This window comes from Neolewinella antarctica (assembly GCF_011927835.1).
GTDB classification, from domain to species: domain Bacteria; phylum Bacteroidota; class Bacteroidia; order Chitinophagales; family Saprospiraceae; genus Neolewinella; species Neolewinella antarctica.
The window spans coordinates 118,925-176,595 of the sequence record NZ_JAATJH010000006.1 but is presented as its reverse complement, the minus strand read 5'-3'; the positions used below and the strand labels follow the sequence as shown (position 1 = coordinate 176,595).

46 protein-coding genes and 1 tRNA gene (2 of these 47 running past the window's edge) are annotated in these 57,671 nt (G+C 57.5%); 14 read left to right on the top strand and 33 right to left on the bottom strand.

Features of this window, described 5'->3' with window-relative positions; genetic code table 11:
• The 6 genes from GGR27_RS16425 to GGR27_RS16400 form a co-directional block, all read right to left on the bottom strand.
• Positions 1-1,817, bottom strand: the 5' portion of a protein-coding gene (locus GGR27_RS16425) for a peptide MFS transporter (protein ID WP_168039316.1). It extends 46 nt beyond the left edge of the window; only the first 1,817 of its 1,863 coding nucleotides appear in the window; it begins with the start codon at positions 1,815-1,817; its stop codon lies off the left edge, out of view.
• A 190-nt stretch (positions 1,818-2,007) separates the two neighbouring features.
• Positions 2,008-2,382 carry a hypothetical protein gene (locus GGR27_RS16420; RefSeq protein ID WP_168039314.1) on the bottom strand — a complete coding sequence of 125 codons (375 nt, stop codon included), beginning with the start codon at positions 2,380-2,382 and terminating at the stop codon, positions 2,008-2,010.
• Positions 2,383-2,401: 19 nt separating this feature from the next.
• Positions 2,402-5,317: a S8 family serine peptidase gene (locus tag GGR27_RS16415; RefSeq protein ID WP_168039312.1), complete on the bottom strand. Its 2,916-nt coding sequence runs from the start codon at positions 5,315-5,317 to the stop codon at positions 2,402-2,404.
• Between the two features lie 170 nt (positions 5,318-5,487).
• Positions 5,488-6,333: a DMT family transporter gene (locus GGR27_RS20485; protein WP_320060363.1), complete on the bottom strand. Its 846-nt coding sequence runs from the start codon at positions 6,331-6,333 to the stop codon at positions 5,488-5,490.
• A 344-nt stretch (positions 6,334-6,677) separates the two neighbouring features.
• On the bottom strand, positions 6,678-7,670 hold the full coding sequence (tsaD, locus tag GGR27_RS16405) for a tRNA (adenosine(37)-N6)-threonylcarbamoyltransferase complex transferase subunit TsaD (protein WP_168039308.1): 993 nt from the start codon (positions 7,668-7,670) through the stop codon (positions 6,678-6,680).
• Between the two features lie 128 nt (positions 7,671-7,798).
• Entirely contained in the window at positions 7,799-8,170 is a 372-nt protein-coding gene (locus GGR27_RS16400; RefSeq protein ID WP_168039306.1) for a four helix bundle protein, read from the bottom strand.
• A gap of 250 nt (positions 8,171-8,420) precedes the next feature.
• Here GGR27_RS16400 and GGR27_RS16395 point away from each other — a divergent pair, with 250 nt between their 5' ends.
• Positions 8,421-9,248, top strand: a complete 828-nt coding sequence (locus GGR27_RS16395; protein ID WP_168039304.1) for a DUF697 domain-containing protein — start codon at positions 8,421-8,423, stop codon at positions 9,246-9,248.
• 134 nt (positions 9,249-9,382) lie between these two features.
• On the opposite strand, the gene GGR27_RS16390 is transcribed toward GGR27_RS16395, so the two are convergent.
• Positions 9,383-10,939, bottom strand: coding sequence for a M20/M25/M40 family metallo-hydrolase (locus tag GGR27_RS16390; RefSeq protein ID WP_168039302.1), 1,557 nt, complete (start codon positions 10,937-10,939; stop codon positions 9,383-9,385).
• 121 nt (positions 10,940-11,060) lie between these two features.
• On the opposite strand from GGR27_RS16390, the gene scpB reads away from it, so the two are divergent.
• The 5 genes from scpB to GGR27_RS16365 all read left to right on the top strand — a co-directional run bounded on the left by scpB (position 11,061) and on the right by GGR27_RS16365 (position 16,938).
• Positions 11,061-11,621, top strand: a complete 561-nt coding sequence (gene scpB, locus GGR27_RS16385; protein ID WP_168039300.1) for an SMC-Scp complex subunit ScpB — start codon at positions 11,061-11,063, stop codon at positions 11,619-11,621.
• 273 nt (positions 11,622-11,894) lie between these two features.
• Entirely contained in the window at positions 11,895-12,419 is a 525-nt protein-coding gene (locus GGR27_RS16380) for a DUF2480 family protein (protein ID WP_168039298.1), read from the top strand.
• Positions 12,420-12,576: 157 nt separating this feature from the next.
• Complete coding sequence (locus GGR27_RS16375; RefSeq protein WP_168039296.1) at positions 12,577-13,662, top strand: PorP/SprF family type IX secretion system membrane protein; 1,086 nt, start codon at positions 12,577-12,579, stop codon at positions 13,660-13,662.
• Between the two features lie 157 nt (positions 13,663-13,819).
• Positions 13,820-16,450 carry an OmpA family protein gene (locus GGR27_RS16370; protein WP_168039294.1) on the top strand — a complete coding sequence of 877 codons (2,631 nt, stop codon included), beginning with the start codon at positions 13,820-13,822 and terminating at the stop codon, positions 16,448-16,450.
• Positions 16,451-16,548: 98 nt separating this feature from the next.
• A complete protein-coding gene (locus GGR27_RS16365; protein ID WP_168039292.1) occupies positions 16,549-16,938 on the top strand; it encodes a DUF805 domain-containing protein in 390 nt (129 codons plus the stop codon).
• Positions 16,939-17,156: 218 nt separating this feature from the next.
• On the opposite strand, the gene GGR27_RS16360 is transcribed toward GGR27_RS16365, so the two are convergent.
• Both GGR27_RS16360 and GGR27_RS16355 read right to left on the bottom strand, forming a co-directional pair.
• Positions 17,157-18,242 (bottom strand): alkene reductase, encoded by a 1,086-nt coding sequence (locus GGR27_RS16360; RefSeq protein WP_168039290.1) that lies wholly within the window; start codon positions 18,240-18,242, stop codon positions 17,157-17,159.
• Positions 18,243-18,361: 119 nt separating this feature from the next.
• Positions 18,362-20,299, bottom strand: a complete 1,938-nt coding sequence (locus GGR27_RS16355) for an AAA domain-containing protein (protein ID WP_168039288.1) — start codon at positions 20,297-20,299, stop codon at positions 18,362-18,364.
• 244 nt (positions 20,300-20,543) lie between these two features.
• On the opposite strand from GGR27_RS16355, the gene GGR27_RS16350 reads away from it, so the two are divergent.
• The 5 genes from GGR27_RS16350 to GGR27_RS16330 all read left to right on the top strand — a co-directional run bounded on the left by GGR27_RS16350 (position 20,544) and on the right by GGR27_RS16330 (position 28,344).
• Positions 20,544-22,811: an ATP-binding protein gene (locus tag GGR27_RS16350; protein WP_168039286.1), complete on the top strand. Its 2,268-nt coding sequence runs from the start codon at positions 20,544-20,546 to the stop codon at positions 22,809-22,811.
• Positions 22,812-22,988: 177 nt separating this feature from the next.
• The gene (locus GGR27_RS16345) at positions 22,989-23,396 is read left to right on the top strand and encodes a response regulator (RefSeq protein WP_168039284.1); all 408 of its coding nucleotides are present in this window, start codon (positions 22,989-22,991) and stop codon (positions 23,394-23,396) included.
• A gap of 3 nt (positions 23,397-23,399) precedes the next feature.
• The gene (locus GGR27_RS16340; RefSeq protein ID WP_168039282.1) at positions 23,400-23,933 is read left to right on the top strand and encodes a response regulator; all 534 of its coding nucleotides are present in this window, start codon (positions 23,400-23,402) and stop codon (positions 23,931-23,933) included.
• Positions 23,933-24,517: a biliverdin-producing heme oxygenase gene (locus tag GGR27_RS16335; protein WP_168039281.1), complete on the top strand. Its 585-nt coding sequence runs from the start codon at positions 23,933-23,935 to the stop codon at positions 24,515-24,517. The genes GGR27_RS16340 and GGR27_RS16335 overlap by 1 nt, the downstream gene beginning before the upstream one ends.
• 245 nt (positions 24,518-24,762) lie before the next feature.
• Positions 24,763-28,344: a hypothetical protein gene (locus GGR27_RS16330; protein WP_168039279.1), complete on the top strand. Its 3,582-nt coding sequence runs from the start codon at positions 24,763-24,765 to the stop codon at positions 28,342-28,344.
• 140 nt (positions 28,345-28,484) lie between these two features.
• Here the strand turns inward: GGR27_RS16330 and GGR27_RS16325 are convergent, their stop codons facing one another.
• From GGR27_RS16325 to GGR27_RS16255, 15 genes are all read right to left on the bottom strand, one after another.
• Complete coding sequence (locus tag GGR27_RS16325) at positions 28,485-29,516, bottom strand: DUF3089 domain-containing protein (protein ID WP_168039277.1); 1,032 nt, start codon at positions 29,514-29,516, stop codon at positions 28,485-28,487.
• 149 nt (positions 29,517-29,665) lie between these two features.
• Entirely contained in the window at positions 29,666-30,886 is a 1,221-nt protein-coding gene (gene kynU, locus GGR27_RS16320; protein WP_168039275.1) for a kynureninase, read from the bottom strand.
• An 83-nt stretch (positions 30,887-30,969) separates the two neighbouring features.
• A complete protein-coding gene (locus GGR27_RS16315) occupies positions 30,970-32,217 on the bottom strand; it encodes an NAD(P)/FAD-dependent oxidoreductase (protein ID WP_168039273.1) in 1,248 nt (415 codons plus the stop codon).
• A gap of 92 nt (positions 32,218-32,309) precedes the next feature.
• Positions 32,310-33,119, bottom strand: a complete 810-nt coding sequence (cysQ, locus tag GGR27_RS16310) for a 3'(2'),5'-bisphosphate nucleotidase CysQ (RefSeq protein ID WP_168039271.1) — start codon at positions 33,117-33,119, stop codon at positions 32,310-32,312.
• A gap of 56 nt (positions 33,120-33,175) precedes the next feature.
• Positions 33,176-34,111 (bottom strand): N-acetylornithine carbamoyltransferase, encoded by a 936-nt coding sequence (locus tag GGR27_RS16305; RefSeq protein WP_168039269.1) that lies wholly within the window; start codon positions 34,109-34,111, stop codon positions 33,176-33,178.
• Complete coding sequence (locus GGR27_RS20645) at positions 34,108-34,473, bottom strand: DUF5615 family PIN-like protein (RefSeq protein ID WP_406603643.1); 366 nt, start codon at positions 34,471-34,473, stop codon at positions 34,108-34,110. The genes GGR27_RS16305 and GGR27_RS20645 overlap by 4 nt, the downstream gene beginning before the upstream one ends.
• The gene (locus GGR27_RS16295) at positions 34,473-34,715 is read right to left on the bottom strand and encodes a DUF433 domain-containing protein (RefSeq protein ID WP_168039265.1); all 243 of its coding nucleotides are present in this window, start codon (positions 34,713-34,715) and stop codon (positions 34,473-34,475) included. Before GGR27_RS16295 ends, GGR27_RS20645 begins: the two co-directional genes overlap by 1 nt.
• A 152-nt stretch (positions 34,716-34,867) precedes the next feature.
• Entirely contained in the window at positions 34,868-36,007 is a 1,140-nt protein-coding gene (locus GGR27_RS16290; protein ID WP_168039263.1) for an aspartate aminotransferase family protein, read from the bottom strand.
• Positions 36,008-36,111: 104 nt separating this feature from the next.
• Entirely contained in the window at positions 36,112-37,065 is a 954-nt protein-coding gene (gene argC / locus GGR27_RS16285) for an N-acetyl-gamma-glutamyl-phosphate reductase (protein WP_168039261.1), read from the bottom strand.
• Positions 37,062-38,252 carry an argininosuccinate synthase gene (locus GGR27_RS16280; protein WP_168039259.1) on the bottom strand — a complete coding sequence of 397 codons (1,191 nt, stop codon included), beginning with the start codon at positions 38,250-38,252 and terminating at the stop codon, positions 37,062-37,064. The genes argC and GGR27_RS16280 overlap by 4 nt, the downstream gene beginning before the upstream one ends.
• A gap of 89 nt (positions 38,253-38,341) precedes the next feature.
• The gene (locus GGR27_RS16275; protein WP_168039257.1) at positions 38,342-38,941 is read right to left on the bottom strand and encodes a GNAT family N-acetyltransferase; all 600 of its coding nucleotides are present in this window, start codon (positions 38,939-38,941) and stop codon (positions 38,342-38,344) included.
• A gap of 377 nt (positions 38,942-39,318) precedes the next feature.
• Positions 39,319-42,423 carry a T9SS type A sorting domain-containing protein gene (locus GGR27_RS16270; RefSeq protein WP_168039255.1) on the bottom strand — a complete coding sequence of 1,035 codons (3,105 nt, stop codon included), beginning with the start codon at positions 42,421-42,423 and terminating at the stop codon, positions 39,319-39,321.
• Positions 42,424-42,836: 413 nt separating this feature from the next.
• Positions 42,837-42,908 (bottom strand) — tRNA-Gln (locus GGR27_RS16265).
• A 197-nt stretch (positions 42,909-43,105) separates the two neighbouring features.
• A complete protein-coding gene (locus tag GGR27_RS16260; protein ID WP_168039253.1) occupies positions 43,106-45,472 on the bottom strand; it encodes an alpha-ketoacid dehydrogenase subunit alpha/beta in 2,367 nt (788 codons plus the stop codon).
• A 282-nt stretch (positions 45,473-45,754) separates the two neighbouring features.
• The gene (locus tag GGR27_RS16255; protein WP_168039251.1) at positions 45,755-46,504 is read right to left on the bottom strand and encodes a UDP-2,3-diacylglucosamine diphosphatase; all 750 of its coding nucleotides are present in this window, start codon (positions 46,502-46,504) and stop codon (positions 45,755-45,757) included.
• Between the two features lie 468 nt (positions 46,505-46,972).
• Here GGR27_RS16255 and GGR27_RS16250 point away from each other — a divergent pair, with 468 nt between their 5' ends.
• Positions 46,973-48,094: a Wzz/FepE/Etk N-terminal domain-containing protein gene (locus tag GGR27_RS16250; protein WP_168039249.1), complete on the top strand. Its 1,122-nt coding sequence runs from the start codon at positions 46,973-46,975 to the stop codon at positions 48,092-48,094.
• An 11-nt stretch (positions 48,095-48,105) separates the two neighbouring features.
• The gene (locus tag GGR27_RS16245; protein WP_168039247.1) at positions 48,106-49,599 is read left to right on the top strand and encodes an O-antigen ligase family protein; all 1,494 of its coding nucleotides are present in this window, start codon (positions 48,106-48,108) and stop codon (positions 49,597-49,599) included.
• 205 nt (positions 49,600-49,804) lie between these two features.
• On the opposite strand, the gene crcB is transcribed toward GGR27_RS16245, so the two are convergent.
• From crcB to GGR27_RS16210, 7 genes are all read right to left on the bottom strand, one after another.
• Entirely contained in the window at positions 49,805-50,173 is a 369-nt protein-coding gene (gene crcB / locus GGR27_RS16240) for a fluoride efflux transporter CrcB (protein ID WP_168039245.1), read from the bottom strand.
• The gene (locus tag GGR27_RS16235) at positions 50,173-51,270 is read right to left on the bottom strand and encodes an MraY family glycosyltransferase (protein WP_168039243.1); all 1,098 of its coding nucleotides are present in this window, start codon (positions 51,268-51,270) and stop codon (positions 50,173-50,175) included. The genes crcB and GGR27_RS16235 overlap by 1 nt, the downstream gene beginning before the upstream one ends.
• A gap of 51 nt (positions 51,271-51,321) precedes the next feature.
• Positions 51,322-52,080 (bottom strand): tRNA pseudouridine(38-40) synthase TruA, encoded by a 759-nt coding sequence (truA, locus tag GGR27_RS16230; protein WP_168039241.1) that lies wholly within the window; start codon positions 52,078-52,080, stop codon positions 51,322-51,324.
• Positions 52,080-52,835, bottom strand: coding sequence for a tRNA (adenosine(37)-N6)-threonylcarbamoyltransferase complex dimerization subunit type 1 TsaB (gene tsaB, locus GGR27_RS16225; RefSeq protein ID WP_168039239.1), 756 nt, complete (start codon positions 52,833-52,835; stop codon positions 52,080-52,082). Before tsaB ends, truA begins: the two co-directional genes overlap by 1 nt.
• Complete coding sequence (locus GGR27_RS16220; RefSeq protein ID WP_168039237.1) at positions 52,832-53,155, bottom strand: MGMT family protein; 324 nt, start codon at positions 53,153-53,155, stop codon at positions 52,832-52,834. The genes tsaB and GGR27_RS16220 overlap by 4 nt, the downstream gene beginning before the upstream one ends.
• Before the next feature lie 26 nt (positions 53,156-53,181).
• Positions 53,182-53,838 (bottom strand): sterol desaturase family protein, encoded by a 657-nt coding sequence (locus GGR27_RS16215; RefSeq protein WP_168039236.1) that lies wholly within the window; start codon positions 53,836-53,838, stop codon positions 53,182-53,184.
• A gap of 124 nt (positions 53,839-53,962) precedes the next feature.
• A complete protein-coding gene (locus GGR27_RS16210; RefSeq protein ID WP_168039234.1) occupies positions 53,963-55,048 on the bottom strand; it encodes a PLP-dependent cysteine synthase family protein in 1,086 nt (361 codons plus the stop codon).
• 264 nt (positions 55,049-55,312) lie between these two features.
• Between GGR27_RS16210 and GGR27_RS16205 the strand changes: the two genes are divergently transcribed.
• Positions 55,313-55,738, top strand: a complete 426-nt coding sequence (locus GGR27_RS16205; protein WP_168039232.1) for an NUDIX domain-containing protein — start codon at positions 55,313-55,315, stop codon at positions 55,736-55,738.
• Between the two features lie 382 nt (positions 55,739-56,120).
• Here the strand turns inward: GGR27_RS16205 and GGR27_RS16200 are convergent, their stop codons facing one another.
• Positions 56,121-56,588, bottom strand: a complete 468-nt coding sequence (locus GGR27_RS16200) for a hypothetical protein (RefSeq protein ID WP_168039230.1) — start codon at positions 56,586-56,588, stop codon at positions 56,121-56,123.
• 278 nt (positions 56,589-56,866) lie between these two features.
• A protein-coding gene (locus GGR27_RS16195; RefSeq protein ID WP_168039228.1) for a cytochrome-c peroxidase crosses the window boundary here: on the bottom strand, positions 56,867-57,671 show its 3' portion. The gene runs 341 nt beyond the window's last position; 805 of the gene's 1,146 nt are visible here — the last part of the coding sequence; its start codon lies beyond the right edge, outside the window; its stop codon occupies positions 56,867-56,869.

The window sequence follows — 57,671 nt, the reverse complement described above, 5'->3', positions numbered from 1 at the left end:
ATGAAAATAATGCCGGCCGCAATGGGGATAATGGCAAAAATCAGGAAGAACCCACTGAGGCCGACCGCCTCGGCAATGGGCTCGATGTAGCTACCCGTGAGGCCACCGGCGAAGTTGGCGACAAAGTTGGCGACGAAAAAGACGCCAAACATGAGTCCGATCAGGCGGACGGGCGCCAATTTGGACACGTAGCTAAGCCCCACCGGCGAAATACAGAGCTCGCCCAGCGTGTGGAAGAGGTAAGCGGCGATCAACCAGAACATACTTACGCTGGCCGTTTCCGCCCCGTCGGGAATGCCCGCCGCACCGAGCGCGAGGATGGCAAAACCAATACCCAGCAGAATGAGGCCCATCGCGAATTTAACCGGGCCACGTTTCAGCCAGCTGATGCGCTGTTCCCAGAGCTTGGCGAACGCGGGCGCGAAACAGATAATGAACAGGCTATTGAAAATTTGGAACCAGCCGGCGGGCACTTCCAGGCTTTCGTTCGTGAACTGTTCGTAGAGCATGATGCCAACCAGAATCCAGACGATGACGAAGGCAAAACCAAGCACCAGGTTAGCTAACGAATACTTTTTGAACGTGATCGCAAAAAGCTTGAACAGGACGTAAGTGAGGACCATCACGGGAATAACCGTCAGGAGTAAGTTCGCAATCTTGAACGTTCCCGCATTTTCGGCGTCCAGCGTCCGGTCCGTGTAGTCGAGCGCGAAAATAGTCATCGACCCGCCGGCCTGCTCGAAGGCCCACCAGAAAAAAACGATGAAGAAACTGAAGACGATGATCGACCATACCCGGTCCCGTTCCACTTGGTAAAGCGACGTGTCGGAAAGAATCCAACCGAGGAAACCGACGACGGAACCGATGATAATGGGTGGCATGAAGTGGCGACTAAATACTTGCAGCGCGTTATCCTGCGGCCCGGCTACGTACTGGACGATGAAGTACATCACGACCATAATCACCGCGCCGATGATTCCCCAACGGATTGCGCGGGGGCCGTCCTGGCCGTCTCCCTCGGAAACGGGGTGACCCGCTTCGTCGTGCACTCCGCCGTCCTGTATTTTCGTAAGGTGGGCGTCGAGCGTGGCACCGTCGGGTTCGACGGCGGCGGCTTCGCGGGTGCTCTGGGTGGTGGCGTTCGGGTTCGCGTCGTCGTAGGCAGCCATTTCGCTCGGTGGCAATCCGATCCGGCCAAAGATGCCCTGGGCGAAGTAGAACTGAATGAGGCCAATTAGCATGAAGATACCCGCCAGGCCGAAACCATAACTGTAGCCATACTCCGCGCTCTCGCCGTAGTAGCTACACAGGAGAATGCCGAGAAAGGCACCGGCGTTGATGCCCATGTAGAAGATCGTGTAGGCGCCGTCCTTCCGCTCGGGTTCGTTCTGGTAAAGCTGACCGACGATAGAGGATATGTTCGGCTTGAACAGGCCGTTACCGATGATCAACAACAACAGACCGAGGTAAAAGGCGTACTCTATTTCAAACGCCATGGCGGCGTGGCCGAGCGTCATGATGAAAGCACCCAAGATGACCGCGTTCCGGTAACCGAGGTACTTATCGGCCAGGATGCCACCGATCATCGGGGTGAAGTAGACGAAGCCGGTATAGATACCGTAGAGGGCCAGGGCGTCCGCGCGGGACCAGGGTGTTTCCCCAAACGCAATGTCCACCAGGAAGACCACCAGCAAAACCCGCATCCCGTAGTAAGAAAACCGTTCCCACATCTCCGTAAAGAAGAGAACGAAAAGGGCGGGTTTCTGCCCGAAGATATTCTGCTCCGCGTTGGGGAGGGTCGTGAGTCGTGTGGCCATAGTGAGATGTTAATCTGGGATAAAGAAACAAAATTCCCACCGCCCGGCGGATGATTATTAGACAATAGGCTGGCTACGTCACCGAACGAGGTGATTTCTAATCGGTAAATCTTGGTTCTTATCGTTTCGTTCGTTCGTACTTTCCTGCGTCCCTCGGTACCCAACCAATCGCGTTGTGGATCAGCAAACTTCAAACCTTGCCGGGGCGTTCACGCACCGCCATCAACGTCCGCCGCAGACTAGCGCCGAACCAGCCGCCCAGGCCAGCCGTAATCCCCCCCCACAGCGCGGTGATCAGCACGAGCATCCAGCCACTCCCTACCCCAAAGGTGACCGCCAGGCGATCACTCAGCCGCCCCTCGGAATCGAAGTGCAGGTAGCCCACGTAGACGCCCCACACCAGCAAAGCCCCGAGGAAAGAAAAGTAGAAGCCAGCCCTGCGCCAGACCGGTAGGGCGCCCGCCAGCAAGCCGGCGGCGATCGCCGGAGTGTACCAGGGGAGCGAAAACTTTAGCGCCAGGCCAGTGGTAATCATGACCAGAAAGAGGAGGAAAAATCGGTACATAAATTACTGCCTAAGAAATTTAGCGGATGATTAATCTGCGTACGCCACGCCGCCCGTCGGCCGTCCGCAGCTCGAGTAGGTAAAGCCCGGAAGGTAAGTTATCCAACGGTAATTCTGCAAAGGAACCGAGGGTACGCTGCTCCATGACCGTCAGCCCGGTGCTGGAAAACAACCGAAGCTGGTCGGCTTGTAGGGGCTGCGCTACTTCTATCCGAACCCACGTGGTGGCCGGGTTGGGAAAAACGTTCCAGTCCTCATCCGCTAGTTCCCGGTCGACGGTATCCGTGCAATCGTCCAGAAATTCGAACGCGCGGAACTCGCCGGGCACGTCACCGCAAACGCTGGCGATTTCAATCTCGTAGGCGTTACAGAGGTTCAGGTCGTCGACTTGCGCGGTGATGCCGGTGACGGATTTCGTTATGAAGGGGTTCGTACTGCCCGCGGGGCGGTAGCGTAACAGATAATCGTTGCCCGCCGACTGCGAAGCCCGCCAGTTGAGGCTCGTCGAGCCGTCGTCGCCGTAGTCGGCCTCCAGTAGTTCCGGAGCCGGGCAGCCGCTGGCCGGTTGGATGTCCAAACAGTAATCTTCGTACTCGCCCGTGCGGCCAACGGAGCAGGCCGTTCCGGTGACGTTGAGGAAATGCATGATCACCCGCATTCGGGTGGCGACGGTCGGCGCATCTTCGGGGACGGTCAGGTTCAACGTGACGCTGGCCCCATCCGCGGCGGTCACCTCGCCAATAATTTCCTCGGAAGCAAACTGGCCATCCTGGTCCCAGTCTACGTAGACCCGAAATTCTTCGGTGGAGCGGGCGGAAACAATGCCCGGCGTCAAGATCAGCGGGTAGACGCCGCCGCGCACCAGCGTGATCGATTCCCGGCCGGTGAAGTCACCGTAGGCCCGTGGATCGGCACCGGACTGGTTGTCAAAAATACCGGCGATGTTGACCCCCTCGATCCATTCGTCCAGGTTCGTGTAGCCGGCCGGGAGGCAATATTCTTCCTCCAGGCAAGCACCACATCCCTTGCTGGTCGTCGTTCGGCGCGCGCCATACTCAGTCGTTTCTCCCGGGCATTCCGTCCGGAATTCAAATTCGTAAGCCGTGCAGGCCTCGATGCCTCCGGCGATCGTGACGTTACTGCCGCGGGAAGAACGCGTCCGCCAGTCTTCGTCGCCAACCTTCCGGAAGCGGATTCGGTACAGACCACCAGCGAGCGTCGGGGTCCAGGTGGCGGTAAAGTTTTGTGCTTTGCCGGACGTGACCGCAAAGTCAGCCGGGATCGTGCAGCAGCCGTCCGTACTCGCCGTGAGTGACTGCACCGGTAAAACTTCCTCCCCGCAGGAGGCAAAGAGCTCAAAGTCATAACTCGTGCAAACGCCCAGGTTCGGTAGCGTGAGGGGGAAGCTAGGGTTAGCAACTGTGGTGAATTGTGTCGCGCCGGTCAGGCGGTAGCGGAGGGTACTACTGGTAATGCGCTCGGTAAGGTTGACGTTGACAACGAGACCGGTCGCCGAATCGTCCGCCGGCGTGACGCCGAAGGCGGTGGGGGCGAAGCAGTCGTCGCAGGCGCTCATCAGCAGGTTCATCGCGGCGCCGACGTCCAACTGGCCGCCGGTAACGGTTTTACCGGCCAGTTCGGGGTTGGCGCGGGTCGCGCTCAGGATGACTTGGCGGACGTAGCGGGCGGCGGCGGCGGGGTCCGCGGTAAGGAGCTCTCCGAATGCTGCGCAGGGGGCGGCGTACAGTAAGGCGGCGGCTCCGGCGACGTGGGGCGTGGCGGAAGAAGTCCCCCCGAACCGTCGGTAATTATTGCCGAACCCGGTCGTCAGCACTTCCTGGCCGGCGGACCCCAGGTCGACGGACGTCGCACCAAAGGCGGCATTCGACACGCGTTCCCCCCTGGCGTCCAGATTAGTTACGCCGATTAGGTACTCCGACGGGCAGTTGGTGGGCAAGTCGCCGCGCTCGTCCACGTCGATGTTGAGGTTAGCGGCCGCGCCGACGTTGAGGATGCCGGCCTCGCCGAGTTGATCGTAGAGGGAGCACCAGACGGGGCTATCGTTCACGTCACCAAAATTACGGCCCCAGCTGGCGTTGGTGACCACGACGTAGGCACCCTTTTCTCCGTCCGTCGCGTCGTAGAGTCGACGGGCGTCGAGGGCGTAGCCGTAGGCTTGGAGTACCTCAGCTTCGTTGTTGACGAGCCCGTTGCGGATGGTCATGATCTTGACTTGCCAGTTCACACCCGTCACGCCCAGGTCGTTATTGCCGACCGCGCCGATGATGCCGGCCACGGGCGTGCCGTGGGGGGAAGTAGCCTCGGGGTCGCCGTCATCGTCGTCGGTGTCGTATCCGTAGTAGTCGTCGACGTAGCCGTTCCGGTCGTCGTCCACGCCGTTGTTGGGGATTTCGCCGTGGTTGCGCCAGAGGTTAGCAACGAGGTCTTCGTGGTCGAGGTCGGTTCCGTCGTCGAGTACGGCAACGACGATGGTATCGCCGTTGGCGGTCACGCCGCCGGTGGTGACGTCCCAGGCCGGCTCGACGTTGATGTCCGCGCCGGGGGTGCCGTTGTCGAACTGGCCGACGTTCAGGTACTGCCAGAGCTCGGCGTAGCGCGGGTCGTTGGGCGCGCGGCGGGGGGCAATGTTGTGGTTATTCTGGACGAGGCGGACGCGTTCGTCGGTCCAGTATCTTTTGGCCAGCAGGCGCTGGGAATAGAGGTCGTGGTCGAAGCGCACCAGGTAGATGTTGGTGGATCGACCGAGGGCGGCGGCGGTGCCCAATCTGCCTTGCTCCTTCATCCATTTCTCGGCATCTACGTCCGCGCCCAATTCCACGATCAACTCGCCCGGGCGGTGGTTGATCAACTGGCCGTAAGCGGTGACTAAGCACAGCGCCAGCAGGAGTTTAGTGAATACGAGACGTGGGAGCATTGGTCGATTAGTAACAGGGTTGACGCCGTTAAAAGTACGGTATTAACGCTTAATTCAGTTGTCGCAGCGGTGGCTTTTACGTCACCTTTCGCCTCCGGCCGTAGATTTGGGTGGGCGCGGGCGCGGGTGCCGGGAAAATTCAGCAGAGCAGGGTTGACGGGGCGGCAACGCTATTTGGCCCGCCCGCGCAGTACTCTTTTGGCGATGGCGTAGCCAAAAACGGCCACGATAATGACGGCCGTCCCCACGTAGAAGGTTGGCTCCAACTCTTTGGCATCGTCCAGTAAAAAGTAAGCCAACAAAATCCCGTAAACGGCCTCCAGGTTGACGGTCAGGTTGGCGGCGAAGGCGGAAAGCTCCCGCAAAGCCCGCAGAAACAGCCAGTTGGTGAAGATTGTACAGAGCAGCGCCAGGATGACCAGCCACATCCAGTCCACCGGCGACGGCCAAAACTGCCCACCGAAAAAGGGCAGAAATAGGGTCAGAAACAGCGTACCCGCCCCCAGTTCGAGAAAAACGATCCGCAGCGGGTCGGTCTTCTCTACGTACTTTTTGTTGTAGACGGTGAAGAAAGAAACGAGAATTGCCGAGACCAGCCCGACGATGATTCCGTCCGTCATCCCGGGGTCGACGCCGTCGGCGATCAGGTAAATCCCCGGCAAAATGAGCAGGCCCACCGACGTTTCGAACCAGTTGACCGGCCGGCGCATCACGAACGGCTCGATGAGGCTGGACCAGAGCGACGTCGTCGCCAGGCAGATCAACCCGACGCTGGCGTTGGCGAGTTTGATTGCCCCGTAAAAGGTGACCCAGTGGAGCACGACGAGTACGCCGAGGCCGGCGAAGATCAGCAGTTGCTTGCGGCCGAGATCGGCCAGTAAGGCCCGGGGGCGAATGAACGGCGCGAGGGCTACGGACGTGATGAGCACCCGCCACCAGACGAGGGTGAGGGCGGAGAGTTGGATCCAGTCGCCCATGATGCCGGTGAAGCCCCAGAGGAGGACGGCTAGGTGGATTTGGGCGTTGGCGGAGGTTTGTTTGTTGATATGCGGTATTCAATATGCGATTAGCTTCGCTGTACTTCGTGCTCTTGATATTTGATTAGCTGCGCTGCTGCCTGCGGCGGGTAGCTACCGCACGGCTCTTCGTGGCTACGCCACTCTTTTTAGTACGGTCACCCCACCGGACAAAGCGGAGAACACAAAAGACACAGAAAAGGACAAAAACACAGAAAGGTTAGCAGTAAATCTTCTGCGTTAGTTTGATTTTTGTGCCTTTTGTTACTTATGTGCTTTTTGTGTTCAAAAAAATTTGACGCGATGAGCTTCAATTAATGATAGGTTGTACAGTAGTCGGTGAGCTAGAAGCGAGCGGCGGGGGCCACATCCTGCCCCACAAACTTGCCGGCGGCATACTTGAAAGCGCCGGTAACGCCGATCATCGCCGCGTTGTCCGTGCAGTACTCGAAGCGGGGGATGAAGGTTTGCCACCCTTTCTCTTTGCCCAGTTCGGTCAGTCCGGCACGGAGGCTGCTGTTGGCGCTGACGCCGCCGGCCAGGGCGACCCTAGTGAGGCCGGTTTGCGCTACGGCCAGTTCGATCTTGCGGAGGAGGACGGAGACGATGACTTCCTGGATGGAGGCGCAGGTGTCGGCGAGGTTATTTTTTACGAAGTCTGGATCTTCGCGTAGTTTCTTCTGGAGGGTATAAAGGACGCTGGTTTTGAGGCCGCTGAAGGAGAAGTTGAGTTCGCCGGGGTCGGGGCGGGCGAAGGCGACGGTGGGTTGGCCGGTTTGGGCGAGGCGGTCGACTTCCGGGCCGGCGGGGTAGTCGAGGCCGAGCATTTTGCCGGTCTTGTCGAAGGCTTCGCCGGCGGCGTCATCGAGGGTGCGGCCGATGACTTTCTGGTCGAGGGCGGTGCGGACGACGACGAGTTGGGTGTGGCCACCGGAAACGGTAAGGCAGAGGAAGGGGAATTCGGGTTTGGGGTCTTCGGCGAAGTGGGCCAGTACGTGGGCTTGCATGTGGTCGACTTCGATGAGGGGCAGGTCGCGGGCCAGCGCGAAGGCTTTGGCGAAGCTGACGCCGACCATGAGGGAACCGATCAGGCCGGGACCGCGCGTGAAGGCGACCGCGTCCACGTCTTCCGGTGTGAGCTCGGCGCGCTGGAAGGCTACGGCAACGGTTGGCACGATGTTCCGCTGGTGCGCCCGGCTGGCGTGTTCGGGCACGACGCCGCCGAACTCCACGTGGATGGCCTGGGTGGCGGTTACGTTGCTGAGGACTTTACCGTCTTTTACGATGGCGGCGCTGGTGTCGTCGCAGCTGGATTCTATGGCTAGGATGGTGGGCATTTTTGGCGGTAGGTTTTTAGGCGCGTAGGTGGTAGGTGTGTAGGCGGTAGGCGTGTAGGTGGTAGGCGTGTAGGTGGTAGGCGGTAGGCGGTAGGCGGTAGGCGGTAGGTACGACTGTAATCCTTGGGTTAGGTGAATTTGTGGGGGTTCTGATGCATGAATGTCAGGAGTCTCCCTACTTCCTCGGAGGCTGCTTGGTATTCTTGGTAGACTTCTTCGCTAATGTACTTTTCGTTTAGTGCTACTTGTAGCCAGACCTGTGTTTCGTAATTCTCACCCATGGCGTCGGTTAGTTTGGCGGCGAAATGTTTGGGGTAGACGCGTTTTGCGAAGGACTCCGCAAGATTCGAACACACGGAGCGCGAAGATCGGCGTATCTGATCGGTCAGTGAGTATTTTTCTTCTCTCGGAAATCGATTTCGGGCGAGTTGGGAGACGCACTTCGCTAGTCGCATACCCTTCTCATACGCAAACCAAGTAGTAAAATTAGAAGCAGCCATATCGAACGATTTTGCACAAATCTCTAAATGTTCCCCAAATGTAGAAGCATCTTAAACGAATACTATCGTTTAAAAACGAATACAATTACCTACCACATAATCGTCCTACCGCCTACCAGCCTACTGACTAATGCTTCCTACCGCCTATTCCCCTCCTTCCATCTAACAATAAAGCCCGTTCATCTATAAACTAGAACTTCCCTACCCCAGAAATAACCCGAACCGCCCCCCGTGCGTTCCAAGTAACATCATGCGCAAAAAAATCACCGACTTCGCCAAGAAGCAACTAAAAGACTCCTTCATGGGACCGACCAACGATAAAAATCGCCACGCCGAAACCATCATTCGCAACCACGTGCTCTGGAGCATGGGCGCGAGTTACATTATTCCGCTACCGATTGCGGATGTGTTCGCCGTCTCGGCTTTGCAACTCGACATGATCCGGCAACTGACGCGGGTCTACGATATCGATTTCGCCGAAACCCAGGGCAAAGCCATCGTCAGCTCCCTAACGACCAGTACCATGGCCCGGGCCGGCGCGCGCAGTCTGATCAAGCTCGTCCCCGGTATCGGCACCATCATTGGTGGCATCACTACGGCGGCCGTCAACGGTGCGAGTACTTACGCGCTCGGGGAAGTCTTTAAACAACACTTCGCCCACGGTGGTACCTTCCTCGATTTTGATACCGACCGGCTCAAGAAATTGTACAACGAAAGTTTTGAGAAGGGTAAGGACGTAGCTAAGGATTGGAAAAAGGAAGCGGACAATAAGGGCGAATCTATCGTACCGCCCACGTCTCCTAAGCCAGCCTCCACGATGCCGACCGGCTTCAACCCTACCCCGCCGCCCACGACGTCCGCCGTCCCGGACCCCGGCAGCCCCGGCCACACGCCGCAGGCTACGGCCGCCGCCGACTTACTAGAAGACCCGAGCGCACCCACCAAATCCTCCGCACCCGCGACCGCGCCCATCAACGACGCCGCCATCCGTAAGATCAAAGAACTCGCCGAGATGAAGGCGCAGAATATTATTACGCAGGAAGAATTTGAGGTGATGAAGAAGCGGATTTTGGGATAAGGGTCATTAGGCGGTAGGCGGTAGGCGGTAGGCGGTAGGCGGTAGGCGAAGAAACGCATTTATAATATATTACTCGTACTCAATAAAATCAGCTCTACCGCCTACAAGCCTATCGCCTAATTCTTCCCTACCGCCTAATCTTCCCTACCGCCTAACTCCTCCACCAACACCCCGTAAAGCGTCTCCGCCCCCCGGAAATAATTCCGCAGCAGAATATTCTCGTTCGGGCTGTGCTGATTATTGTCCGGGTTGACGAGCGGCAGCACGACGGCTGGAACATCAAGAATGTTGACGAACGGAGCAATCGGCACGGAGCCGCCCATCGTCCGCAGTAGAATCGGTTCTTCCCCAAACGTAGACGTTAGCGCCCGTTGTAGCCACGCGCCCGTCGGGCCGTTGAGGTCCGTCCGGAAAGCACCGTAGCTCGTTTTCCCGCTGAAGGAAGCTAGTTTCGGGTGCGCCGCGCGCTCTTCGTCCGTCGGTTCGCGGCCTTCCGGGATGATGAAATAACCCTCGGTCTCCACGTAATCGCGTACCAGCCCGAGCAGCCGGTCGCCATCGGATTCCTTCACCAGACGGATATCCATATTTACTACCGCCGTCGCGGGGATGATCGTCCGGGCCGCCTGGCCCACGTAGCCGCTGCGAAATCCTTTGATGTTCAGGCTGGGGTACTGCAAAGCTTCCTGCAAATTTCCACCGACCGCGTCCGGCGTGGAAAATCCGATTTGTTGGTGGATAGCCGGCAAGTCATCCGGTACGGCGGCCAGTAACTCGCGCGTCGCGTCGTCGAGCTCGATCCCGTCGTAAAATCCGGGGATCGTCACCCGCCCGTCCTCGTCCTTCATGCCGGCCAGCAACTGCGCCAGTCGGAGGCCGGGGTTCGGGGCGTAGTTGCCGTAGTGCCCGGAGTGTTGCGGGAGCTTGGGCCCGTAGACGGTTAGGCGTACGCCCGCAATCCCGCGCGCGCCGCCCACCAGCGTGGGTTTGTTGGTCGTGTGCACCGGCCCGTCGAGGATGATCAGGTGGTCGGCCGCCAGGGCTGCGCGGTGGGTGGTGACCGCGCCCGGCAGGTCGGGGCTGCTGGTTTCCTCCATCGGGTCGACGATGAATTTCACGATGTAATCGGGTCGTTTGCCCGCCGCGATCATCTCGTCCCAGGCAACCAGGAAGAGCATCAGCGGGGCCTTCGCGTCGGAGGCGGCGCGGGCGAAGAGTCGTACGTCGCTGGTCTCGGGGTCGGCCGGGAGTGTGTCTACTTTTTGGTATTCTACGTTCCCCTCGGGGGTGGTCGTCATGCGTCCGTAAACTGGTTCGAAGGGTAGGCTGAGCACCCATTTTGAACGGTCGACGGGCTGGCCATCGACGTGGCCGTAGAAGAGGACGGTTTGTGCATCGGGCGCTGCCGCGGCATAAGTAAACAGTAGCAGATCAATCCCTTCGTTTTCTAGCCGCTGGCCCGTAAATCCACGCTTCCCGAATGCTGCTTCCAGCCACCGCAGGTTCGGTTCGAGCTCCCCTTCCCGCCGCGCGTCGTTGGGCATGGAGAGAAAATCTTGGTAGGCCTCCAGGCTTTGTAGGGTCCGTTCCCGCAGGCTGTTCTCCGTCGCCCGTTCGGTTATCTGGGCGCGGACGCGGGTGCAGGGGAGTATAGCGAGGAGCAGAAAAAGTAGGGCGAGCGGTCGGTGCATAAGTAAGGAGTGAAATTATCGGTAAAGTAAGACTATCCGGCCAGCACCCACCCGCGGCCACTACCACTACCCGCGGGAATTGGCCCCGGCCAATAAAGCTAAGGCCCTACCTTCGCGCCCCATGCAGTACCTCGCCCAGCACGTTGAAGCCCTCATCTTCGCCGCCCCCTCGCCAATTTCCCTTGAAGAACTGCAGGACGTGCTCACCGAAAACTTCGGCGTCCGCTTCGCCCAGAAAGTGGTACTGGAAGCCGTGGACCAGCTGGTCACCCGGTACGATTCCGACGCCCACAGCTTCGAAGTCGTAGAAGTAGCCGGGGGGTATCAGTTCATGTCAAAAGGCGCCTACCACGAAACGATCGGCACGCACCTCCGCATGCAGAGCAAAAAGAAACTCAGCCGGTCCGCCCTCGAATCCCTGAGCATTATCGCCTACAAGCAACCCGTCACCAAGTCGGAACTGGAAAAGATCCGGGGGGTGAGCTGCGACTACGCCGTCCAGAAACTGCTGGAAAAAGAGCTCGTTACTATTCTCGGCCGCGCGGATTCCGTCGGCAAGCCACTCCTCTACGGCGTCACCGATCGTTTTTTGGATTACTTCGGCATTAAGTCTTTGTCCGACCTGCCGCAGCCGAAGGATTTTTCCGTTCCGGATAGTGAGATTGGGGAACCGGTGGAGTAGGCGGTAGGCGGTAGGCGGTAGGCGGTAGGCGGTAGGCGGTAGGCGGTAGGCGGTAGGCGGTAGGCGGTAGATAGCTCACCTTACGTAGTTCTCAAGTAATAATTTTTCAATTATTCCGTCCATTTGCCCTGTATTAATTTGAGGAAGTCTCCAAATTCTGCCGCCTACCAGCCTACCGCCTAATTTTCCTACCGCCTACCAGCCTACCGCCTAATTTCCTACCGCCAACAAACTAAACCCCCACCCCACCGTTCTCTGAAAAATCACCAGAAAATGGCCGACCTCCTCACCAACCGCGTAGCCGTTTCCGGCATCGTCACCCTTAAGCTGGAAGAGCACTGGCCCCGGCAAGCCTTCGCGACGTTCGACCTGAAGGATTACCTCTTTATGGAGTTGATCTTAAAGGAGAAAGACTTTCGCGCGGCCGTGAAGGACCACGATTTTAGTCAGTACGAAGACAAGATCCTATTGGTCTTCTGTTCGGCGGACGCCATCATCCCCAACTGGGCCTACATGCTCGTGGCGGCGGCGGCAACGCCCTACGCGGCGGATATTTACCAGGGCACGGAAGCGGAGTTTTTGCGACAGCACTACCGGAAGGTGATTCAAAATCTCGACCCGGAAAACTTCGTCGATAAGCGAGTCGTCATCAAAGGTTGTGGAGAAAGGACGATCCCGGCCTCGGCGTACCTGGACGTAACGACCCACCTGCAACCCCACGTAAAGTCGCTCATGTTCGGCGAGCCGTGCAGCACGGTACCCGTTTACAAAAAACCCCGGGTGGCGGCGAGTAAGTAGTGGCGAGCGATTAAACAGAAATGCTGCCGCCCGACACTCGCGGCCCGATCGTCCTCCCCGCTACTAAATTACTCGAATCTCGTTGTATCTTGGCCCGTACCCGGGCTTTCTCACCGCCGGCGCGGGCTGCTGTATTTCCCCGACAACCCGCCACCCTATGCGTCTCCGCCGTTTACTTTTCCTCTGCCTGGCCTTCGCCGCCGCCGTGCCCCTGAGCGCTCAGAACGCACACTATACCCTACACAACTACGCGCCGCTCTGGCTCAACGCCGCCAATACGGGCGCGTTCGCGGGTTCCGTGCGGGTGGGGGGCATCTTCCGGGGGCAGTGGCACAGCATCAACGGCATCAACTCCCCGACGGCTTACGTGGACGCGCCACTGGCGTTCGGCCTGCGGAAGCAGGACTGGATTGGCGTCGGGATGAGCCTGGTGAACAGCAAGTCACCCTTCGAGGGGGCGGGCACGAGCAGCAGCGCGGATTACACGGAGAACTTCTTCGGCTTCAGCGCGGCCTATCACCTGGCGCTCGACAAAAAGCGGACCAACATCGTCACGCTCGGCGTACAGTACGGTAGTATTTCTTACGGGTTTGATTTTCAGGGTACGCTGCTGCAGGAAGAAACGATTTCCTCCACCCAGGGTGGCCAGGGCGGGACCAATGAATTTCAGGCAACCGGTCAGGACGGTGACAACGAGAGCGTTAATGACCTCAACGCGGGGCTGAAACTAAAAATGATGTTGAACCCGAAAAAGAACAACGTCTTCGAGGCGGGCATCTCCATGCTGCACCTCACCAGCCCGGAGCGGACTTCGCTGATCGAGTCGGAGAATCGGGATAGCACCGCAGCCGTTGATACGGACGGGCTCGACCGCCGCGCCACCATCCACGCCCACGCGCGGTTAGATTTAGAAGCTGGCGAAAAATGGCGCTTCCAGCCCTCCATCTTCTTCCAGCAAGAAGCCGCTTCCAGCGCCATCAGTCTCCAGGCCTGGGGGCAGCGCAACCTCAAAAAGGACATGGACCTCCGCCTCGGCGTGGGTTACCGGACGGGCGACGCCGCGCAGGTGCTCGTCGGGCTGAACTTCGGTCAACTCAGAACCGCGCTGAGTTACGACATCACGTTGAGCCAGGCGCGGGCCGCGACGAATTACCAGGGCGCGTTCGAGCTGTCGGCCATGTACATTTTCAATATTTACAAGAAGCCGAACGTCACGCCGACGATTCTTTGTCCGGATATTTAGGGGATAGTCGGCACGGTTAGCGGGAGCAACGTATTCACCGGGCGCTTCGCCCAACCTACTTTGCGCTTTCACCGAATTCCCGTGCACCAGCGTCCTCGCCCCCAACGTTAGCCACTCGCACCAGGCAAACAGCCACGCGCCAACCTTAGCCACCAACATGAGATATCTACTAAGCACCCTACTGCTGATCACGGGTTTTTACGCCGGCGAATTACTGGCCCAGCCCCTCGCGGGAAGCTCCAACGTCGAGCAATTACAGATTGCGGCCGACTCCGCCCGGGCCAACCAGAACTGGTTCGTTGCGCTCGAAAACTACGAGAAACTCTACGACGAGACGGACGAGGACGAATACCTCCCGCTGCGCGCGCTGATGAACTTGCGCCTGCGTGACGTGGCCAGCGCCACCCGCATCTATAAGCAGGTGTTCCGCCGCACGGAGGCGACCGATACCACTTACAACGAGCACCGCTTTCACTACGCCCGGGCCCTGAAAATGGACGCCCAGTACGACGAAGCGCGTACCTACTTCGAGCAATTCCGGCGGCTGAACACCGACGAACGGCTGGAAAAATTCGCCGCCCTCGAACTCGATGGCATCGAGCTTTACCGCGACGCCCCGCAGGAGACGAGCGAAGTTGCGCTGGAGCTTCTGGATAAGAAGGTGAACAGTTCCTTTAGCGAATACTCTCCGGTGCTAACCATAGATGGTAACACCCTTTACTTCTCGACCTGGAAGAGTACCTCGGCCGTAGAGCAGGACGGTGAAGAAGATGATTTTAGCCGGATCTTTCGCGCCGAACGCGATGAGGAAGGCACGTGGAGCAAGCCCGAAGCCCTCGGCAAAGAAGTCAACCGCCCCGGCGTCATCACCGCCAACCCGGCCCTGAGCGCCGACGGCCGCCGGATGTACTTCAACCGCCTGGCCATGGAAAGCCACCGCGTGACGGAAGCTAAGATCTACATGTCCGACGCGGAAGACGACGGCTGGAAAAGCGGCAACCCCGTCAGCGGCATCAACAGCGACCGCTATCTGGTCCTGCAACCCGCGGCCGGTGAATTATTCGGGCGTGAAGTCATGTTTTTCGTCTCCGATATGGACGGCGGCTTTGGTGGGCTCGATATTTATTATGCCAACTACGAAGGCGAGGGCCGGTTCGGCCAGGCGGTTAACCTCGGCGAGCAGGTCAACACGTTCGCCGACGACATCACCCCGTTCTACTTCGACGGCACGCTCTACTGGTCAACCGACGGCCGGCCGACGATGGGCGGCAAGGATCTTTTCTACGCCGGCTGGGACGGCAACGCCTGGGGCGACGCCAAAAACATGGGCGTCGGTTTCAACAGCACGGTGGATGACAAATCGCTGAGCATTTACGGCGAAGGACTGGTGGGTTTCATGACCTCCAACCGGGAAGGTGGCCGCTCGGTAAAAAGCAAAACTTGCTGCGACGACATATATGGCTTCGAGGTCGCCTCGCTTTACGCCAACCTCGTCGTGGGCCTATTCAGCGAGGGCAAGGAAGCCCTGACGAACGGCACGGTCGTGCTGCAACCCACGCGCAACGGCAACAAGATTGGTTTCGGGCAGACGAAGACACGGGACGACGGCAACCGTTTTGATTACGGTTTGGAGCTGGAGACGGAGTACATCGTAGTCGTGTCCCACCCGGGTTACTATTCCGATTCCGTGGAGATCAATACGCTCGGGCTGGAAGAATCCAAAGAGCTACAGGAGATCGTCTTTCTGAAAGTCGACCCCAATTACGATGATGGCACGGGCGGCGACGACGTTCCGGTGCTCGACACCATCGAGATCGCCGAGGCGGTCGTGCTGGAAAACATTCTTTACGACCTCGACAAATCCGACATCCTCCCCGCCGCCGAGGAAGATCTGCGGCAGTTGGTGCAGATTATGGAGCAGTACCCCGACATGGTCATCGAGCTCGGTTCGCATACGGACACGCGGGGCGTGGACAGCTACAACCTCGGCCTGAGTAAGCGCCGGAGCGCCAGCGCCCGCAAGTGGCTCATCATCAACGGTAACATCGATGGCCCGCGCATCAAGACCCAAGGGTACGGGGAGACGCAGCCGCAGGTGGCGAGCGGTCGGTTGGCCGAGCGCATCAGCTTTTTGAGCGAGGGCGACGTGATTACGGATGCCTTTATTGCTAGTCTCGGCACGGAAGAGCAGCGGGAATTGGCCCACCGCCTCAACCGCCGTACCGAGTTCAAAGTCTTGGAAGGGCCGGACGAGATCATTATTCGCCGCGACGTGATCGAGCGTCGACTGGAGACGCCGGAGCGGAACTCCTTGCCAACCGCGCCCACACAAAAGGTCGCACCCAAAAATCCCGCACCCACCCCGCAAACAGTTAGGACGCTTACGCCCGAAAAACAGGTCGCTCCGCCGGAGGTGAACCGTTTCAGCAGCCTGTTCGGCCAGCCCGACGTTAGCGGCTTACCCGTCTTAAAGTTCGACCGCCGCGAAGTCGATTTGGGCGACGTCCCCCACGGAGAATCCCGCACGTTTACCGTTAATTTCACCAATAGGGGCGCCGCGCCCGCTAAGGTGATGCTAATCTCGGCTTGCGACTGCACCACGATCACGCACGACGACGCCAAGACTTACCAACCCGGCGACAGTGGCACGATGAAAATCGTTTTCGACAGCACGGAAAAGGAGGAAGACGAGACGATTACGATCGATATTTTTCTGGAGCAGAAGGATAAGAAGGGGGTGCCGATTTTTGAGATGGTGGAGTACAAGTACCACTTATTGGGTAAGTAGCGAGTTTGTTGGGAGAACTGAATGTTGTAAGGTGTTATATTTGTTACGCACACGGCTCTTACGGGAGCATTTTCGTATCCTTTAAATTATCCTACAGTATGGTTGAATACTTTAAACTTGCGTTAAGCAAGTACGCACAGTTCACGGGCCGTTCGCGGCGGAGTGAATACTGGTATTTTTATCTGGTGAATATCCTGCTGTCAATGGCCGTCGGTGCCCTGACTTTCATCATCGGTGAGACACTTGGCGGTCTTCTCAACCTAGTTATTGGTCTTGGCCTCTTTATTCCAGGACTGGCGGTTGCCGTTCGCCGACTACACGATGTCGGTAGAAGCGGCTGGTGGTTTTTGATTGTTTTTACCGGCATCGGTGCGCTGCTGTTGCTTTACTGGTTGGTTAATGACAGCGAGGCGGGGAGCAACGAATATGGCCCAAACCCGAAAACCGGTGCGCTGGCTGGTGACATTGAAGCACACCTAGTTGAGTAAATTAGTCTACCCTGGTTGACTATTCCAGCGTTCTCACCTTTATTATTACGTAGCTTCCCATTCAGCAACGGACCGGCTACGAAGCTTAAGTTTCCCCCTTCGTTAAGAATGTGAAAAGCCCGCCCGCCATCGTTTACTAAAAAAGAGAGCAGTCAGCGTAAGCCGATTGCTCTCTTGCTACTGTGTGCTCGTCGAAGATCTACCTTCTACCTGGCGAGCTAAACCGGCAACACGGGGTAGTCAATGTACCCAACCGGCCCCGGCGTGTAAAAGGTCTCCTGCTCGGGAAGCTGCAACTGGCGGGCGCCCCGAAACCGGCTGACTAAATCGGGGTTGCTGATGAACGGACGGCCAAAAGCGACCAATTCTCCCTTACCAACCTCGATGTCTACCCCGGCTTTCACCGCATCGTAGTTTCCGGATTGGATAAGAATACCCTTAAAAGTCTTCCGTAGCTTGGTCTTAATCTCCTCGGGAACGGGAGGAGCGCCCATGCCCTCATGGTCGACCACGTGGAGGTAAACGAGTCCACTTTCGTTACAAATTTCCGCCAGCCGTACGTGCGTCGCGTCAACGTCATCGAAAGCGCCCGTTTCGTTAAAAACACCGTACGGGCTGACGCGAATGCCGACCCGGTCACCGCCGATGCGGGCAACAACGGCCTCGATCACGTTGCGGACGAAGCGGAGGCGGTTCTCCAAGTTGCCACCGAATTGATCGTCCCGCTTGTTACTTCCGGGGTGAAGAAACTGCTCCAACAGGTAACCATTCGCGGCGTGAAGCTCTACCCCATCGAAGCCCGCGTCGATGGCCAGTTGCGCGCAGTTGGCGTATTCGGCGACCGCATCGGTAATGTCGCCGATGGTCATGGGTGTCGGCAGCGGAATGGACTGCTGGTCTTTGCCGTCGACGTACATCAGCGTTTGCGACATCTCCACCGCACTGGGCGCCAGGACGCGGCCACCGGCGGGCAGGTTATCCGGGTGGCTCACCCGGCCGGTGTGCATGATCTGCAAGAATATCTTGCCGCCCTTCGCGTGCACGGCCTCCGTGACCAGTTTCCAACCGGCTGCCTGCTCGGCGTTAAAACAGCCCGGGATGCGGGGGTAGCCCAGTCCGTTCGGGCTGGGGGAGGTGCCTTCGGTAATGATTAAGCCGGCTTCGGCGCGCTGGCCGTAGTACACGGCCATCATTTCGTTGGGCACGTTGTTCGTGGCGCGGTTACGCGTCATGGGGGCCATGACGATGCGGTTCTTTAGTTCCGTTTTCCCCAGGGTTAGGGGGGCGAATAATTGACTGGACATATTGTTATTTGGTTTGCGGTTGCTAACGAAGTGGACGTTGGGAAGGTTGGCGGTACGGCCGTTTACGGGGGCTATTTGGTTGGCTAATTAGCATCGAATGGGTACGAGTTACATCACACCTAAGCCATAAACTCCCAAGCCGTCTGGTACCGCCCCCGCTCCTCCACGTACTTCAGAAAGCCGGCAAAGAAAGCATCCCCACCGATTGTCGCGCTGTCCCCAATCACGATCAAATACTTCTTCGCCCGCGTCAACGCCACGTTCATCCGGCGGTAATCGGCCAGGAAGCCGATCTCTCCTTTCTCGTTGGAACGGACGAGGCTGACGTACACCACGTCCCGCTCCCGCCCCTGAAAGCCATCGACGGTGTTGATGGTGATGTTGAAATCGGCCAGTTTGCTTTCCTCGTCGATCATGTCCTCCGCCTGGATGACTTGCTCGCGGTACGGGCTGATGATGGCCACGCTCGGCAGTTGGACGTCGTAGGGAATGTTTTGCCGCATGTCCAGCAAATGCTCGATCAGGATGTTGAGCTCGCCGGCATTGTAGCGGCTTTTGAACTGCGGGTGCAGTTTTTCCTCGAAACCCGTCCCGGCCGTGTCGATGAAAACGACGGATTCCGCCAGCGGGATGCTCGGTAGCGTACGTTTGGCCACCAAGTCCGCCGCGCGGAGTTGGCCATCGTAAAAATAATCGTTGCTGTAGCCCATGATGGGCTCGTTCATCCGGTACTGGACTTGCAGCAGTACGTTTTCCAGCCTGGCCGCCCGGTTACTTTCCTTAGTCAGCCCGGCCTTTTTAGCGACGTCGTTCACCAAGCATTTTTCCAGCAAAGTAATGTTGAACCCATCTTTCTCCGCTTTCTTACTCTTCACCGTTGGGGGTAATTGAAACGGATCGCCGGCCAGGATTACCCGGTTAGCTTTGAGAATGGGAATCCAAGTGGCCGGCTCCAGCGCCTGCGCCGCTTCGTCGATGACGCAGGTTTTGAACGTATGCCCGCTGAGGATGGACGCCGCCGCGCCGACCATTGTGCAGACGATCACTTCGGCCGAGTCGAGGGTGTGGTCGAGCGTCCGGTCTTCGAGTTGTTTAGCCCAGCCGCTGAGTTTGCCGGCGTCGCGGTAACACATTCCTTTCTGGCGGCCCTTCGCTTTACTGGCCTTTTTGCGTAACGCAGCGGCTTCCTTGCGTAGTTTTTTGACCTGCACGGTGTCCGGGTGCTCGGCAATCTGGACGTCGAGGGTGTGGCGCATCACGTCTTCTTCGACGCGGCTGATGTTGCCCGTGCGAACGACGCAGACGCCCTGGTCGGCTAACCGCAACGTCACCAGGTCGGCGGCGGAGTTGCTCGGGGTACAGAACAGGACGCGGTCTTCGGTTTTGATGAGTTCCTTGACGGCGGCAACGAGCGTGGTTGTTTTTCCGGTCCCGGGCGGTCCGTGGATGAGGCCGACGTGGTCGGCACCGAGGACGTGGGCGACGGCGGCGCGCTGGCTGTCGTTGAGACCACTGAGGTGATCGACATCGCTACTCGGCACCGGGCGGTATTCCGCGCGGCGGGTGCCCATCAGTACGTCCCGGAGTTCGGCGACGCGGCCGTTTTCGGCCATTTCGAGGGTTTGCAGGGCGCGGTCCATTTCTACGTAGGTACGCTCGTCGAACATCCGGTCGACGCCGACGCCACCGGCCTGGAGCCAATCGGGCAGGTCTTCGCCGCCGAGGACGATGACCATCTTATTTTTTTTGACGTATTTGATCACGCCACCGCGCTGCGCGCCGTTAGCGAGTGGTTGGGTGGTGAAAAAATTAACGCTCGTCCCGGCGCGAAACTGGTGACTCTCTTCACCTTCGCGAATCAAAGTCACGAAAGGTCGCCCGCCGATTCCATAGCCACTTTCGATCACCTGGAGCGGGTACCAACTGTGCCCTTTTTTCACCCTTTGCACCAGCGGCAGCGCCTGAATAACCTCCAGGTGCATCCGTCGTTCCTCCTTGCGTTCCAGGTCGACGAGGCGACGTAAATGCGTTAGTTCTGCTTGCTGGGGGTCGGTCAAAGTGGGGGGAAGTGGGCGTTTCGATCCCGATAGTAATCGGGAACGGGACGGGTGCAAAATGGGGGGGAAGAAGTAGCGAAGGCAAATACCCAAAATCCGGACTACGGACGGAAGCTCTCCTTAACCGGGCCAAAGGTAAGAATAAGCGCAAAGCCCGCCTTTCAACCCAAACCCCGGTAGCGAACGTTGCCACTTACGTATATTGCAAAGTCAATTTTTTGGCTTCCCACCCGGCCGCTACCGTATGACTACTCAACAACTTTATAATACCACTTACGATCTGACCAATTGTGACGCGGAACCCCTCCGCTTCATCCGCAGTTGTCAGGATTTGGCCGTCATGATTGTCGTGTACGCCGATACGCTGCTCATCAAGGCAGTGTCGGAAAATGCCGCCGAGCGTTTCAGTACGCCGGTGGCTGAGCTTTTGGGCGCGGACGCGGGTGCCGTGTTGGGGGAAGAGGCCGGCAACACCCTCCGTAGCCTGGCTTCCGCAGCCGACCTGAGTGCCGCCAACCCCGTCGAGCTTCTCACGGACGGGCCGGCCGGCTACCTGCGAGAAAACCTGATCGTGCACCGGGAGGGTGAACTTTTGATCCTCGAAATCGAGCCCCGGAGTAAAGATTTTGGTTCCACGGCTTCCCTGATGCGCATCGATAAGGCCGTCGGGAATATCCAGAACAGCGTAGCGACGAAAGAGAACGTTTTCGACATCACCGTTCGGGAAGTGCGCGCCATCACGGGCTACGACCGCGTCTACCTCTACCGGTTTGACGACGAATACAACGGCCAGGTCATTGCCGAGACCAAGCGCGACGAGATGCAGACCTTCCTCCACCTCCGCTATCCGCACACCGACATCCCCCAGCAGGCGCGGGAGTTGTACCTCTCGCAACAGATCCGCCAGGTTACCAGCACCCGGGAAAACTCGGCTAGCCTACTGATTACCGACGATGACCAACCGATTAACTTGCGCCAGGCGAGTAACCGCGGCGTTTCTCCGATCCACCAGGAGTACCTCCGTGCCATGGGCGTCGGGGCCAGCATGAGCATTGCCGTTGTCGTGGAGAACCGGCTGTGGGGGCTCATCGCCTGCCACCACAACGCCGACCGCCTGGTGGACTACCGCATGAGACAGCTGCTGGGCTTTTTTGGGCGGGTGCTTTCCGGTCACCTGACTTTACAGCAAAACACCGTTCACCAAACCAACGTCCTCGCCAATAGCCTGATCCGCGCCCGGCTAGTAGAAAAAATGGGCGCTACGACCAATCTGATGACGCCGCTGCTGGAAAACCAGGATGAGTTGATGAACCTCGCCGGCGCCACCGGTGCCGCGCTCATCATTGATGGCAAGATTAAACGAATTGGATTGTGCCCGGAAGAAAGTGAGCTCGCGCAATTGGTTACCTTCATCACGGACAAACAAAAAAAACTCTACGCCACTTCCCGCCTGCACGACGAGTTCCCCGCCGCTAAGCAGTTCACCGCCGCCCCGGCCGGCATGGTCAGTATCCGCACCGCGACGTCTCCGGAAGAATACATTTTCTGGTTCCGCCCCGAGATCGTCACCACCCTCTCGTGGGGCGGCCGGCCGGAAGACCGCAAGGTGATCGAAGAGGGCCGGGTCCGGCTTTCGCCGCTACTTTCTTTTGAGAATTACAGCGAAACAAAACGCGGCAAAGCGGAGCCCTGGGCGCAGTACCAGCTCGACGGCGTGCTGGCGCTCGGTAACGATATTCGGGAGATCATCCTGGTGCAGTACCAGAACATGAAACAAGTAAACGACCAGCTCGTGAGTGCCTATGCGGAGTTAGAAAGCTTCAGCTACACGGTCAGCCACGATCTGCGCGCGCCCTTGCGAACCATCAAGGGATTCGCCGAAATCCTGACCGAAGACTACGCCGACAAACTCGACGAAGCCGGCCAGCAAGTACTCGGCTTCATCATCACGCACGTCGATAAAATGCACGATCTACTCAACGGTATTCTGGAGTTCTCCCGGATGGGGTCCAGCATGATTAAACCGGAGAACGTGAAAATAGCTGCGCTGGTGAAGAACGTCTGGGCGGACGTGGGCGGCCCCGAGAGCGACGTGACCTTACGTACGAACTTCTCTACCCCCACCCTACCCGGAGACTACACCTTGCTTTGGCAGTTATTTCTCAACCTGTTAACGAACGCCGTAAAGTACCGGCGGACGGACATCGATTCTTTCGTGGAAATCAGTAGCCACTTAGTTGGTGAAGAGGTCATCATCACGGTAGAAGATAACGGCATCGGCTTCGACATGAAGTACGCCGGACAAATATTTGCCGTGTTCAACCGCCTGGTGCCGGAGGATGAGTATGAGGGCACGGGTGTCGGGCTGGCCATCGCGCACCGGATCGTGGAACGTCACCACGGCCAGATCTCGGTGACCAGTGAACTGGGCTCGGGCACGACCTTCACGGTTTCTATTCCGGCAAATCTGACCCAAAGGCTAGCGAAGCAGAAAGCACCGGCGTTCGAGTAGCTATCCTGCATCGAGGCTCGCTTTTCCGTATTTCCAGCTCGGTGGATTAGATTTATGGCGCTATCGCAACAAAATGAGCCCGTTCCGTTATACGAAGGTTGCTCCGTTTGGGCATCTACGTTAAAATTGTAGCTTTGTGGCTCAACGTATCATCATTTTCGCATAAGTCAAGTTTTCATGCCCGATCGTAAGGTACTATTGATTGATGATTCACGAACGGATGCGTTTCTTATGGAGCGCGCGCTAAAAAAGCTCGACGAGCCCGTCACCTTTCGGTGGATCAGCGATGCCGTCGAAGGCTTACGGGAGTTAATCGACTACGCGGGCGACGAGCGTGACATCATTTTTATGGACATTAAAATGCCCAAGATGACGGGCTTGGAAATTCTTGCTGACCTGGACGCCCGGGGTAAATTAGCCAAACTTCGTAAAATCAATGTACTTTCGTCGTCCGCACTGACCAAGGATATGCAAGCTACCCTGAGTTACGATAACGTAGCTTACTTCACAAAACCGGAAGGGTATACGGCACTTTGCCAACTGCTTTCGACTTTTTTAGACCAACCCAACCAAGAAGCCGCTTAGCAAATGATCGATAGAATCTTAAAAGTATTTTTACTGGAAGACCGCCCCGTGGATGCGGAACTCACTAAGCGCGCGCTACTTAAGTTCGCACCCAATTCCGTTATTACGGTAGCAAACGGGGAGCAAGAATTTCTGCAACGCATCCAGTGGGCGGAGTACGACATCATGCTGGCGGACTATCACCTACCCGGCTACAATGGCCTGGAAGCACTCCTCCACGTGCGGGAGCACTTTCCCGGCATGCCATTCGTCTTCGTCACCGGCCAGATCAACAACGAGCAGAAAGCTACCGAAGCCGTGCTGCATGGGGCTAACGGTTACGTGCTCAAAGAGAACCTGGACCAACTCGAAGGAGCCATCAAAAAAGCCCTCAAAAATGCGCGGGACCGCCAACAGCGGGAAGACCTGCTGGCCGAAAAGAAGCAAACCCGGTCGTTGATGTTGCAAAAAGCAGTGTACCTGCTCAACAGTTCGGATGACTTCCCCAAGAAAGGCGAGATTCAGGAAGCCCTGAACCAAGTTCAGGCGCTCGGCTAATGTCCACCCCCATCGGTACTTATTTAAAGCAAGAAACCCGCGCGGCGCACGTGGCCACGGAGGCATTGTTGCTGGGTTCGGCTATTCGCGACCGCAGCGTTTCGTTACGGCGCTACCGCAGGTTGATCCTCGTTACCGAGCGAGTGTGGCGGTCAGCGGCCCAACTACCCTCAACGACTCAGTATTTTCCTAATCTAGCCACCCACGTGACGACGCTGGCGGCTGCGGTCGATCGGGACCGCGCCCTGTTGGGTCTACCCAAATCCCCTCCCGCAACAGAATTCCCCCTTCCCAAAAGTCGGGCGGAAACCCTGGGGATGCTGTACGTTTTGCTGGGTTCGACCCTGGGGGGGCGGATGATCGCCGGTCTGCTGGGCGACTGCCCGGAATTAGCGCAACTCAACGCCCATCACTTTTACGGTGCCTGCGCGGACTTACCCCGGAGCACCTGGGGTAACTTTCAGCGTTTACTCACGCAGGAGGTGCGGACCGCAGCAGACCGGGAGCACTGCCTCGCGGGTGCGCTGGCAACTTTTGGGCTCTATCCCGTCTTGGTGGAGCGGTCAGGTTTGACGGATGTCTAGCCAGCCACTGGATTATCAAAATTTGCGCGGTATTCCGTGGGAATACGCCATCTTGAGTGGACACGTAATGAACGCCTTCTGAGCTCTAATAGCCCATTTCCCTGCCGCCCACGTTACATTTCCACCGAATTACCCAGGCCGCGCGCACGCCGGGCATAACCTTCGCCCCCTGCGTTCGTTAATCGTTTGATCTAGCCCACCACCGAATTCCGTACTTTAGGTCACCGCTTATCAACCCGACCCGTATGCGCCTCGCTTTTTACTCACTGTTCCTCCTTTTTGGTACCTCCCTTTCCGGCCAGACTTCTCAAGTGGAGTTTGGTAAGAACCGGGTGCAGTACCACAAGGATTTTGACAGCTGGGAGCGGTACGAATCGGACAATTTCATCACGCACTGGTACGGGGAGGGGCGTGATCTCGGCCAGTCCGTCGTGCAGATCGCCGAGTACGACTTTGGCTACGTGCAAAAGATGCTCGAGCACCGGATGAATCAGAAGATTCAACTGATCGTCTACCGGGACGTGACGGACCTGAAACAGAGCAACATCGGTAGCGAAGAGGTATTTTCCCTCTCGTCCAATCAGTCCATCGGCCGTAGCACGAGCTACATTGCCGACACGCGGACGAAATTTTATGGCAACAAAGCCTTCGTTTACTTCAACGGTGACCATACGGACCTGCGCCGCCAGATCCGGGAAGCCATGGCGAGCGTCTACCTGGAGCACATGCTCTACGGAAGTTCCGTACAGGAGGTCGTACAGAATGCCGTCCTGCTAAACCTGCCACCCTGGTTCAAGACTGGCCTCGTCAGCTACCTCGGCGAAGACTGGAATACGGAAAAGGACGACCAGCTCCGCCAACTCATGCAAAGTGGTGAGTACGAGGACTTCGAAGATCTGGCCGCCGACTACCCCACCCTGGCCGGCCACAGTTTCTGGTATTTCGTGGCGGAAAACTACGGCAAGCCCACCGTTTCCAACTTGCTCTACCTCACGCGGACTTACCGGTCCGTGGAAAATGGTTTTCTGTACATCCTCGGCGGCAACTACGAGGCGACGCTCTACAACTGGCAGGAATTCTACAACACCCGCCACACCGCCGACCTCGCAAGCCGCGCCGCACCGCAAACGCAGGAGATTGCCGTTAAGAACAAACGTAACCTGCCCATTACCAACGTAAAGGTGAGCCCCGACGGCAGCAGAATTGCCTACGTGCTCAACGAGATCGGCCGCTACAAAGTCTACACGCAAAACATTGCCACCGGTGAGCGGGAACTGATTTTTAAGGGTGGCCAACGGAACCTTTTGCAGGCGACCGATTACAACTACCCCCTCCTCGATTTCTCCCCCAACAACCAGGAACTCGCCGTCCTCTACGAAGTCCGCGATCGCCCGAGATTAATGCAGTACGACCTGAACACGGGTAAAGACGTCACCAAGGACCTCGACGTTACGCTCGACCGCGTGTTCAGCATGGCCTACCTCGACCCGGGCACCTTCGTCATGTCCGCGCTCGCTTTCGGTCAGTCGGACATCTACACCTACCTCCCCGCCACGCGAAACTCGATCAAGATCACCAACGATTTTTGGGACGACCTCGACGTCGCCACCGTCAAGGTGCGCGGCAGACGCGGCATCCTTTTTTCCAGTAACCGGCCCGACCCTAAACTGGGCGTTCAGAAACTCGACACCCTACTGCCCATCGGTGACTTCGACATTTTCTATTACGATTTGGACAACCGCCCGGGCGAGCTCGTACAGGTCACCGATACCGAGCTGGCGGATGAGTCTAATCCCGTTCCCATCAACGGTACGTTCTTCAGCTACATCGGCAACGAAAGCGGCATTCGGAATCGTTACCAAGGGTACGTAGAGGAATATATAGACCACTACGAACGGACCATTTACTTAACCGACGGCTCCGAAATCGTCCTCCACGCCGACAGCACGCTGGAGCGCCTCGATACCGCACTCGTCGACAGCACGGTCGTCTTCCCCGTCATGAAAGAGCGGGCCGTCACGCAGCCGACCACTAACCTCAACACCAGCATCCACCGGCAGGACGCTACGGGGAAAAGTGAGATCGGTGTTGAACTATTCCTGGCGGAGGCCGGACAAAAAGTGCGCACGTTCACTTTCGACACCACTTCTCGAGCTTTTCCAAAACCGACGGCTTTCCGACGCAGTAGCTACCAAGCTCGGGGCCAGACCGTGCCGACGTTCAACGCGCCGACCGGTACGGGAGAGACTAACGGAGGCATTATTTCCCCCAACCAGGCTAACCCACAGCCCGCCGCCAGCACCGCCGACGACTACCTGTTTCAAACGCGTTTCGACGACTTCGTGGAGCCCCCGGCGCCCGTGAGTGAGCCGAACGATAATATTCTGCTCCGGGAGCCAGCTACACCCGATAATCAGCCACGCCCCGCCGGTGCCGACACGACCGGTACGCGCCCGAACCTCACGGTTGTGTCCCCCAACGCGAAGCCGCTACCCAGTAAAGTGAAGCGGCGCATTTTACGCGGCGAACGACCTACCCCGGAGCTTAACCGTACTTACAAATTCATTCGCGGACGCATCACGGCTTCCCGTCTCACTTTCCGGTTGAATTATTTCAAAACTGAGGCGGATAACGAGCCTCTTTTCGCCGGGCTTAACAGCTTCAGTGGCAACCCGGACGGGTTCACCCAGCAACCGGTTGGCCTCCTGTTTAAGGGCAACATTATCGACCTGTTCGAGGATTATTCCATTACCGGCGGCCTGCGCGTTCCCTTCCGCTTCAACGGGAGTGAGTACTTCGTCACCTTTGAAGATCGCAAGCACCGCCTCGACCGGATCATCTCCGTCTACCGCCGTAACCGCCGCAATGAGGAGGGTTCTTTCGGTCAGGGCTTTTCCGGTCGGGACCCACGGATCATCGAAGAAAATACGCTGTTGGCCCAGTACGGTATCCGCTACCCGCTCGACATATTTCGCTCGCTTCGCCTCACGAGCACGTTGCGTAGGGACCGTGTCCAAACCCTCCCCACCGAAATGGCCGCGCTGCAAAGCCGCCCGGAGAATCAGGCCCGGATTGGTCTGCGCTTCGAATATGTCTTCGACAACACGCTTAACCTGGCGACCAATTTGCGGATGGGGACGCGGTATAAATTTTACGTTGACTCCTACAAAGGCTTCGACGTAAGCTTCAGCTCCGGTGGTGCGGAGACTGGGATAGAACCTGGCTTTCTCGGCGTAGCCGGTTTCGACGCTCGCCACTACCTGCGGTTAGACCGTCGTAGCATCCTGGCGCTGCGCCTGGCTGGCGCAACGAATTTTGGTAGCCAAAAAGTGCTCTATTACCTGGGGGGTGCCGACCGGGCCGTCGGCCCGGAGTTCAACGATGGCATCCCGACGCCGACGAACGGTAATTTCGTCTTTCAGGACCTCGTCAATCCCCTCCGTGGTTTCGACATTAACATTCGCAACGGCGGCACCCACGTGCTGGCCAACGCAGAACTTCGCATTCCGATCTTCACCTACATTTCCCGTAATATTCGTTCGAAGTTCTTGCGCGACTTTCAGGTCGTGCCATTTTTTGACGTGGGCTCCGCCTGGTCCGGTTCTAACCCTTACGACGAGGACAACCCCGTCAACCTATCCACGATCGAGCAGGGGCCGGTGCGGGTATTAGTGCGGCGGTTTCGCGACCCCATTATTTACGGTTACGGGATGGGCGTTCGCACGTCGATCTTTGGGTATTTCCTCCGGGCGGATTATGGGTACGGCGTAGAGACGGGCATCCGGGGAGCCGGCAAACTGCACGTTTCGATGGGGCTCGATTTTTGAGCGGTAGCTGTGCAAAACGTGGGCGCGGTCGCGGGTGCAGTGTTTTGCTAGGGTGACGATCTGTTATCTCGAATACTCACCATAATCCACAGCAGGAATTTTCAAGTAAGTTCGTGACCCAGAATTTTGGTGGCTGGGGCTTACCGATCAAAGGCGGCTACCCGGTCAACCGCGTTTTCCCGCACGTTCACCCAGAAGAAGTTATAGTCCGCGATGTGGTAATTCTTGGTGGTAAATAGTACGTCGCCGAAAAAACTCGGTTTGCTGGTAAAGAGCCCGCCCCCGCGAATTTCGGCAGAAACCAGCTTCTCCAGTGGCCCCTTATCGTAATTAAAAAGTACGCCGCCTTTGTTCAGGCTTGCTGCGGCTACTCCCGGTTCGGTGGTCCAGGTCAGTGGATTAACGACGGCAATATTTGCGACGGAGTCCCGGTAGCCCGGCGCGGGCTCAAAGTCGTCTCGGTAAGTGCGCCAGCTAACGAAGCAGCCGGTTTGTGTGGCGTCCTCACAGACGGGGATGTTCCGGTAGGCGTCTTTAGAAACTGGCATCCCGATGAGGTAGGCGACGACGAGCTGGTCCCGGAGGGGCTTCCCGTCGAAACGGTCGGCGAGCAAACGCTTCGCGTGGGTGGTTCCCTGGCTGTGGCTGGCGATGACGATCGGCCGGCCGTCGTTGTAATTAGCTAGGTAATAATCGAAGGCGGCCAGCACGTCTTGGTAAGCAATCTCCAGGGCGCGTTCCGCGTAGGGCCTCCCGTCCTTATAGTACACCTGGATGTTGGCCTGCCGGTAGCGGGGCGCGTAGATTCGGCCGGCGGCGTTGAAGATGCTCGCTTGGTTAAGGATCGACCCGTCGTCCACCGTTTTGTTAAGTTCTCCGTCGAGGAGGTTAGCGTTCCAGCCTTCGCTCCGGTCATTTGTCTTGCGGTAGTGAGTTGGGTGGAGGAAAAATACATCCGCCCCGGCGGTCGCCTGACCGTCGCGGAGTAAGCTGCCCGGGGTACGGTCTGCGTTGTCTTCCTTAGTTGGTAAAGCCGCCCAGTTTCCGGAAACGGCGTAATCCGGCGGCGGGGGGGCGGGGAGGTCACCACTGGCGGCGGCTTTTGGGTAAGCACCGCAGGCGCTCAGGGAACACGCAAACACCGAGAGCATCAGAAATCTGGAGAAAGTCATGCGTAAATCGATCTTGTTGGTTGGTAGAATTCAGGCGGAAATGATGACGGATACGGTGGCAGCAATGGCGGGCCTCACCCGCAAAGCCGGGCCGGCAATGCAACTCTGAAAAAACTGATTTGGTTCTTCGGTGGAGCCCAGACGGGAACTCAATTCCCACCAGCCAAAACCTCGTGCAGCTTCTCAACGGCCAGGTCAACCTCTTCCAGCTCCGTGTACAGGGGTGCGGGTGCCAGGCGAAGAACACCGCCCTGACTGCCCCGCAAATTATCCTCCCGGTAGTCCACCACCAGACCGACGGCGGAAAGCCGTTGCTCCAGATCGGGACGGTGGCCGGGTAAGTAGATGGATAGCTGACAACCGCGCGCATCGGGGTCGGCGGACGTAAGAATTTGTGCGCCGGGCAACTCCCGGGCTCTTTCGTACAGCCTTGCCGTGAGGTCGTAACTACGCAGGCGCAACGCTTCCATGCCACCCGCTTCCGCGAAGAGGGGTACGGAGGCTAGCAACGGAGCTAAGCCCAGCACGGGCACCGTAGAGATTTCCCACCCGGCCGCGCCGCGTTCGGGGCGAAATTCCCTGCGCATCTGGAACCGGTCCGACTGCCGGTGGCCCCACCAACCAGCGAACCTCGGTAAGGTCTCGTCCTCGGCGTGCCGCTCGTGCACGAACAGTCCGCCCGGAGCCCCCGGCCCACCGTTTAGGTATTTGTAACTACACCAAACCGCGAAGTCGACTCCCCAGTCGTGTAGCGTCAGGGGAACGTTGCCCACCGCGTGGGCTAAATCCACACCAACCCTTGCACCCGCGTCCGCGCCCGCCTTTGCAATCTCCGCAATCGGGAAAAACTGGCCGGTGTAGTAATGAACGCCGCTGAAGAGTACAAGAGCGAGCTCGTCACCCGCCTCGTGGATGGCGGTAATGATGTCCTCCCGCTCGATCAACCACTCCCCCGCCCGTGGGCCGACTTCGATTAGGCATTCCTCTGGGTCCAACCCGTGGAATTTCAACTGGCTGATGATTGCGTGCTGATCGCTCGGAAACGCACCGGCCTCCATGATAATCTTACGCCGTCTACCCGCCGGGCGGAAGAAAGATACCATCAACAGGTGCAGGTTTACCGTCAGCGCGTTCGCGACCGTGACCTCTTCCGGCCGGGCACCAACGATCGCGGCCAGGGGTTCCCGCATCCGTTTGGCGTAGCCGAGCCAGCCTCCGCCCGGCCCTTCCCACCAGCCCTCCACGGCACGGTCGCGCCAGGATTGAAGCTCCGTTTCCAACTGATCGGCCGCCGCTCGGGGTTGTGGGCCGAGGCTGTTACCGCAGAGGTAAATCTTGTCTTTGGGTAGGTGGAATTTTTGGCGGAGCATTTTGGTCTGGGGGCTTTTGGTCTTTGGTCTAAAGTCTTTAGTCTGCGGTCTTTCCTCTATATTCTTTAGTCTTTGGTCGGCGGTCACGTCCTTAACAAGCCTTCCGCCGCCAGCCGGCCGCTGCGCATGGCGGCGTCGAGGGAGCCGTTGAGTTGGTGGTCGCCGGCGAGAAAGGTACGATTGACGATGCGGGAATGGGTGGCGTCGTACCGAAACGAAACGGGGTTCAGGATGGGTAGCGCGCGCTTTACCTCGTAGTGTTTGAGAAAACGTAGGCTGTCGTTCGGTAGCCGCGAGTGGCGCAAAAGGTCCTGCTCCGCCTGCCCGATTTGGCCCTCCCGCTCGAGCGGATTGCGCAGCGTAACGGAGATGAGGGAGCCCCCCTGGCCGTCCAACTTGTAGGTAGGCGCGACCTCGTCCAGCACCGTGAACGTGTTGATGAGGCTGGTTGGGTCGCTCACCAGGTTGATGAGTCGGTTCTCTTTGAGCCGACGCGAACTGTAAAAATAGAGGTTGGAGGTAGTTTTCCACGCTAATGAGTCACCAGCCAGTTGGGGAAGTATTTTGTCGGGTGGGCAGGCGATGATGATGCCGCCCGGTGCTTCGAACGATAAGCCGCCCGCCAGGACAACCCGGTTATCTTCAACCCGCTCCACCTGCGTGTTCAACCGAATATCCGTTGCCGCTAGCTTCCCGGCCAGTTGCTTGGCGACCGCCTCGATCCCTTCGGCCGGGAGCAGCGCGTCCCCCTCCCCGAACATTTTGAAGATGAACCGGAACATGGCCGCCGGCGTGGCCAACTCCGTCTCCAAGAAAATACCGCCGAAAAAAGGCCGGAAGAACCGCTCGACAATCTGCTCGCTGAAGCCCAGCGACCAGAGATAGTCAATTGTCTTTGTCTCCGTGTATTTCTCCTTGAAGCAATCTTCAACCGACTTACGCCGTAGGTTCAGCCCCAGCCGCCCCAGCTTGAGTTTATCCGCCAACGTCCCGACGGGCGAAAGCGCCGAGCGAATAATTTGCGCCGGCTCGCGCAGCGGGTCGGCGAACCTGAAGTGTTGCTGCCGCGTGTGAATGTGACCACCGGGGCGGAATGCTTTTGCGCCCAAAGCACCTAAATCTAGGTATCGTTTCACTTCCGGGTAACCGGAAAGCAGCACCTGAAACCCGTGGTCCAGCCGAAAGCCCTCCACTACGTCCGTGCGCAAACGCCCGCCCACCCGGTCGCCCGCTTCGAGGAGGATCGGGCTGTACCCGGCTTGCTCCAATTCGTAGGCAGCAATGAGGCCGGCCACGCCGGCGCCGATAATGATGGTCTGGGGTTTCGCCAAAAGAAGGGGTGTTTCGGGGGGTTAGAAACAAGCTCGTCGTTGTTAAACCGGGCTCAGTCTTAAAGTTGCGGTTAAGGGACGCCGATTCAAAATCAGCACGCCAGCAGTTCTTCCCGCACTTCGCCGTAAGCGATGAAGGAAGGGTTACGCAGCACTTCTTTGTTGTACCGTAGTTCCTTGCCGGTGCCGTCGTCCACCATTTTTCCGTTCGCTTCCAGCAGGATGGCGTGGGCCGCCGCCGTGTCCCACTCCATCGTCGGGGCGAGGCGGGGGTACACGTGGGCGTTGCCGCGGGCTAGTTCGATGATCTTGAGGGAACTGCCGCGCTGCACGAGTTCCGGGCGGTCGAAGCGGGCGATAAAGTCCTGGGTTTCCTGGTTCAGGTGGCTCCGGCTAGCGACGACCTTTAAGTTTACGTCCTGTAAAGTGTAAGTAGCGGCCGCAATGCGCTTGGGCTCGGCGCCACGTTTACTGACTTCGAACGCCCCCTTTCCGGGAGCGGAGTAGAAGAGCTCGTCGGTCACCGGCGTGAAAACAACGCCGAGCACCGGCCGGCCGCTTTCGATCAGGGCAATGTTGACGGTAAAGTCACCATTGCGTTTGATGAATTCTTTCGTGCCGTCCAGCGGGTCCACCAGCCAGAAACGGGTAAGTTGGCTCCGGGTAGCGTAGCTCATTTCTTCCTTCGTGCCTTCTTCGGAGACGATCGGCGCCTGAAATTCGAGCGCCTTCAACCCCGCTTCGATCACGTCATTAGCCGCCTTGTCGGCTTTCGTGAGCGGACTGTCGTCAGATTTCATCTCTACGCCAAAATCTTCGGTTTCGTAGATTCTAAGGATCTCCGCGCCTGCTTTGCGGGCTATTTCACCGACGGTGCGGGCTAGTTCTAGGTAATTAGTCATTTTAAGTGGTTTTGGTCTGTGGTCTTTAGTCTTACTTCTTTACTCTTTCTTCCCCTTCAAAGTAAACTAGCTAACACCGCCTGGGCCGCCCATGTGCGGTTATTCGCCTGTTGAAGGACAAGTGACCGGTCGCCATCGAGCACGCCGTCGCTGACAACGACGTTGCGGCGGACGGGTAGGCAGTGCATAAAGTAAGCATTATTGGTGAGCGTCATTTTCTCCTCGTCGATCATCCAGTCACCAAAATTCGTGGTCGTTGCGCCGTATTCATCGTAGGCGGACCAGTTCTTAGCGTAGATAAAATCAGCGCCCGCAAAAGCTGCTCGCTGGTCGTGCGTGACGATGTTTTTGGGCGCGAACGCGGGTGCCAGGTTAAATCCGGGAGGGTTAGCAACGATGAGGTCCACCTCCCCCCAGGCCCGCATCCATTCGGCGAAGCTGTTCGAGACGCACTGTGGCAAGCGGCGGGGGTGCGGCGCCCAGGTGAGCACGACTTTCGGCCGGGCGACGGTCCGGTGCTCGGCAATCGTGAGGCAGTCGGTTAGGCTCTGTAGCGGGTGCCGGGTGGCGGACTCGAGACTGACGACCGGGACGGTAGCGTACTTAACGAACGATTTCATGACCCGGTCTTCGTAGTCCGCCGCCCGGTCTTCAAGGGAAGGAAAAGAACGGACGCAGAGCACGTCGCAGTACTGACTTAAAACCCCGGCGGCTTCCCGGACGTGCTCGGCCGTATTACCGTTCATCACGGAGCCATCCGCAAACTCGATGCCCCAGCCGCCACTGGCGTCGTAGGTGATCACGTCCGCCCCGAGTTGGCGGGCGGCTTTTTCGGTACTCATCCGGGTGCGGAGGGAGGAGTTGAAGAACAGGTTGATGACCATTTTCTGCCGGCCGGGCTGCTGGCCGAAGGGGTCGGCTTTGAACGCTTTGGCGCTGTTGATCAGGGCGTTGATGTCGGGGGCGTCGTTGGCGGAGAGGAATTGGGTCATGATTCTATAATTTTTCTCTGCCGAATTAGTAGATCCTGGCTGATGACGGTCATGTGTCCGGTCACATCAATAGCGCTGGTTAACAATAGATCGTGAAGTATCCTACCTGGCATTGAGGGGGTGTAATCTACAAGCCGAAAGTACACGACACCCGGTGGCGTCAATCCGTACCGGTAGATCAACTCCCCAAAATCGCTATCGAATGTTAGAATAATTCGCTGCTCCTTGATGGCTATTTGAACTACTTCTGGGTCACTAACACCTGCTGATTCGCGGGCGATAGATCTGATGTCGTAACCTAAATGAAGTAGAAGTCGAAAACTCGATGCTGGTAAATTTTCATCAGCTAATAGTAAAGGCATCATGCAGCCTGGCCATTAGGAGGCATATGAAATGAAGTGTCTTTAAGGAGATAAAGCGTGTAAGCAAACACCGCCTGGAGGCCATCTTTTGAAAGCGTCGGATAATTTTCTAAAATCTCCTGTTCCGACCAGCCGTTTGCCAGCCGCCCAATGATAAATTCAACTGAAAGTCTGGTTCCCTTTATGACAGGTTTTCCCACCAGTATTTCCGGATCCGTGTGGATATGATTTTGCCAATTCATAGTTCGAGTAGTTTTGATTCTTAACGCCGGGTATTTTATCCAAGTTAACCCCGCTAGAGCGTTTGGTCGACTTAATCTACGTTGAAACCAGCTAGTTTTATCCCTCCCCCACCCAAAGCAATTCTGCTGTGGCCTCTTTACAGAACCACAATCTAAACTCCCACCGGAGCCAAAGCCGCTACAAACGCCGCAATCAAGTCATCACACTGTGCTCTCGTCACGTTCAGCGGCGGGAGAAGACGGATGGTATTGGGGTCTTTGGAAGAACCCGTAAACACGTCATGGTCGAACAATAATTTCTTACGTAACGGCGCAATCGGCCGGTCCATCTGCAAACCGATCATGAGCCCGTAGCCGCGGACTTCCGTGAAAAAGCCGGTGGCCGTCATCCGCTCCGTGAGGTAATGCCCCATTTCGGTGGCGTTGACCAGTAAGTCCTCCCGTTCGATTACGTCCAGCACCGCGATGCCCGCCGCGCAGGCCAGGTGGCTACCGCCGTAGGTCGTTCCCAGCATCCCCGCCTTCGCTTCGAAACTCGGGTGAATCAGTACGCCACCGATCGGAAAGCCATTGCCCATGCCCTTCGCCATGGCGATGATGTCCGGCTTAACGCTGGAATACTGGAAGGCGAAGAACTTGCCCGTCCGCCCGTAGCCGGACTGCACCTCGTCTAGGATCAACACCGCGCCGTTGTCGTGGCAGAGGTCCGGGAGCGCTTCCAGAAATGCGGGCTCCGGCACGTAAATACCATGCACGCCCTGGATGCCTTCGATGATGAGTGCGGCGACGTCGCCCTTTTCCAGTTCGGTGCGCACTGCGTCGAGATCGTTGAGGGGCAGAAAAGTAACCGGAAAGTTTTTGTTGATCGGCGCCTTGATCTTCTCGTTGTCCGTCACGTTGACGGCGGCGGAAGTGCGGCCGTGGAAGGCGCCCTTGATGGCCAAGATGCGGTTGCGGTCAGTGTGGAAGCTAGCCAGTTTGAGGGCATTTTCGGTGGCTTCCGCTCCGGAGCTGACGAGAAAAAGTTCGTAGTCGTCGAGCCCGCTGAGCTTACCCAATTTATCCGCAAGTTCCTGCTGCAAAGGATTTTTGACGCTATTGCTGTAGAAACCGATTTTGGACACCTGCTCCTGCACCATTCGCACGTAATGCGGGTGCGCGTGGCCGATCGACATTACGGCGTGGCCACCGTAGAAATCCAGGACTTGCTTGCCGTTCGCGTCGGACACGTAGGCGCCTTCGCCTTTGACGGGCTCGAAATCGTAGAGGGAGTAGACGTTGAATAGGTTCATGGGTTATGTTTTCTACCACACAGGTCACAAAGAGCACACAGATAGAGATGACAGGGTTTCCGTGATGGGAGCTGTGTTCTTTGTGTCCTCTGTGCTCTTTGTGGTTAAAAATAAGACGCTTTAAGGCCAAGCCCCGCCCACTCCTCCAGCCCCAGAGCCAAATTCATGTTTTGCACCGCCTGCCCGGAAGCGCCCTTCAGCAGATTATCGATCATCGACACGACCAGCGCCTTATCCCCGTGTTTTTCGACGTGGACGACGCCCTTGTTGGTATTGACGACCTGTTTCAGGTCCGGATTCTTTTCCGTCACGTGCGTAAAGGCGGCGTCGACGTAGAACTCTCGAAAGATCCGGTCAAGTTCCTCCTGGGTAGCCTCCGTTTTCACGTAAGTACTCACGAAAATACCCCGGGCGAAGGGGCCGCGGTGGGGCAAGAAATTCAGCCCGTCGGTCGTCGGCCGGCCGAGTTGGGTGACCGTGCGGCCGATCTCGTGGAGGTGCTGGTGGGTGAAGGCTTTGTAGATACTCACGTTGTTGTTGCGCCAACTGAAGTGGGTAGTGGCCGTCGGGTGCTGGCCGGCGCCGGTACTACCCGTCATGCCGTTGATGTGTACTTCCCCATCGGCGAGTCCGGCCTTTACGAGTGGGAGTAAACCCAGCTGGATGGCCGTCGCGAAACAGCCCGGATTGGCCACCCGCTTTGCATCCCGCGTCCGCGCCCGATTAACCTCCGGCAAACCGTACACCCAATCTTCTGACATCCGATGATCGGTACTTAAATCCACCACTAAAGTATCCGCCGAAGGCTTATTTTCCTTCATCCAGGTAGCCGAACGGCCGTGACCCGTGCAGAGGAAAAGCACGTCCGCGTGGCCCGCGTCGGCGGAAAAACGGAGGTCCGTCTCTCCGAGTAGGTCCGCGTGGGTGGCGTAAACTGGTTTGCCGGCCTGGCTCTTGCTCCGCACGAAAGCCAGCTCCACGCCCGGGTGGTGCACGAGCAACCGCAGCAGTTCACCCGCCACGTAACCACCACCGCCGATTATGCCAACTGACTTCACGCGTCCTTATTTACGGCGTTCCGAATCCGCCCGGGGACGCTGAGGATCTTCGTGAAGCCGCGCACGTCCTGACCGGACCAGCCTTCGTTCTTCTCCCCATAAGCCCCGAAACCGGCACCGAGCAGGTCGTTGGGCGACGTGATGCCGTTGAGTTGGTAGCGGTACGGATGCAGCGTCACGTGAACGGAACCGTTGACGGTGCCCTGCGAAGATTCCAGAAAAGCCTCCACGTCCCGCATGACGGGGTCGAGAAACTGCCCTTCGTGGAGCATCATTCCGTACCAGTTGGACAGCTGCTCCTTCCAGAACAATTGCCATTTTCCGAGGGTGTGTTTCTCCAGCAAATGGTGCCCCTTGATGATCAGCACCGCGGCCGCCGCGGCAAAACCTACCCGACCCTTAATGCCGATAATGGTGTCACCGACGTGAATATCCCGACCGATCCCGAAGGGCGCGGCGATGGCTTCGAGCGCCGCGATGGCCGCTACGGGCGAGTCAAATTTCTGGTCGTCGAAGCCAACGAATTGGCCTTCCTCGAAGCACAGATCGATGTCCCGCGCTTCCGTTTCCGTAACGGGGACGGGCCACGCGTCTTCCGGCAATGATTTATTACTCGTCAGCGTCTCCGCACCGCCCACGGACGTGCCCCAGAGGCCGGCGTTGATGCTGTAAATACCCTTCTTTTCCGGCCAGACCAGCCCGTGTTTGGCGAGGTAATCCACTTCTTCCTGGCGGCTGAGTTGCATGTCGCGGATCGGGGTGATGATTTCGAGCTCCTTACCACTCAACTCGAAGGCCAGGTCGAAACGCACTTGATCGTTTCCGGCACCGGTAGAACCGTGGGCTACTCCGTCGGCATCGATCTCTACGGCATATTTTGCCACGCTCATGGCCTGAAACATCCGCTCCGCACTCACGCTCATTGGGTAAGTCTGGTAGCGCAGCGCGTTTCCGTACACGAGAAAGCGCAGGCATTCTTGGTAGTACGCCTCGGTGACGTCCACCCGTTTATAGCTCGCCGCACCCAAAAACTTGGCGCGCTCTTCCATTTCCGTGACTTCCTCGTCGGAAAAGCCACCCGTATCCACGCTCAGCGCGTGGACTTCGTAGCCCTTTTCTTCGGTCAGGTATTTAATGCAGTAGCTGGTATCAAGGCCACCACTGTAGGCGAGTACTATCTTCTTCATATTACTTATTTCTGTGTTTATCTGCTTCGTCAGCAAAGGCCATCATATGTTTTACATCACACGGAGTTACGCCCCTACCGCCTACAAGCCTACCGCCTAATTTTCTTCTCAATCTTATCCCGCTTCTTCTCCAGTTTCTCCAACTTCTTCCGCTTCACCTCCTCCGCACTCGGTGCCATCATGGCCGTGCAGAGGCACATCTGGCGTTCGTTGCGCGTCAGGATATCGAAATTGGGGCAGGTCTTACATCCTTCCCAGAAAGCGTCGTCCTGCGTCAGTTCGGAAAACGTTACCGGCCGGTAGCCGAGGTCGCTGTTGATCTTCATGACCGGCAGACTGGTTGTAATGCCGAAGATCTTCGCGCTGGGGTATTTCTTCCGGGAAAGCTTAAACACGGCCGCTTTGATCTTACGGGCCAGCCCGAGGCGGCGGTATTCCGGATTGACGATCAGCCCCGAGTTCGCTACGTATTCGCCGTGCCCCCAGGTCTCGATGTAACTGAAGCCACCAATTTTGCCATCGATGAGGGCGATAATGGCCTTGCCGGCCGTCATTTTCTCCTCCACGTACGCGGGCTTCCGCTTAGCAATGCCCGTGCCGCGTGCCTTGGCGGATTCTTCAATTAAGTCGCAAATAGCTTGTGCGTAGACCGTGTGCTCGGGTTGAGCCACAATTATCTGAATATCCATAGGAGAAAAAGGGAGCCGGAGCTAGCAACGGCGGGAAAGAGATGTAGGTATCGGCACTGCCCGTTCGGCGGCCCGTCACTGGGCACTACCGCGGGCGCTTCCGGGCTCGGGGGCGGGAAGCGATCTAGGTCCTCGTCCGTCGTCGGAGGAGAATGCTACGGCACGATACTGGCTGCGTCATGCCGTAAAGGTAAGGGCTACTTCGCTTAGTTCGCAGTACAAAAGAGGCTTTTGCGCGGTCGCGGGTGCGGGGTGAATTAGGCTAGCGACCGTAAAATAGCCAGCCCCCTCCCGGCGAGTGTGGAAGGGGGCTGGCTTTTATTTTTCCCGGTCAGGAACCCCTCTCGGGCTACTGGGAAAAAGGACGGCGTTCAGCCTTACTGCTTAACGATCTGCTTGGAGTACACCTTCCCGTTGATGACCAATTGCAGGGTATAAATTCCGGTTGGTACGTCCGCCAAGTTCATCTGGTTGGTGGCACCAGCAAGGACGCGCGTTGCGAGGATGCGGCCCGTCTGGTCAGCCAGCGTAGCGCGGAAAGACTGTACGTCGGCTTCGTCGTTTTGGATCGTGACGATGTCGGCCGTGGGGTTCGGGAAAAAGCTGATGCTCAGTCCGCTTTCCTCCACCCGCTCGCCGGTGCTGACGGACAGTGCGTCACCTTCTACGGCACCGATGTCCGGGTTTCCGTCACGTGAAGTGCCAAAGATGTCAGTTGCGGGAACGAGTGCGTTCTGAACGCCACCGTTGACGAGCGGATTACCGGCACCATTGTCGTCACCTAAGTTGAGGCCGAAGTCGAATACTTCTTCCTCCAAGTCGTCATCGAGGTCGGTGAACAAAGGGGCGATATCATCCAGGTCTTCCAGGTCATCATTTAAAACATCTTCCGCGGAAAGCATGATGTCCGGATGGTTTTCACTGTTGAAGTAATTGCCTCCCAGTAAGTTAACGTCCAACAATCCTATCGGCTGTAGGTCGGGCCGGTTTGGCAAATTTGGGTCAACTTCAATCCCTAGTTGCTCACCGCGGGTACGTGGATCCCGTACTAGGAAGATATTATTCAGCACATTGATCGTCATGGAATTCCCCTCGTTCAGGCTCGTTTCGCCTGTCTGAAAAAATGCGATGTGCTCGCCCCTGGCGTCGGCTGAACTACCGTGCCGATTGTCCCAAAATGTATTGTGGACTACGTTAGCCGTTAGTTGAACCGTTCCAACCCGATTAAATGCATTGGTAGTCAAAGTGAAATCGGGAGAATTACCGTTGAAAATGACGGCTCCACCGCCTCCGGGGCCACTGACGTTGTTGTTAGCAAAAATGTTGTTCGTCAAGTCAAACACCGCCCGCTGCGTAGAGATGACCCCACCTTGCTGCACGGCTCCATTGAGTTCAAAGATCGAGTTGGAAATTACCCCCTCGAAGGGTGCGTAGTCAATACTTACGACGCCATTCACCGTATCCCGTAACTGGAAATTACGGTAGAATATCGCCCCGCCTTCTCCGCCGACCCTATTCCCACTGAAAGTACAGTCGTCAATAGTCGCTTTCAGACCATCAAGAAAGTAAACGGCTGCGCCGTTGGCCGTTCCGGTTGCACTGTTATTTTCAAACTTGGAATTCGTGATGGTCACCGGCACGGCGGTGGTGTTGCCCCCGCTAACAAAAATGGCGGAGCCACCAGAAATAATTTGCGGTAGCCGAGTGACTACGTTTCCGCGGAACGTGCAGTCGTCTACGATGAGGCCCGGGCTCGATTCGTTAAACCGAGCGTGGATTGCCGCTCCCGCCCGGACGTCTAAGTTTTCGCCACTACCGTTATTCTCAAACGTAGCGCCGCGCAGGGTGAGTTGACTGGAGCCATTAACGAAAAAAGTACCTAGGTTACCCGGGTGATTCTCGTAGGTTCCGCCGTTCACGTTAACGACGCTGCCCACCCCCAGGGTGGTGTTGAAACTTCCGCGGGCAAGATCATCCCCCCCCGCGTCTTCAGCGGCGTTATTATTATCGGCGGTGACGTTGTTGAACGTGACTTCACATTCGGTGCCTTCGACAAACACGGCACCACCGTACGCGTCGCCGGTACTCGTGTTGTTGGTAAATTCCGTACCGTCGAATTTAATTCTGAGCCGACTAGCGGGGTCCGCCACCGCGGCGACTGCACCACCAATCCCTACTCCGGAATTATCAGAAAATTCACCCCCGTCAACCGTAATATTAACGCTGGCAGCTTCGGTAGTAACGGAGTATAGTGCGCCTCCAGCCCCTCCGCTGGAGGAACCGGTGAAGTTGCTATTGTTCATATCTAAAGAATAGGCGCGGGTACGTTGGCCCCTGACGTCATAGTACATAGCCCCACCCAGATTACCGCCACTTACACAGTCGTTCAGGGATACGTTGTTGAACGTCAGGTTAGCATCGATACAGAAAAATGCACCACCAACGGCATCAGCGGCGGGCGCGGTGCACTTATTGAATGAGCAGTTCGAGAACACGAAATCATTTTCGTCGAGCACTTCGCCTGTGGCTGCATCACGGCCGATAATAAAAATAGCACCGCCGTCGCTGGTCAGGTCATCGAACGTACTGTTGGTTATCTCTACGTCATCGGTGACAAAAAGTACCATTCCACTGCCGAGTTCGGCGGTTGTGACGTCAGAGAAAGAACATTTGTCCATGCTTAAGCCAAACACATTCACGGCGACAAATAATCCAGTAGGGTCGGTGACGGCACCTGACCCGGAGAAGTTTACACCGTTAAAAGTAAGGTTACCGGTGCTTCGTACGTAAAAAGCCCCCCCGTCAAAGCGACTCTCGGCGTTAGGGTTGGCGGTAAAGTTTCCGCTAACCGTGATGCCACTAAACGCAGACCCGGCGGTGTTGACACCGATCAGGCACAATGCAGAGCCCGTAGAAGCACGGTTGCCCGTAAAACGCACCCGCGACAGGGCCAACCGAGCCGTTGAATAAATACCGCCTCCCGTACTACTGAAGTCGTTAACGTCCGACACGTTAGCCGTTCGCCCACCATTGGCTACGGTGAGGCCATCCATCGTTACGATAAAAGTGCTGGTAGAATTGGTATCGCTAATAAAAAATACGCGGTTGTTATCTGAATAAGAAGTTCTACTGTACGCTCCAACCACGTCGTTACCGGCCACGTCACCACTAAGGGTGGTTACGTTAGCGGTGGGGTTAGCGGCGTCAGCGGATGTTTCGTTCCCAGCAAAGCCACCGAGTATCGTCATCCCCTTATCAATGATGAAAGGCCCAGCACTCGGGGTGGTGTAGAGACCACCGGCAATCCAGACGGTCGAACCCGCCACCCCGTTGTCAAAGGCAGCACCGGGGTTGGTGTAGGCGTCAGCCCAGGAGGTTCCGTTATTAGCGCCGTTCGCGTCGCCGTCAACGTAAATGATGTCCTGAGCGGATGCCCCTGCGGTGGCGAGCAGTAAACAAGCAAAGAGTAGTAATCGCTTCATAAATAGTTGGTTTTGTGGGGATTCGAAGAGCCGATGTATGACCTCCGCCACCTACCCAGGCGGTAGAGCGTAGGGGGAAGCGAGCCAAGTCAAAATTTTCGGTTCTGAAAGAAACGTAAAATAGCTGGCGAATCACACGGTAACGGCGATTGTCAAGGCAGTAAACCGCCAAATGTAAATTCAGTGACAAGGCCCGCAAAGATAATTGAACCGTATTAAGCAGTTATCGGACAGACTTTTAGTAAACTCACCTATGCGCAACGGAGTACGTGATTGCTCACCTCACCCTTTCCGTGGCTCAGAGCGGTAGCTCTCCCTACGGCATCATTTCCACGGTAGTCGAGAGTTCCCGGTGGGTAGCCATAAGAAAGCCCCTGACTCAGAAGAATCAGGGGCTTAATACTTAGGAAGTGTAGACCCACAAGGACTCGAACCTTGAATGACAGTACCAAAAACTGTTGTGTTGCCAATTACACCATGGGTCTGTAACCATAAAGGCAGTTGCCCTAAGCGGCCGCAAATATACTGCCGTATTTTCCTTTTTGCCAAAGCTCCGTCGGAAAATATTTACGGATCGGCTAAATTTTTGGCGGCCGTGGTAGCAGAACGGTAGCCAAACCAACTAAAGTTGCACTGCTAACGAATCTCGTACCCACCCCGACGACTACCGGGGTGCCCGTTCTTACTCCGCAACGAGTTCCAGTACGGCCTCCACCACGTCCATGATCTGTGGTTTAGACACGTAGTTGCCGTCGTCACCGTAAGCCGGGCGGTGCTCGGACGCCGTGAGGGATTTGATGGATGCGTCGAGGTGAAAGTAGCCGCCCTGCACTTCCAGCACCTGGTGGCGAATGTAGGCGGAAGTGGCCCCGGGTGCGTCTTCGTCGACGATTAGCAATCGGTTCGTCTTGCTCAAGTGGTTGGCGATGCGGTGCTCCAGATCGAACGGAAGAAGGGTCTGCACGTCGATAACCTCGACGGAAATACCCCGCTTCGCAAGTAACTCTGCGGCTTCCAACGAAATCTTTACGCAGGCCCCGTAGGTAACGAGCGTTACGTCCGTCCCCGCCCGCAAGCATTCCGGAACGCCCAGGGGCACCGTGAAATCAGCCAGGTTATCCGGCTCCGCTTCGTGGAGGCGGTAACCGTTCAGGACTTCAATAACGATGGCCGGGTCGTCGCCCCGCAGTAAAGTATTGTACATGCCCGCGGCCTGGACGGCGTTGCGGGGAACGCAGAGGTGGATGCCCCGCAGGCTACTCGTCAGCGCGGCCAGATAACTACCGCTGTGCCAGATGCCTTCGAGCCGGTGGCCCCGGGTGCGGATGATGAGGGGGCAGGATTGCAGGCCTGCCGTTCGCCAGCGAAGCGTGGCGATGTCGTCCGTCAGCATCGGCAGGGCGTAGTAGATGTAGTCGAGGTATTGAATTTCGGCGATGGGTCGCAGGCCCCGCATGGCCATACCCATGGCCTGCCCGACGATGGTCCACTCGCGGATGCCCGTATCGAAGACCCGGGCTTCCCCGAATTCCGCCTGGAGACCGGCAAGGCCCTGGTTAACGTCACCAATTTTACCGACGTCTTCACCGAAGGCGAATAATTCGGGTATCTCCGCAAATTTTGCGGAGAAGTAGTGCTGCAGTAACTCGTAGGCGGGTAAGGTCTTCGGATTTTCTCCGTACACGGCGGGCTCGGCGGTAACGCGCACGGGCGAATTAGCCGTGTCGCTGAGCAGATTATCACCAAAGTAAGTCTTCACGTCACGCCGGGCGTTACGCATCCAGGCCAGGAAAGGCTCCGGCAGTTGGTCCGCACCGACAATAAAGCGCAACGTACGCGCCGCGTCGATCAGTAGGGTAACGATGGGTAATTCTTCCCTGGCCACCGTACGCCGGAACTCCGCGAAGGCTTCCGCGGGGTAATCCGCTTCCGGTAGCAGCGCCATCACTTGGTCACGCGTAAGCTGGAGGCGGCCGGTGTACCGGTCCCACGCGTTTTTACGCGCCGCCATGACTTCTTTCTTGGCCTTCTTTTCGAGCGCGGCCAGGTGTTCGGCTTCGCACAGCCCGGTGGCGAGAATCCAGTGCCGGAACTGAGCGAGGCAATCCCACTCTTTTTCCCAGTCCAATCGCTCCTTTGTTTTGTAGCGCTCGTGGCTACCGCTGGTGCTGTGTCCGTTGGGCTGGGTCAGCTCGTCGACGTGGACGAGGGCGGCGCGGTGATCTTTGCGGGCGGTGGCGGCCGCTTTGGCGTACACTTCCAGCAGGGCGGGGTAATCCCAACCCTTGACGTTGTAAATATCGATACCGGGGCCATCCTGGTTGGCCTGGAACCCGGCCGTTGCTTTACTGATGCTGGCCTTCGTCGTCTGCTTCTCTACCGGGACGGAAATACCGAAGCCGTCGTCCACCACGGTAGCGACCATCGGGACCTGGAGCACGCCGGCGGCGTTCAGGGTTTCCCAAAAGACGCCTTCCGAAGTAGATGCGTCGCCGATCTCGGTCCAGCAGATCTCGTCACCATTTTCACTGAACCCCTGCGGCAGGTTCTGCCCGCCCCGGTACATCTTGGAGGCAAAGGCCAGGCCCAGGCCCCGGGCCATTTGGCCGGCGGTGGGTGATGTGGCGCTACTGATGTTGATGCTCTTGGTGTGGTCCAGCCAATCCCCGTTCTGATCGATGGTAGAAGTCGCGTAGTGGCCGACCATTTGGCGGCCGCGGCTGAAGGGATCGTTCTCCCCGTCGGCGTAGAGCTGCGCGAGGATGTCCTCTACGGTGGCCAGGCCGAGGGAAAGCAGGAGCGTGTGGCCCCGGTAGTAATCCGCGCGCCAGTCGCCGGCCCGGATGACCCGGGCGATGGCTAGTTGGTAAAGTTCCTTACCGTCGTCACTGACGCCAAACTTTGCCCGGCCCGACAGTACGTCGCGCCTGATGACCGTACTCAACTGCCGGCTGACCAGGGCCGTGTAGTAATCGGTGAGGGCTCGGTCGGTAATGGCCGCCGTGTCCCGGGTCGCCTCGGTGGACAGTTCAGGGTTAGGTGAGGGCATGGGTGGTGGTTTTATTCACGGGGAAACGCGAGGGTGGTGGTCACAAAAAATCCGGTCGTCTACCGAATCGGGTGGGCTAGCAATATACTAAGCGTGGTGGGCTGTTTGTCCACAAAGATAAAGATTTGGCGAGGCATCTTTCGTTCTGGGATGCAACGACAAGGAAGGAACTCAGGGGGGAAACACGCGCGATCCGCTAACCACAAAACCGTGCGCGGCGCACTAGGTTGAAAACAGCACAAATAAATGCTTGTTGCCCTTTGCACCAAACAAACTATTTCCCTAATTTTTATTCCAGTAGAGTAATTCCGCCCCCCGCACATCAATCCGGCAGTAAGAAGTGTAGTGCAACCATTCCCCCAGGTTGACGTACCGGCTGCGCCCGTTGGAAAGCAGATAATCCACCGGCAGGTGGCGGTGGCCGAAGAAGCAGTAGTCTAAGCCAGGGTCGGCGGCGAGTTTGCGTTCCGAGTAGGCGACGAGCCATTCCTTTTCCGGGCCGAGAAAAGTAGCTTCGTCCGGCTGGCTATCCCTGCTCTTACCACTAAAAAAGTACGCCAGGCCCATCCCCAGGTTCGGGTGGAGGCGGGCGTAGAGCCATTTGGCCCAACCGGCCGTGAACACCTTTTTTAGCGCTTTGTAGCCGTGGTCGCCCGGACCGAGGCCGTCACCGTGCGCGATGAGTACCCGGTGGCCGCACAGTTCCGTGCGGAGGCCGGTGTGGTGCATGGTCACCCCGATTTCTTGCTCCAGGTAGTCCGCCATCCAGAGGTCGTGATTGCCCGTAAAGACGTGGACGGGCACGCCGGCGTCGACGATTTCGGCGAGCTTACCGAGGAAGCGGACGTAGCCCTTCGGGACGACGGCCTTCCACTCGAACCAGAACTCAAAAAGATCACCGACGAGGTAAAAAGCCTCCGCATCCTTACGCCAGCAGTGATCCAACCACGCCACGATCTGGGCCTCCCGCTCCCGGCTGGGGAGGCGGGCGGCGACGCCAAGGTGAAAGTCACTTGCTAGGTAGATGGCCATGTGAACCGTGGGGCTTTGCCGGCGCGTCGCCCTGCCCTCAGCGAAGGAACCGGGGCGGGCGGGCGTGTTTTCAGGCACAAAGAAAGGTCACCGGAAGGAAAGTCAGTCCAGGACTTCGTCAACGGTTCGTTCGGTAACGGTTTTTTGGTCCGGTAATAGTTGTCGCGATTGCGCGCCTACCCTTCCCGCTGGTTTTGGGCGCGGTCCCGATAGCTATCGGGAGGGTGCAGGGTTTGTGGAGACGGAAGAAGCAAGGTGGTAATTGGTCGACTTTACTTATTCACCCGCGCTGGATTAGGCCACGTACGGAAAGGTCACGGAGTCCTACTACCGGGCGGGTGACAAACTGTGCTGTTCTCTCAATTACCCGGCACCCGCGTCCGCGCCCCGCTTCTTCCACGCTACCACCGCGCGACTTTTTACTACGAAACCTTACCTTTGCCCCCCCTTTTGGGAATAACCTACCGAATGAATACGAACAAGCCCGTTACCCCACCGCCGCCCCACTTACTGGGGGTGTTGCGCAGCCTCTGGCAGTGGCGAAAACCGATTCTGGTTACGACCCTGGTCGGGACGGTGCTGGCCCTGGTCATCAGCCTGCTCCTCCCCGTTTACTACCAGGCTAGCACGAGTTTCATCGCCCTGAGCCCGGATCAGAACAGCCTCGAAGGTCTTTTTGGCAGATCCAACAACCGCGTCAACGTCTACGGAAACGGCGATGACATCGACCGCCTGCTGGCCATCGCCGAAAGCGACCAACTGGTGGACCACCTGGTCGATGCCTTTCACCTCAACACCGTCTACGACATTGATTCCACCGCCGTCAAAGCGCCGGTGCGCGTGCGGCGCGAGTTTCTCGACAACTATGACATAAGTAAATCGGCCCGCGACGTGATCGAGCTTTCCGTAAGTGACCGGGACCCCGTTCGCGCCTCCGAAATGGCCCGCGTGGCCCGCGAAAAGGTAAACGACGTCAGCGTGGCCATCATCCGCGCTACCCACGACCGGACGGCAAAAAGCCTCCGGGCCGAAGTAAAGAACCGCGAAGGCGTCCTGGAAAATATCAACGCCCGGCTGGAAGAACTGCGCTCGACTTCCGGCATCTACAACACGACGGCACAGGGAGAGGCGCTATCCACGCTATCTTCCTCCCTCAACAGCGACATCAGCCGGACGCGGGGAAAAATTGCTAGTTACCGCGAGCGGAATGGCCGCGGGGCCAGGGACAGTATCTACCGATTGGAAATCAGCCTGGCGGGCTTAGTGAGCTCGCGGGGCGTGCTGGATAGCCAACTGGTGCAACTTAACGAAAGCATCGGCCCCCTCGATGGCCTCGAAGAGGAACGGCACCGGCTTAACGCCGAGCTTTCCTCCGACCAGATTCGGCTGAAGCAGTACGAAGCCCTGTTGAGCACGAATCAGCGTTCGCTGGAAACGGTGGAGGAGGCGCGCGTACCGGTCGTCAAGAGTAAGCCGGTCCGTAGCCTGATCGTGCTGGGGGGCATGTTTTTTAGCTTTCTCGCAGCCGTGATCGGCGCGCTCCTCATCGGGAGTGCGCGCCGCTACGACTGGGATGCTATTTACCGCTAATCCGCAACCCAATGATCGACCCAGCACAACCCCTTTTCGGAGCGGATGCGGCGCGGCGCCTATTTTACGGGTACGCCGGGGTCGTGCTGGTGACGTTGGTCGCGGCGTTGGCAACGGAGAACTATATTTTGCTCGGGCTGCCCCTGCTGGCGTGGGTCACGGCGCAGGCTTTTCTCGACTTTCGCCCCCTTTTCTACCTGCTGCTCGCCACGATTCCGCTGAGCACCAACATTACCCTCCCCGGCGGGTTCGGTACCGACCTACCGACGGAGCCACTGGCCATCGGGCTCACCGGCTTATTCGTTTTGCACCTGGCCCGCCACTGGCGGGACTACGAAGCGAAGCGGTTCCTGCACCCCATCGCGCTTTTGCTGTACGCGCATGTAGGGTGGATCCTGGTCGCGACCGTTTTCAGCGCAACCTTTACGACGAGTTTAAAATTTTCGTCGGCGAAGCTTTGGTACGTCGGGGCCTACTTCCTGGTGCCGTTACTGCTGGTTCGCACACCCGGCAAAGTGCGCCTCCTGATTCACTGCATCCTGTGGCCGCTCTTGTTCGTCGCCATTCAGACGCTGGTTCGACACAGTCTGTACGGATTTAGTTTTTCCGATCAGTTTCGGACGATGTACCCATTCATGTCCGAGCACGTCAGCTACGCGGCCTGCTTGTCGGTGTTCGTACCCTGGTTAGTGTACCTGCGCTGGTGGCGCCGGCTGGAAGAGAAAAGTACCTGGTGGTTGACGTGGGTGATTTTCCCGATCTGGGGGCTGGCCATTTTTTTCACCTTCACGCGGGCGGCATTCGTGGCCCTATTCGTGGCCGGGGGCGTTTACCTGATCATTAAGTGGCGGTTGCTGAAACCCGCGCTTTTTGCCGCGGTCATCGGGGCGGTGCTGGGGGTGGGTTACTTCGTGCAGGATAATCGGTATTTGGACTATGCCCCGAATTTCGACACGACGATTAGCCACGACGACTTTGGCAACCTGATCTCGGCTACGTACAAGCTAGAGGACATCTCCACCATGGAGCGCGTTTACCGCTGGGTGGCGGCGGGGCACATGGTACCCTACCGCCCGGTGACCGGCTGGGGGCCGGCGGTGTTTTTGGAATACTACAAAGGCTTCACCGTCAACAACTTTGCGACCTACGTAAGCGACAATGAAAGCCAGTCGGGCATCCACAGCTATTACCTAATGACGCTGGTGGAGCAGGGGTTTCCCGGGCTGCTGATCTTCCTACTGTACGTGCTCGGCGCGCTGGTGATTGGTGCGCGGCTCTACCACGAACAGACCGACCCGGCGGCCAAGCAAGCCATCATGGCGGCGTTGCTCGCCCTCGTTGTCGTGGATGCCTTTAACCTCATTAACGATCAGCTGGAAACGGACAAAGTGGGTGCGCAGTACCTACTGAATTTAGCGATCATCGTGGGGATGGGGTGCTGGCGGGGTGAAGAAGAAACCGAGCTTAAACGGGTGGACACGGGCGGGCTTGTTACTCCGGAGTGAGGGTCGTCAGTTCACCTCCGTGATGGTTGAGGCGAACACCCCGTCAGTGATCTTACGGGAGCGTACGCTAGCCTGCAGCAACTAGTACGGGCGCATCTTATAAAGTTCTGCCCGCCGCTTCCATTCCTAGCGACGGAGCTACGGAACGTCCGCAACAACTAGCTATCTTGATTTCAAAATTATTTTTACGCCCAGCGCCTTCCCACTACCGTAACAGGTAAAGCCCCCCCATCACCGCCAGCACCCCCGCCAACAAACTCACGAGGAGGTAAACACCCGCCGCCACCCAGTGCCCACCCTCGTAAAGGCCGAAAGCCTCCGCGCTAAACGTAGAGAAAGTAGAAAATCCACCACAGAACCCCGTAAGCAGAAGTAAGGAAAGCTCTTTTGAAAGAACCCCCCGGCTAAAAAGCGCCAGACCTAAGCCCAAAAGCAGGCAAGCAATCACGTTAGCCAGCAGCGTAGCCCAGGGCAGTTCACCTTCACTCAAATCTGTGGTGGGCAGGGCAAGTGCGATTCCGTACCGACTTAGGCTCCCCAAACCTCCACCAAGGAAAACCAGTAACCAGCCCATTAAGCCTCGCCTTCCAGACGTAGGTTACCCCGCCGTTGCGATTTAACCTGCCGCACGTTGCGGTGCAGAAAAAACGTGACCGACAGTGCGATGCCCAGCACGAGCGCAATCAGGTAATGCTGCCCCAGCACGTTGTCCAGGTAAAAGACCAGTGAGATGATCAGCAAATTGAAAAGGCCAATGATGGTCGTCCCCTCCAGGTGGTTGAAACCCGAGTCGATGACCAGGTGGTGAATGTGCCGCCGGTCCGGCATGAACGGGCTGACACCCCGCACGATTCGGGTGGTAAAAACCCTGATCGTATCGAAGAGCGGTACGATGAGAATGGCGATACAAACCGCTACGGGGTTGTTGAATTGGTAACGGGGCAACATTTCCGCCGTGGACGAAATGTCGATAAACTTGATCGCCAACACCCCGATCATCAACCCGACCACCAGCGAGCCGGAATCCCCCATAAAGGTCTTGGCCGGAGCCATGTTAAACATCAGAAAGCCCAGGAGAGAACCGGCCGTCACCATGGAAAGCACCCCCAACTGAATCTCCCCGACGGTATAGAACCAAACCCCGAAGGCGGAGCAGATAATCGTACCGACCGTGCCGGCTAAACCGTTGATGCCGTCAATGAGGTTAAAGGCATTGCTGATCACCAACAACGTGAAGCCCGAAATTACCGCGCTGACGAGGTAGGGCAGCTCCCAAGTCTGGCCAAAAAGCCCGTAGAAACTGTGCAACATGACGTCTCCCTTCGTAATCAGTGCCAAAATAGCGATGGCCTGCCCGATCACTTTGATTTTCGGGGTGATTTCTTCAATGTCGTCGCGCAGGCCCACCATGAACACAATGAGGAGCGCGGCCAGTATGTACTGGATCGAGCCCCACATCCCCGGGGGCATCAGGACCAGGCTACAGAACAGTATCCCGATCATAATCGGAATCCCGCCCACCACCGGCGTGGGGTCGACGTGGCTACTGCGGCCACGGACTTTGGCGACTAATCCCTTCTTTTTTCCGAAATGAATGATGGACGGGGTGAGAGAGACCACGAGCGAGAGAGGCATCAGCAAGCTGAGTAGCAGGTTGAAGTAAGGTTGCACTGTTAAAGGGTTTCTAATGAGATACGCGTCACAAAAATACGACGCGTTTGATTAACCGACGTTTTGCCAGTCGAATCGGCCCGCATAAGTTACGGAGCTCAGGAATAACCCCGCTGCCGGGGCACTCCACGGTTGCCTCAACGCCGTCTGCGTGGCTAACGCTGCCTTAACGTCTTCCAGTTTAACTTTTCCCGTGCCAACGCGCAGGCACATTCCGACCACCAGCCTAATCATGCCCCGCAAGAACCGGTCGGCGTCCACGTGGAACGTCCACTCGTGGTCGTCGAAAACCCACTCCGCCCGCCGCAGGTCACAATTCATCGTGTGGGCGTCGGAGTTCGCCTTGCAGAAAGGAGCGAAAGCTTTGTACTCCAGCAATAGCCGGGCGGCGCGCTGCATCAATTGTTGGTCCGCACCGGCGAACTGGGGCAAACTCGTCACGGTGGTGGGCCGGAAGGGGTCTTTCTCCAGGGTCATCCGGTAGGTATAACTCCGCGCGGTCGCGCTGAAGCGGGCGTGAAAGTCGCCCGGCACCCGGTGGAGACCACGGAGGGCGACATCGTCAGCGACGAAGCGGTTGTAACGGCGCTTGAATGCGGGCGGGACGGTGCCGTCAAAGTCGAAATGGGCCACGTAATCGGTGGCGTGCACGCCGGCGTCCGTTCTGCCGCAGCCGATAATTTTGATCGGTTCGCCCAGGATCGTGCTCAGGGCCGTGTCGACCACCTCCTCCACGGTGAGCGCGTTCGGTTGGCGTTGCCAGCCGGCGTAGTTGGCGCCGTTGTAGGCTAATTCGAGAGCGTAGCGCATTAGCCCAGCAGTTTCTTCTTCGACTTGGTGACGAAGGGTGGGTTTAGGTAAAAAGGCTCGTAGGTTGCTAAGTCCTCTTCGCGGGCCAAGTTGGGCGCGGTCGCGGGTGCCAGGAGGTGGGTAGCGGAGCAATGAGCGGGAGCGGCGAACGTAAAACCTTCTTCGTTCTGGGCCAGAAATTCTTGTACCCTATACTGACCGGGGCCGACGACGGTGATCAATTCAGTACCCACTAACTCCCGATACGGAGTGGTCCAATCCTCAATGGATAATTGCAGATTGTGGGGACCCAACAACCGTTCTCCTTCATCATTACCCCGCACCCGCGACCGCGCCGCATCAGCTGGCCCCGCACTTAGTCGGGACGCCCCGTTCACAAAAAGCCGGGCAAAAACTTCCTTCTTACGCGAATTCAGCGTTGCCAGTACCGGCCCCTCCTTGCTGGCTACCAAATTTAGGGCAGCCAGTGCGCTCACCGTCCGCAAACGCAGGCCCGGCAGCGCGAAACAAAGCCCTTTGGCCGTAGCGGCACCGACGCGTAAAGAAGTATAACTCCCCGGGCCATCACTCAGCACCACCTCGTCCAAGTCGGCTGGCTTCAATCCTGCTTCATTCAAAATTTGCTTAATAAACAACGTCAGATGTGACGAATGCTGAAAGGCTTCCGTAGCAGTATGTTCCGCCAGAATAACCTCCCCCCGTGCCACGGCTACGGAGCAAATATCGGTAGCCGTTTCCAGTAAAAGACGGATCATTCGAGTAGTTCGGTGGGGTTCCAGAATAGTTCGGCGAAGTTGTCGACCTTGTTGTCGGTAACGGAGACGCCCTCCGCTTCCAGCCGTTCCTGCATCAGCGTGGGTGTGCTAAATGCGTTACGGCCACTCAGTTCTCCCTTCCGGTTGAGCACCCGGTGCGCCGGCACTTCCTCCCCCGGCAAGCACTTATTCATGGCCCACCCAACCATGCGCGCGCTACCGAGCGTCAGAAAACTCGCGATCGAGCCGTACGTCGTGACGCGGCCACGGGGGATGGAGCTGGCGACGTCGTGCACGTCCGTGATGTACTGGGCGGCCATGGTGCTTATTTGAAGGCAAAAATTATTTACCGAACGACTTCCACCACCCGCTTACCGCCCTGCTTCGCCTTGGGCATGGTGCCGAACACGTAATCCCAGAGCGGCTGGGATACGCCGTACAGGACATCTTCCTTACTGTAGTGGTGCAGGGCGTGGTTGACCCACAGCGCTTTGAGAAAGTTCTTGGGGGGGGCGTACATGTGGACGGTGTAGTGCACCACGAGATAAAGTGCGTAGCCCACTACGAACCCAGCCAGGAAAGAAAACGAAAAGTCTCCCAGGATCAGCTGAAAAAAGTAGAGTAAAACGGTGGACACCACAACGGCCAGCACGGGCGGCATCGCCAGCCGCTTCTTATCCTTCGGGTAATCGTGGTGAAACCCGTGGGCGTTGTACATAATTTCCTGGTACTTCTCCGAAGCCCCGTGCGGTGGGTGGTACACCCAGCGGTGCACGATGTACTCCGCAAAAGTAAAGGTGAGGGTTCCGAGCAAAAACAGCCCGACGACCGCCAGGGTATTCACGTCAGTGGCTACTTCTGTGTACCAGAGTAGGCCGATTGCGTAGACGACGAAAATAACGATCGGCGTAGCGATGTGCGTCTGGGTGAGCCGGTTGAGAAGCTTGTTCTCAAACATGGGCGGTGACTCACCGTTGGATTTGAATTTAGGGGAAGAAGCCATCAGGTCTAGTGCTTTAGGCGGGGGGGATGCGTAAATGTACCGATGGGAAGATAAGGCCTTGGGGCCATTCGGCGGGGGTGTCAAGCGCGGACGACACGTGGGTGAGGGCATACAACCGGGTAACTCAAACCAGGTTTAGTTTTTGTTTGATCTTTCGGCCGTACATCCGCTTGTAGACCCGGTACATCCGTTGGAGGTGCTTAACGCTGTAGGAGGCTGGCTCGCCGGTGGAAGTCAGGTAACCCTGTTCCTGCATCCATTCTTCATTGTACACTTTACCGAGGTAGCGGCTGCCGTGGTCGGGGAATAGCACAACGACGACGTCGTCTTTGGTGAGTTGCTTGCGCATGGCGAAAACGGCTTCGAGCGCCGCGCCACTACTGTACCCGAGCAACAAACCTTCCCGACGGGCCAGCTCGCGAACGCGCAGGGCCGCGGCCCGGTCACCCACTTTGATGAATTCGTCGATCAGGTCGAAAGCCATGTTGTCGGGGATGATCGTTTTGCCGAGGCCTTCTACTTTCCAGCTAAAAATTTCGTCGGTGTCGAAGACGCCCGTCTGCCAGTACTTTTTTAGGACGGACCCGTAAGCATCAACGCCCACAATCGTGACGTCAGGGTTCTTCTCCTTGAGGTACCGGGCCGTGCCGGAGAGGGAGCCACCCGTGCCGGCGCAACAGACGTAGTGGGTCACTTTTCCGTCCGTGTCGTTCCAGATTTCCGGGCCGGTGGAATGATAATGGGCGCCGGAGTTATCGAGGTTCCAGTTCTGCCGCAGGTAGATGCTGTTGGGTATCGTGCCGGCGAGTTCTTCGGCGCGGGAATAGTAGCTCTCGGGCGATTCGGGCGCGGCGTCTTTGGGGCACAGCACGATTTTCGCGCCGAGGGCCTTGAGCAAGGCAACCTTTTCGGGGCCGGCCTTGTCCGTCAGGGTCAGGATGCACTTGTACCCCTTCACGGCGGCAATCATGGCGATGGAATAACCCGTGTTGCCACTCGTAGCTTCGATGATGGTCGCGCCCGGCTGAATGCGCCCCTTCCGTTCGGCCTGCTCGATCATGTACTTGGCCGCGCGGTCCTTAGCGGACTGGCCGGGGTTAAAAGCTTCGACCTTCCCGTAAACTTTGGCGGAAATGCGGTCGCCGCAAATACGGTCGAGCGCCACGAGGGGCGTCCCACCGATGGTATCAATTACACTGTCGTAGCGCATAAATTGTTGGTTCTCTTTGAGTCCTTAACGTGGGACGAAAAGCACGATGGAAACGTCACATGCTCGGTCGGAGTTCGGGCCGGGTGGTTTGCCCGCTACCCTATTCGCTCAGACCCGCTGGACTTCAGTAGCCCGTGGTAGTGATGCCCGAAGTTGTGCGGAAGGGTCTATCTTCGGCGCTCATCGGGTTCAAGCTCGGCCCACCCCGCAAAAGTAACCAAAACCGGCGGGTCCGCCCTTTTCTTTCCGCAGTACCTTAACAGCATGGCTAAATTTTCCGTCTCCCTCAAAGCGCGCCTGTTCCTCCACGACCACGGCAAACTGCTGTTGCTCAAGCAAACGAAGCCGAACGGCGGCAACTATTCTTTGATCGGCGGGACGATCGAACGTAAGGAGTTCGCCATCCAGACCCTCATCCGGGAAAGCCAGGAAGAGGCGGGGATCGAACTTAGTGAAGACGACCTGGAGCTGGTGCACGTGCTGCACAAGCGGTCCGCCAAGGAACACCGCATCGTGCTCTACTTCAGGGCCTACCACTATGACGGAACGCCGGAAAGCAAGGAGTTGGAGAAATTCGAAAACGTGGAGTGGTGGTCGCTTAAGGAATTGCCAAAAAACCTGACGGGGACGGTACGGCACGTGCTGAAGGCTTACAATGCTGGGTTGATTTACTCGCACTTACGGAAATAGACGGTGACCATCGGTTACACACCTGACGGGCCGCGGCAGTCCTGTGTTCCGCAGTGGCTTCCAGTAGTGTTTCGGTGACCACGAACTATCGGCGAAGCTAGCAATGACTTCCACTCATTGAGAATTCCAACTACCGACGTCATGAGCCGCAATGATCGGCGGTGGCGGTGGCGTAGCTAATAAGTACTTGGACAATATTAAACAGACATCTTGTAACCCTCTCCCCCGGCCCCTCTCCAAAGGTAGAGGGGAGACGAGGCAGCTCACTACGCTCGTCAAAATGTTACAATAATATTGTCCGATTATTTAGCTGACCGTAAATCATCCGCTGCGACAATTCCAAAACGACGGGACATCATACCCCGTAAGACCCCAAAATACATCACGCGCCGTCCGCGTTGCGGCGGGCGAGTTCCATCCGCCCCAAACGCCGGCCTTTCTTGAACACGTCCTTCGTCACTTCCTGCCAGTAGCCATTCAGCACGGGGTTCCAAATGTCATCGCTCAGGAGGATTTGATACTGCCGGTTGAATTCGGGCATCAGTTCGTTCGTCGAGTCACCGGCGAAAGCGACTTCCCTGAGCTCGATTGAGCCGTCGCGAAAAAAAGAACCCAGTAGGTCCATCCGCAGGGTGGTGCCGTCGGGCAACTGCACGTAACTGCGCCCTTCGACCCTGCGCCCCTTCGTCTTTAAGTAGAGTTGCATGGGTAGGCGCTGGGTTCCGGCGAGGCCACCGACGATCATGTGCCCCTCCCACAGGCCATCTAATTTGGCGTACTGGGTATCCCGCAAGTCAGCGGGCGAACCGGGTAATAAAGAGAGGAGCACGGCGAAAAGAAGCAGGGGCATGGCGGAGTAACGCGTGAATTAAAATACTTGTTGAAGACGCAAAACGAAATGATTTGGGTGGGTAGCCAAGCTGGAAAGGGCGTATTAACTAAGATTTCTTCACTAGTAACTTCCGGGGCGTAGCAAAAAACCACTGCTCCCTTCTCCCAAAACCTTGCACCCGCGACCGCGCCAGGTTATTCGACGGAAGTTAAATATGCGTTTAAGCTGGACGGGTTCTCGCATTGCCACGCAGTATTGCGTTCAATAAAACCTACCGTGATCCGAACTACGTAAGCCTATTCAAAAGGGTCGGAAAACCTAGGATCCGTCAGTAAACCTTCGTCCGTCAGGGAATTAAGGAAAGCAACCAGCGCACGCTTCTTTCGCTCCGTTAGGGGAAAGCCGGTGATGTTGGGGTCCTCATTTTCCACCCCGTGCCCCCCGTCCGCGTAATGCTCCACGACTTCCGCTAACGTAGTAAACCGGCCATCGTGCATGTAGGGCGCCGTGAGGGCGATGTTGCGTAGGGTCGGGGTTCTGAACTTTCCGTTGTCGAACTTGCTGCCGGAGACGGCCCCGAACCCTTTGTCCCGAAAATCATCCAAACTAGCCACGTCGTCCAGTCCGTTATTCTTAAAGCGATTGTCGCCGAAGGAAGGTGCGTTATGGCAGTGGCCGCAACCCGGGTGGAGCGCGCCCACGGGCACGTTCTCCACGAAGAATAAACTATCCGCCCCCAGTTGCTCCTCTTCGGTAAAGAACTCGGTGTTTTTGAAGAAGACGCGGTCGAAGTGGCTGTCCGCCGAAATAATGGTGCTCTCGAACTGAGCGATTGCCTTGACGACCAGCTCCTGCGTGATCTCGCTGCGTCGGTCGATGCCGTAAGTCGCCCGGAACCGTTGTGGATAATCGTCACTGCCGCGAATCCGCTCCAGCACGTTCGCCCAGTCTTCGTCCATCTCAAACATGTTTTCGACGGGGTGGACGGCCTGTTCCCAGAGCTTAACGGAACTGCCGTCCCAGTTAAAGCCACTACCGTTGAACACCAGGTTGACGAGCGACATGGCATTGCGCCGCCCTTCCCGACCATCCACGCCCACG

Excerpts from the sequence above, each read along its gene's own strand:
- GGR27_RS16420 (WP_168039314.1), bottom strand. The coding sequence starts at position 2,382 with ATGTACCGATTTTTCCTCCTCTTTCTGGTCATGATTACCACTGGCCTG.
- GGR27_RS16415 (WP_168039312.1), bottom strand. The coding sequence starts at position 5,317 with ATGCTCCCACGTCTCGTATTCACTAAACTCCTGCTGGCGCTGTGCTTA.
- tsaD (WP_168039308.1), bottom strand. The coding sequence starts at position 7,670 with ATGCCCACCATCCTAGCCATAGAATCCAGCTGCGACGACACCAGCGCC.
- GGR27_RS16400 (WP_168039306.1), bottom strand. The coding sequence starts at position 8,170 with ATGGCTGCTTCTAATTTTACTACTTGGTTTGCGTATGAGAAGGGTATG.
- GGR27_RS16395 (WP_168039304.1), top strand. The coding sequence starts at position 8,421 with ATGCGCAAAAAAATCACCGACTTCGCCAAGAAGCAACTAAAAGACTCC.
- GGR27_RS16390 (WP_168039302.1), bottom strand. The coding sequence starts at position 10,939 with ATGCACCGACCGCTCGCCCTACTTTTTCTGCTCCTCGCTATACTCCCC.
- scpB (WP_168039300.1), top strand. The coding sequence starts at position 11,061 with ATGCAGTACCTCGCCCAGCACGTTGAAGCCCTCATCTTCGCCGCCCCC.
- GGR27_RS16380 (WP_168039298.1), top strand. The coding sequence starts at position 11,895 with ATGGCCGACCTCCTCACCAACCGCGTAGCCGTTTCCGGCATCGTCACC.
- GGR27_RS16375 (WP_168039296.1), top strand. The coding sequence starts at position 12,577 with ATGCGTCTCCGCCGTTTACTTTTCCTCTGCCTGGCCTTCGCCGCCGCC.
- GGR27_RS16370 (WP_168039294.1), top strand. The coding sequence starts at position 13,820 with ATGAGATATCTACTAAGCACCCTACTGCTGATCACGGGTTTTTACGCC.
- GGR27_RS16365 (WP_168039292.1), top strand. The coding sequence starts at position 16,549 with ATGGTTGAATACTTTAAACTTGCGTTAAGCAAGTACGCACAGTTCACG.
- GGR27_RS16360 (WP_168039290.1), bottom strand. The coding sequence starts at position 18,242 with ATGTCCAGTCAATTATTCGCCCCCCTAACCCTGGGGAAAACGGAACTA.
- GGR27_RS16350 (WP_168039286.1), top strand. The coding sequence starts at position 20,544 with ATGACTACTCAACAACTTTATAATACCACTTACGATCTGACCAATTGT.
- GGR27_RS16345 (WP_168039284.1), top strand. The coding sequence starts at position 22,989 with ATGCCCGATCGTAAGGTACTATTGATTGATGATTCACGAACGGATGCG.
- GGR27_RS16340 (WP_168039282.1), top strand. The coding sequence starts at position 23,400 with ATGATCGATAGAATCTTAAAAGTATTTTTACTGGAAGACCGCCCCGTG.
- GGR27_RS16335 (WP_168039281.1), top strand. The coding sequence starts at position 23,933 with ATGTCCACCCCCATCGGTACTTATTTAAAGCAAGAAACCCGCGCGGCG.
- GGR27_RS16330 (WP_168039279.1), top strand. The coding sequence starts at position 24,763 with ATGCGCCTCGCTTTTTACTCACTGTTCCTCCTTTTTGGTACCTCCCTT.
- GGR27_RS16325 (WP_168039277.1), bottom strand. The coding sequence starts at position 29,516 with ATGACTTTCTCCAGATTTCTGATGCTCTCGGTGTTTGCGTGTTCCCTG.
- kynU (WP_168039275.1), bottom strand. The coding sequence starts at position 30,886 with ATGCTCCGCCAAAAATTCCACCTACCCAAAGACAAGATTTACCTCTGC.
- cysQ (WP_168039271.1), bottom strand. The coding sequence starts at position 33,119 with ATGACTAATTACCTAGAACTAGCCCGCACCGTCGGTGAAATAGCCCGC.
- GGR27_RS16305 (WP_168039269.1), bottom strand. The coding sequence starts at position 34,111 with ATGACCCAATTCCTCTCCGCCAACGACGCCCCCGACATCAACGCCCTG.
- GGR27_RS20645 (WP_406603643.1), bottom strand. The coding sequence starts at position 34,473 with ATGCCTTTACTATTAGCTGATGAAAATTTACCAGCATCGAGTTTTCGA.
- GGR27_RS16295 (WP_168039265.1), bottom strand. The coding sequence starts at position 34,715 with ATGAATTGGCAAAATCATATCCACACGGATCCGGAAATACTGGTGGGA.
- GGR27_RS16290 (WP_168039263.1), bottom strand. The coding sequence starts at position 36,007 with ATGAACCTATTCAACGTCTACTCCCTCTACGATTTCGAGCCCGTCAAA.
- GGR27_RS16280 (WP_168039259.1), bottom strand. The coding sequence starts at position 38,252 with ATGAAGAAGATAGTACTCGCCTACAGTGGTGGCCTTGATACCAGCTAC.
- GGR27_RS16275 (WP_168039257.1), bottom strand. The coding sequence starts at position 38,941 with ATGGATATTCAGATAATTGTGGCTCAACCCGAGCACACGGTCTACGCA.
- GGR27_RS16270 (WP_168039255.1), bottom strand. The coding sequence starts at position 42,423 with ATGAAGCGATTACTACTCTTTGCTTGTTTACTGCTCGCCACCGCAGGG.
- GGR27_RS16260 (WP_168039253.1), bottom strand. The coding sequence starts at position 45,472 with ATGCCCTCACCTAACCCTGAACTGTCCACCGAGGCGACCCGGGACACG.
- GGR27_RS16255 (WP_168039251.1), bottom strand. The coding sequence starts at position 46,504 with ATGGCCATCTACCTAGCAAGTGACTTTCACCTTGGCGTCGCCGCCCGC.
- GGR27_RS16250 (WP_168039249.1), top strand. The coding sequence starts at position 46,973 with ATGAATACGAACAAGCCCGTTACCCCACCGCCGCCCCACTTACTGGGG.
- GGR27_RS16245 (WP_168039247.1), top strand. The coding sequence starts at position 48,106 with ATGATCGACCCAGCACAACCCCTTTTCGGAGCGGATGCGGCGCGGCGC.
- crcB (WP_168039245.1), bottom strand. The coding sequence starts at position 50,173 with ATGGGCTGGTTACTGGTTTTCCTTGGTGGAGGTTTGGGGAGCCTAAGT.
- truA (WP_168039241.1), bottom strand. The coding sequence starts at position 52,080 with ATGCGCTACGCTCTCGAATTAGCCTACAACGGCGCCAACTACGCCGGC.
- tsaB (WP_168039239.1), bottom strand. The coding sequence starts at position 52,835 with ATGATCCGTCTTTTACTGGAAACGGCTACCGATATTTGCTCCGTAGCC.
- GGR27_RS16220 (WP_168039237.1), bottom strand. The coding sequence starts at position 53,155 with ATGGCCGCCCAGTACATCACGGACGTGCACGACGTCGCCAGCTCCATC.
- GGR27_RS16215 (WP_168039236.1), bottom strand. The coding sequence starts at position 53,838 with ATGGCTTCTTCCCCTAAATTCAAATCCAACGGTGAGTCACCGCCCATG.
- GGR27_RS16210 (WP_168039234.1), bottom strand. The coding sequence starts at position 55,048 with ATGCGCTACGACAGTGTAATTGATACCATCGGTGGGACGCCCCTCGTG.
- GGR27_RS16205 (WP_168039232.1), top strand. The coding sequence starts at position 55,313 with ATGGCTAAATTTTCCGTCTCCCTCAAAGCGCGCCTGTTCCTCCACGAC.
- GGR27_RS16200 (WP_168039230.1), bottom strand. The coding sequence starts at position 56,588 with ATGCCCCTGCTTCTTTTCGCCGTGCTCCTCTCTTTATTACCCGGTTCG.